Source organism: Priestia sp. TRN 1309, assembly GCF_050846875.1.
GTDB classification, from domain to species: domain Bacteria; phylum Bacillota; class Bacilli; order Bacillales; family Bacillaceae_H; genus Priestia; species Priestia zanthoxyli.
Genome location: NZ_JBOZGM010000002.1, coordinates 1 through 56626, shown reverse-complemented (window position 1 = coordinate 56626; position 56626 = coordinate 1). Strand labels below are relative to the sequence as shown.

The 56626-nt window shown below is 38.7% G+C and carries 61 protein-coding genes, 2 riboswitches and 3 other annotated features (1 of these 66 cut by a window edge); of the genes, 15 read left to right on the top strand and 46 right to left on the bottom strand.

Features of this window, described 5'->3' with window-relative positions; translation table 11 throughout:
* From ACRPLQ_RS07610 to ACRPLQ_RS07600, 3 genes are all read right to left on the bottom strand, one after another.
* Positions 1–1502, bottom strand: partial view of an ABC transporter ATP-binding protein gene (locus tag ACRPLQ_RS07610; RefSeq protein ID WP_154992077.1) — the 5' portion only. Its footprint begins 226 nt before the window's first position; the window shows 1502 of its 1728 coding nt (coding positions 1–1502); it begins with the start codon at positions 1500–1502; its stop codon lies beyond the left edge, outside the window.
* A 413-nt stretch (positions 1503–1915) separates the two neighbouring features.
* On the bottom strand, positions 1916–2977 hold the full coding sequence (locus ACRPLQ_RS07605; RefSeq protein WP_432235858.1) for a copper resistance D family protein: 1062 nt from the start codon (positions 2975–2977) through the stop codon (positions 1916–1918).
* A 4-nt stretch (positions 2978–2981) separates the two neighbouring features.
* The gene (locus tag ACRPLQ_RS07600; protein ID WP_432235857.1) at positions 2982–3542 is read right to left on the bottom strand and encodes a copper resistance CopC family protein; all 561 of its coding nucleotides are present in this window, start codon (positions 3540–3542) and stop codon (positions 2982–2984) included.
* A 287-nt stretch (positions 3543–3829) separates the two neighbouring features.
* Here ACRPLQ_RS07600 and ACRPLQ_RS07595 point away from each other — a divergent pair, with 287 nt between their 5' ends.
* The gene (locus ACRPLQ_RS07595; RefSeq protein ID WP_033579458.1) at positions 3830–4099 is read left to right on the top strand and encodes a CPCC family cysteine-rich protein; all 270 of its coding nucleotides are present in this window, start codon (positions 3830–3832) and stop codon (positions 4097–4099) included.
* 51 nt (positions 4100–4150) lie between these two features.
* Here the strand turns inward: ACRPLQ_RS07595 and ACRPLQ_RS07590 are convergent, their stop codons facing one another.
* From ACRPLQ_RS07590 to ACRPLQ_RS07580, 3 genes are all read right to left on the bottom strand, one after another.
* A complete protein-coding gene (locus ACRPLQ_RS07590; RefSeq protein WP_432235856.1) occupies positions 4151–4852 on the bottom strand; it encodes a poly-gamma-glutamate hydrolase family protein in 702 nt (233 codons plus the stop codon).
* A gap of 552 nt (positions 4853–5404) precedes the next feature.
* Positions 5405–5578, bottom strand: coding sequence for a hypothetical protein (locus tag ACRPLQ_RS07585; protein ID WP_013057683.1), 174 nt, complete (start codon positions 5576–5578; stop codon positions 5405–5407).
* Between the two features lie 93 nt (positions 5579–5671).
* The gene (locus ACRPLQ_RS07580) at positions 5672–5953 is read right to left on the bottom strand and encodes a hypothetical protein (protein WP_013057684.1); all 282 of its coding nucleotides are present in this window, start codon (positions 5951–5953) and stop codon (positions 5672–5674) included.
* Positions 5954–6145: 192 nt separating this feature from the next.
* Between ACRPLQ_RS07580 and ACRPLQ_RS07575 the strand changes: the two genes are divergently transcribed.
* Positions 6146–6598: a Dps family protein gene (locus tag ACRPLQ_RS07575; RefSeq protein WP_028412796.1), complete on the top strand. Its 453-nt coding sequence runs from the start codon at positions 6146–6148 to the stop codon at positions 6596–6598.
* Positions 6599–6621: 23 nt separating this feature from the next.
* On the opposite strand, the gene ACRPLQ_RS07570 is transcribed toward ACRPLQ_RS07575, so the two are convergent.
* The gene (locus ACRPLQ_RS07570; protein ID WP_033579460.1) at positions 6622–7173 is read right to left on the bottom strand and encodes a hypothetical protein; all 552 of its coding nucleotides are present in this window, start codon (positions 7171–7173) and stop codon (positions 6622–6624) included.
* A gap of 208 nt (positions 7174–7381) precedes the next feature.
* Between ACRPLQ_RS07570 and ACRPLQ_RS07565 the strand changes: the two genes are divergently transcribed.
* Positions 7382–8014 carry a spore coat protein gene (locus tag ACRPLQ_RS07565; RefSeq protein WP_028412794.1) on the top strand — a complete coding sequence of 211 codons (633 nt, stop codon included), beginning with the start codon at positions 7382–7384 and terminating at the stop codon, positions 8012–8014.
* Between the two features lie 668 nt (positions 8015–8682).
* Positions 8683–10005, top strand: a complete 1323-nt coding sequence (locus tag ACRPLQ_RS07560) for a hemolysin family protein (RefSeq protein WP_367078005.1) — start codon at positions 8683–8685, stop codon at positions 10003–10005.
* 39 nt (positions 10006–10044) lie between these two features.
* On the opposite strand, the gene ACRPLQ_RS07555 is transcribed toward ACRPLQ_RS07560, so the two are convergent.
* The 5 genes from ACRPLQ_RS07555 to ACRPLQ_RS07535 all read right to left on the bottom strand — a co-directional run bounded on the left by ACRPLQ_RS07555 (position 10045) and on the right by ACRPLQ_RS07535 (position 13961).
* Positions 10045–10998 carry a sporulation protein gene (locus ACRPLQ_RS07555; RefSeq protein ID WP_165635375.1) on the bottom strand — a complete coding sequence of 318 codons (954 nt, stop codon included), beginning with the start codon at positions 10996–10998 and terminating at the stop codon, positions 10045–10047.
* 57 nt (positions 10999–11055) lie between these two features.
* The gene (locus ACRPLQ_RS07550; protein ID WP_432235855.1) at positions 11056–11382 is read right to left on the bottom strand and encodes a hypothetical protein; all 327 of its coding nucleotides are present in this window, start codon (positions 11380–11382) and stop codon (positions 11056–11058) included.
* 316 nt (positions 11383–11698) lie between these two features.
* A complete protein-coding gene (locus ACRPLQ_RS07545) occupies positions 11699–12118 on the bottom strand; it encodes a CBS domain-containing protein (RefSeq protein ID WP_013057690.1) in 420 nt (139 codons plus the stop codon).
* Positions 12119–12463: 345 nt separating this feature from the next.
* Complete coding sequence (locus tag ACRPLQ_RS07540) at positions 12464–13435, bottom strand: extracellular catalytic domain type 1 short-chain-length polyhydroxyalkanoate depolymerase (RefSeq protein WP_033580627.1); 972 nt, start codon at positions 13433–13435, stop codon at positions 12464–12466.
* Between the two features lie 367 nt (positions 13436–13802).
* On the bottom strand, positions 13803–13961 hold the full coding sequence (locus tag ACRPLQ_RS07535) for a hypothetical protein (RefSeq protein ID WP_155404191.1): 159 nt from the start codon (positions 13959–13961) through the stop codon (positions 13803–13805).
* A gap of 127 nt (positions 13962–14088) precedes the next feature.
* Between ACRPLQ_RS07535 and ACRPLQ_RS07530 the strand changes: the two genes are divergently transcribed.
* A complete protein-coding gene (locus tag ACRPLQ_RS07530; RefSeq protein ID WP_080754504.1) occupies positions 14089–15633 on the top strand; it encodes an FAD-dependent oxidoreductase in 1545 nt (514 codons plus the stop codon).
* Between the two features lie 42 nt (positions 15634–15675).
* Here the strand turns inward: ACRPLQ_RS07530 and ACRPLQ_RS07525 are convergent, their stop codons facing one another.
* From ACRPLQ_RS07525 to allC, 11 genes are all read right to left on the bottom strand, one after another.
* Positions 15676–15921, bottom strand: coding sequence for a hypothetical protein (locus ACRPLQ_RS07525; RefSeq protein ID WP_013057694.1), 246 nt, complete (start codon positions 15919–15921; stop codon positions 15676–15678).
* A 141-nt stretch (positions 15922–16062) separates the two neighbouring features.
* A complete protein-coding gene (gene aroA, locus ACRPLQ_RS07520) occupies positions 16063–17334 on the bottom strand; it encodes a 3-phosphoshikimate 1-carboxyvinyltransferase (RefSeq protein WP_432235854.1) in 1272 nt (423 codons plus the stop codon).
* A gap of 15 nt (positions 17335–17349) precedes the next feature.
* On the bottom strand, positions 17350–18207 hold the full coding sequence (locus ACRPLQ_RS07515) for a prephenate dehydrogenase (protein WP_033580624.1): 858 nt from the start codon (positions 18205–18207) through the stop codon (positions 17350–17352).
* Positions 18208–18227: 20 nt separating this feature from the next.
* Positions 18228–19394, bottom strand: coding sequence for a chorismate synthase (gene aroC / locus ACRPLQ_RS07510; RefSeq protein WP_432235853.1), 1167 nt, complete (start codon positions 19392–19394; stop codon positions 18228–18230).
* Between the two features lie 48 nt (positions 19395–19442).
* Positions 19443–19643: a binding site (T-box leader), on the bottom strand.
* Between the two features lie 6 nt (positions 19644–19649).
* Positions 19650–20723 (bottom strand): bifunctional 3-deoxy-7-phosphoheptulonate synthase/chorismate mutase, encoded by a 1074-nt coding sequence (locus ACRPLQ_RS07505; protein WP_013057698.1) that lies wholly within the window; start codon positions 20721–20723, stop codon positions 19650–19652.
* A gap of 126 nt (positions 20724–20849) precedes the next feature.
* Positions 20850–21056: a binding site (T-box leader), on the bottom strand.
* A 70-nt stretch (positions 21057–21126) separates the two neighbouring features.
* Positions 21127–21332 (bottom strand) — a binding site (T-box leader).
* 200 nt (positions 21333–21532) lie between these two features.
* The gene (locus tag ACRPLQ_RS07500) at positions 21533–21991 is read right to left on the bottom strand and encodes a GNAT family N-acetyltransferase (RefSeq protein WP_432235852.1); all 459 of its coding nucleotides are present in this window, start codon (positions 21989–21991) and stop codon (positions 21533–21535) included.
* A 58-nt stretch (positions 21992–22049) separates the two neighbouring features.
* The gene (locus tag ACRPLQ_RS07495; RefSeq protein ID WP_014459451.1) at positions 22050–22580 is read right to left on the bottom strand and encodes a chromate transporter; all 531 of its coding nucleotides are present in this window, start codon (positions 22578–22580) and stop codon (positions 22050–22052) included.
* The gene (locus ACRPLQ_RS07490; RefSeq protein ID WP_028412785.1) at positions 22577–23161 is read right to left on the bottom strand and encodes a chromate transporter; all 585 of its coding nucleotides are present in this window, start codon (positions 23159–23161) and stop codon (positions 22577–22579) included. Before ACRPLQ_RS07490 ends, ACRPLQ_RS07495 begins: the two co-directional genes overlap by 4 nt.
* A 24-nt stretch (positions 23162–23185) precedes the next feature.
* Positions 23186–24796, bottom strand: a complete 1611-nt coding sequence (gene ggt, locus ACRPLQ_RS07485) for a gamma-glutamyltransferase (protein WP_048019000.1) — start codon at positions 24794–24796, stop codon at positions 23186–23188.
* Between the two features lie 41 nt (positions 24797–24837).
* Complete coding sequence (locus ACRPLQ_RS07480; protein WP_432235851.1) at positions 24838–26088, bottom strand: pyridoxal-phosphate-dependent aminotransferase family protein; 1251 nt, start codon at positions 26086–26088, stop codon at positions 24838–24840.
* 12 nt (positions 26089–26100) lie between these two features.
* Positions 26101–27342, bottom strand: coding sequence for an allantoate deiminase (gene allC, locus ACRPLQ_RS07475; RefSeq protein WP_432236023.1), 1242 nt, complete (start codon positions 27340–27342; stop codon positions 26101–26103).
* A gap of 306 nt (positions 27343–27648) precedes the next feature.
* Here allC and ACRPLQ_RS07470 point away from each other — a divergent pair, with 306 nt between their 5' ends.
* Complete coding sequence (locus ACRPLQ_RS07470; protein WP_432235850.1) at positions 27649–29232, top strand: PucR family transcriptional regulator; 1584 nt, start codon at positions 27649–27651, stop codon at positions 29230–29232.
* Positions 29233–29296: 64 nt separating this feature from the next.
* Here ACRPLQ_RS07470 and ACRPLQ_RS07465 read toward each other — a convergent pair whose 3' ends face one another.
* Entirely contained in the window at positions 29297–29611 is a 315-nt protein-coding gene (locus ACRPLQ_RS07465) for an MTH1187 family thiamine-binding protein (RefSeq protein ID WP_367078002.1), read from the bottom strand.
* A gap of 124 nt (positions 29612–29735) precedes the next feature.
* Positions 29736–30938 (bottom strand): peptidoglycan-binding protein, encoded by a 1203-nt coding sequence (locus ACRPLQ_RS07460; RefSeq protein WP_432235849.1) that lies wholly within the window; start codon positions 30936–30938, stop codon positions 29736–29738.
* A gap of 453 nt (positions 30939–31391) precedes the next feature.
* Between ACRPLQ_RS07460 and ACRPLQ_RS07455 the strand changes: the two genes are divergently transcribed.
* Positions 31392–33086, top strand: coding sequence for a catalase (locus ACRPLQ_RS07455; protein ID WP_367078001.1), 1695 nt, complete (start codon positions 31392–31394; stop codon positions 33084–33086).
* A gap of 47 nt (positions 33087–33133) precedes the next feature.
* Here ACRPLQ_RS07455 and ACRPLQ_RS07450 read toward each other — a convergent pair whose 3' ends face one another.
* Positions 33134–33535 carry a hypothetical protein gene (locus ACRPLQ_RS07450; protein WP_224980258.1) on the bottom strand — a complete coding sequence of 134 codons (402 nt, stop codon included), beginning with the start codon at positions 33533–33535 and terminating at the stop codon, positions 33134–33136.
* Between the two features lie 304 nt (positions 33536–33839).
* Positions 33840–35177 (bottom strand): sodium-dependent transporter, encoded by a 1338-nt coding sequence (locus ACRPLQ_RS07445; protein ID WP_014459442.1) that lies wholly within the window; start codon positions 35175–35177, stop codon positions 33840–33842.
* Between the two features lie 172 nt (positions 35178–35349).
* On the opposite strand from ACRPLQ_RS07445, the gene ACRPLQ_RS07440 reads away from it, so the two are divergent.
* A complete protein-coding gene (locus ACRPLQ_RS07440) occupies positions 35350–35802 on the top strand; it encodes a hypothetical protein (RefSeq protein ID WP_028412776.1) in 453 nt (150 codons plus the stop codon).
* 41 nt (positions 35803–35843) lie between these two features.
* Here ACRPLQ_RS07440 and ACRPLQ_RS07435 read toward each other — a convergent pair whose 3' ends face one another.
* Positions 35844–36269, bottom strand: a complete 426-nt coding sequence (locus ACRPLQ_RS07435; RefSeq protein WP_033580617.1) for a DUF6843 domain-containing protein — start codon at positions 36267–36269, stop codon at positions 35844–35846.
* Positions 36270–36458: 189 nt separating this feature from the next.
* On the opposite strand from ACRPLQ_RS07435, the gene ACRPLQ_RS07430 reads away from it, so the two are divergent.
* Positions 36459–36605: a hypothetical protein gene (locus ACRPLQ_RS07430; protein WP_165351762.1), complete on the top strand. Its 147-nt coding sequence runs from the start codon at positions 36459–36461 to the stop codon at positions 36603–36605.
* Between the two features lie 18 nt (positions 36606–36623).
* Here ACRPLQ_RS07430 and ACRPLQ_RS07425 read toward each other — a convergent pair whose 3' ends face one another.
* The 16 genes from ACRPLQ_RS07425 to ACRPLQ_RS07350 all read right to left on the bottom strand — a co-directional run bounded on the left by ACRPLQ_RS07425 (position 36624) and on the right by ACRPLQ_RS07350 (position 51406).
* Positions 36624–37040 carry a DUF350 domain-containing protein gene (locus ACRPLQ_RS07425; RefSeq protein WP_034327662.1) on the bottom strand — a complete coding sequence of 139 codons (417 nt, stop codon included), beginning with the start codon at positions 37038–37040 and terminating at the stop codon, positions 36624–36626.
* Positions 37041–37055: 15 nt separating this feature from the next.
* On the bottom strand, positions 37056–38315 hold the full coding sequence (locus ACRPLQ_RS07420) for a glutathionylspermidine synthase family protein (protein WP_432235848.1): 1260 nt from the start codon (positions 38313–38315) through the stop codon (positions 37056–37058).
* Positions 38315–38635: a hypothetical protein gene (locus tag ACRPLQ_RS07415; RefSeq protein ID WP_028412772.1), complete on the bottom strand. Its 321-nt coding sequence runs from the start codon at positions 38633–38635 to the stop codon at positions 38315–38317. The genes ACRPLQ_RS07420 and ACRPLQ_RS07415 overlap by 1 nt, the downstream gene beginning before the upstream one ends.
* The gene (locus tag ACRPLQ_RS07410; protein WP_165635384.1) at positions 38635–39093 is read right to left on the bottom strand and encodes a hypothetical protein; all 459 of its coding nucleotides are present in this window, start codon (positions 39091–39093) and stop codon (positions 38635–38637) included. The genes ACRPLQ_RS07415 and ACRPLQ_RS07410 overlap by 1 nt, the downstream gene beginning before the upstream one ends.
* A gap of 116 nt (positions 39094–39209) precedes the next feature.
* Entirely contained in the window at positions 39210–39671 is a 462-nt protein-coding gene (locus ACRPLQ_RS07405) for a hypothetical protein (protein ID WP_033580613.1), read from the bottom strand.
* Between the two features lie 461 nt (positions 39672–40132).
* Entirely contained in the window at positions 40133–41020 is an 888-nt protein-coding gene (locus ACRPLQ_RS07400; RefSeq protein WP_033580612.1) for a sulfite exporter TauE/SafE family protein, read from the bottom strand.
* 249 nt (positions 41021–41269) lie between these two features.
* The gene (locus ACRPLQ_RS07395) at positions 41270–42373 is read right to left on the bottom strand and encodes an NADH-dependent flavin oxidoreductase (protein WP_223546159.1); all 1104 of its coding nucleotides are present in this window, start codon (positions 42371–42373) and stop codon (positions 41270–41272) included.
* 81 nt (positions 42374–42454) lie between these two features.
* The gene (lepB, locus tag ACRPLQ_RS07390) at positions 42455–43009 is read right to left on the bottom strand and encodes a signal peptidase I (protein WP_028412768.1); all 555 of its coding nucleotides are present in this window, start codon (positions 43007–43009) and stop codon (positions 42455–42457) included.
* Between the two features lie 254 nt (positions 43010–43263).
* Positions 43264–43698 carry a CBS domain-containing protein gene (locus ACRPLQ_RS07385; protein ID WP_165635385.1) on the bottom strand — a complete coding sequence of 145 codons (435 nt, stop codon included), beginning with the start codon at positions 43696–43698 and terminating at the stop codon, positions 43264–43266.
* Positions 43699–43727: 29 nt separating this feature from the next.
* Positions 43728–44876 carry a KdpD-like non-kinase potassium sensor gene (gene kdpDN / locus ACRPLQ_RS07380; RefSeq protein WP_099000321.1) on the bottom strand — a complete coding sequence of 383 codons (1149 nt, stop codon included), beginning with the start codon at positions 44874–44876 and terminating at the stop codon, positions 43728–43730.
* Positions 44877–44929: 53 nt separating this feature from the next.
* Positions 44930–45496 (bottom strand): potassium-transporting ATPase subunit KdpC, encoded by a 567-nt coding sequence (kdpC, locus tag ACRPLQ_RS07375; RefSeq protein WP_028412765.1) that lies wholly within the window; start codon positions 45494–45496, stop codon positions 44930–44932.
* Positions 45497–45509: 13 nt separating this feature from the next.
* Entirely contained in the window at positions 45510–47585 is a 2076-nt protein-coding gene (gene kdpB / locus ACRPLQ_RS07370) for a potassium-transporting ATPase subunit KdpB (protein ID WP_165635386.1), read from the bottom strand.
* 21 nt (positions 47586–47606) lie between these two features.
* The gene (kdpA, locus tag ACRPLQ_RS07365; protein ID WP_165635404.1) at positions 47607–49268 is read right to left on the bottom strand and encodes a potassium-transporting ATPase subunit KdpA; all 1662 of its coding nucleotides are present in this window, start codon (positions 49266–49268) and stop codon (positions 47607–47609) included.
* 24 nt (positions 49269–49292) lie between these two features.
* The gene (gene kdpF, locus ACRPLQ_RS07360; protein WP_063611563.1) at positions 49293–49373 is read right to left on the bottom strand and encodes a K(+)-transporting ATPase subunit F; all 81 of its coding nucleotides are present in this window, start codon (positions 49371–49373) and stop codon (positions 49293–49295) included.
* Positions 49374–49670: 297 nt separating this feature from the next.
* Positions 49671–49811, bottom strand: a riboswitch (cyclic di-AMP (ydaO/yuaA leader).
* Between the two features lie 15 nt (positions 49812–49826).
* Positions 49827–49964: a hypothetical protein gene (locus ACRPLQ_RS07355; protein ID WP_156830726.1), complete on the bottom strand. Its 138-nt coding sequence runs from the start codon at positions 49962–49964 to the stop codon at positions 49827–49829.
* Positions 49965–50036: 72 nt separating this feature from the next.
* A riboswitch (cyclic di-AMP (ydaO/yuaA leader) is annotated at positions 50037–50179 on the bottom strand.
* A 159-nt stretch (positions 50180–50338) separates the two neighbouring features.
* A complete protein-coding gene (locus tag ACRPLQ_RS07350; protein WP_029714620.1) occupies positions 50339–51406 on the bottom strand; it encodes an undecaprenyldiphospho-muramoylpentapeptide beta-N-acetylglucosaminyltransferase in 1068 nt (355 codons plus the stop codon).
* A gap of 177 nt (positions 51407–51583) precedes the next feature.
* On the opposite strand from ACRPLQ_RS07350, the gene ACRPLQ_RS07345 reads away from it, so the two are divergent.
* Positions 51584–51919: a CHY zinc finger protein gene (locus ACRPLQ_RS07345; RefSeq protein WP_028412761.1), complete on the top strand. Its 336-nt coding sequence runs from the start codon at positions 51584–51586 to the stop codon at positions 51917–51919.
* A 19-nt stretch (positions 51920–51938) separates the two neighbouring features.
* Here ACRPLQ_RS07345 and ACRPLQ_RS07340 read toward each other — a convergent pair whose 3' ends face one another.
* Complete coding sequence (locus tag ACRPLQ_RS07340) at positions 51939–52253, bottom strand: ArsR/SmtB family transcription factor (protein WP_013083811.1); 315 nt, start codon at positions 52251–52253, stop codon at positions 51939–51941.
* A 204-nt stretch (positions 52254–52457) separates the two neighbouring features.
* Here ACRPLQ_RS07340 and ACRPLQ_RS07335 point away from each other — a divergent pair, with 204 nt between their 5' ends.
* From ACRPLQ_RS07335 to ACRPLQ_RS07320, 4 genes are all read left to right on the top strand, one after another.
* Positions 52458–52742 (top strand): putative quinol monooxygenase, encoded by a 285-nt coding sequence (locus ACRPLQ_RS07335; RefSeq protein WP_013057729.1) that lies wholly within the window; start codon positions 52458–52460, stop codon positions 52740–52742.
* A gap of 29 nt (positions 52743–52771) precedes the next feature.
* Positions 52772–53509, top strand: a complete 738-nt coding sequence (gene nfsA, locus ACRPLQ_RS07330; RefSeq protein ID WP_028412760.1) for an oxygen-insensitive NADPH nitroreductase — start codon at positions 52772–52774, stop codon at positions 53507–53509.
* Between the two features lie 93 nt (positions 53510–53602).
* The gene (locus tag ACRPLQ_RS07325) at positions 53603–54040 is read left to right on the top strand and encodes a hypothetical protein (protein WP_432235847.1); all 438 of its coding nucleotides are present in this window, start codon (positions 53603–53605) and stop codon (positions 54038–54040) included.
* 115 nt (positions 54041–54155) lie between these two features.
* Entirely contained in the window at positions 54156–54836 is a 681-nt protein-coding gene (locus tag ACRPLQ_RS07320) for a DUF4397 domain-containing protein (RefSeq protein ID WP_165635388.1), read from the top strand.
* Between the two features lie 35 nt (positions 54837–54871).
* Here ACRPLQ_RS07320 and ACRPLQ_RS07315 read toward each other — a convergent pair whose 3' ends face one another.
* Positions 54872–55405, bottom strand: a complete 534-nt coding sequence (locus ACRPLQ_RS07315; protein ID WP_028412757.1) for a GrpB family protein — start codon at positions 55403–55405, stop codon at positions 54872–54874.
* 571 nt (positions 55406–55976) lie between these two features.
* On the opposite strand from ACRPLQ_RS07315, the gene ACRPLQ_RS07310 reads away from it, so the two are divergent.
* Positions 55977–56626 (top strand): SH3 domain-containing protein (locus tag ACRPLQ_RS07310; protein WP_432235846.1); only part of this gene is annotated, 650 nt, incomplete at its 3' end.

The following is a 56626-nucleotide window of genomic DNA, read 5'->3' as shown; positions in this document are numbered from 1 at the left end:
CTAGCTGTCGCTTCGTCCAGTAATAAAAACTGAGGATTTCGTAACAGCGCTCGGGCAATTGCAATACGCTGTCGCTGTCCTCCTGAGAGATTAATACCTCTTTCTCCAATCATTGTTTCATATTGAGCTTCAAAGGACTGAATGAAATGATGAGCATTCGCTAACTTTGCTGCTTCTTCTATTTCTTCATCCGTCACATGCCGCTCTAATCCGTAAATGAGATTTTCTCGAATTGTTCCTGCTAAAATCGGAGAATCTTGCTGAACATAGCTAAATAGGTGACGCCACGAACGTAAGTTGACGTTTTGACTGTCTGTTCCATCCAAGAATATGTGACCCGATGAAGGCTCATAAAAGCGTTCGATAAGAGAAAAAACAGTAGATTTTCCAGCTCCGCTAGGTCCAACAAAAGCGGTAACTTCTCCTTTTTTAGCAGAAAATGAAACTTCCTGCAATACGGGTTTATCTTCATATTGAAAAGCAACTTTATCGAACCTTAAACTCCCTACCTGTTCAAGCACTTCTCCATTTTCATAGTTCTCTTCTTTCTCAGCTAATATATCAAAGATTCTTTCTGAAGCTCCTTTAGTTTGCTGAAAGCTCGTAACAAATCGGGTAAGTGAACCAACCGGAACCATAATTTGAAAAAGGTAAAGAACAAAAGCCACCAGCTCTCCTGCAGTGATAAATCCCTCACTCACCCGGTATGCACCAAACCCGACGATGGCAATCATAACAGCGGTCATCACCGTGCTAATAATCGGTGTAATGATAGCTTCAATTTTAGCTCTCTTTACACCGAAGAGGTAGAGTGACTGAAACGATTGTAAGCCGGAATCAACTTCTTTTTTCTCTGAACCGGATACTTTAATCAAGCGGATTTCACTCAGCATTTGAGCTAAAAAAGCTGTAAGCTTGGACATTTTATCCTGCTGCTCACGTGAAATTTTATGTATTTTTCTCGCTAGCGGCATAACCAGTACAAACATAACGGGAATAACCGCTAATAAAATGAGCGTCATGGGTACATCAAGCGTAAATAAAATAACAATGGCAACGATAATAGATAAAATATTTTTAACAAAGTCAATCATTTCTGTTGACAATAAGTTCATCACAATGGTTGTATCATTTGTAATGCGGCTTACCATTTCACCGGAACGATTTTGGTCGTAAAATGAAACCGGAAGCTTTATGAGCTTGTTCCACACTTTATGTCTGAGTTCTTTTACAACACCTTGGCCTACTTGAGCAAGGAGATAAAGAGATACTGCGCTTGTTACCATTTGAGTAGCAAATAAACCAAGGAGTCCTGCTATAAGCTGCGGTGAGACGCCTACTGCAATTTTCTCCATCACTTCTTTAATGACAAGAGGAATAGAAAGCGACGCTCCGGTATTAATTAAGGCCAGTATGAACGAAATGAGTAGCTTTCCTGTCGGAGGGTTCGTTAGCAACCATAATTTTTTAAATGAAAAATGAATTCCTTTTTGCGTATTCATCTTAGTTCCTTTCTACTTCTTTTAATAGGTGATATCAACACTTTACCTTCAAAGTTCTATCTTATTTTACACCATTTCCTTTCTCAACCTGAACTTCTAAGCTTTTACCTATTTTTTAAACTCGTCTATACAAAAATGACAAGCTGGTCATATACTGTGGTACACTGAATTCTTTTACTAGATGAGAGGTTGAATAAGGATGTCTGTTTATATTAAATCTATTTCTATTGGCACAATTTCTGGCGGGATCGTTATTTTTGGAAACGCAGGAAATATATCGCCTCCAAGCGGCTCTACATCCGGCTCCGGTTCTAGTTCCCAAATGCCGATGCCCCCTTCTCCGAGAAATGGCCCGAGAGATAACACTACTTTTAATGGCTAATAAAAAAACAGTGAGATATTTCTCACTGTTTTTAGACTTGAATACTTGTCATCATCGCAATATAAAAAGCAAACACAAACAAACCCGCACTTAATACGCTGAGCCATACTGTCTTTTTGTAAAAACAAACAAGTAAATACACAAAAAACAGCAGTGCAACAAATAAGAATAGGATTCCTACAATCGTTACGTGAAACGTTAGAGGCAGCGTCACTTGTTTCCCATAGATAAAAGGAAGAATCGATGAATCCATTGCCATATGACTTATATTAGTTGGCGGCGATTGCGTTACCATGATAGCTGTAAATAAAAAAATGATAAGCAAAATAATGCTTTCTGCTCGAATCCACATCACGGGCTTATATTCTGGATGTTTTATCGCTTTTTTCATAAGAAAGCCATTGATGACGGCAAATGCAAGCAGCGGAATAATCGTAATATGCTTTAACAAAAGAGATTGCCCGTAATCTGTAGCCCATGAATTTACATAGTTGGACAGCCCCATGATAATAACCATCGAAATGAACCCACTTAATGAAAGAAGCACAAAACAAGCGATCGCAAAAGGAGTAAACCAGCTTAAGAAAATTTTCCAATTGGAAGTTTCTTTTGAAAAAGCGGCAACAATTAGAACCACTCCTCCCCACAGTCCAACTGCTAAAATATGAAGGGAATGAGACAACATGCCGCTAAGCACAGAAGCGGATGCTGCGTGACTTGCGTAGGCGATTCCTCCCACCAAGGCTACAGTCAGTAAGGTATACATATGTGGGTGGCTCTCTATTGAAACAGCAATCATACATAAAATAGCAATCAGTACAACAAAGATCCAGGCGTGTCCCGTTCTTGTTTCCAATAATACAAGACGAACTGTTTCACCTAACCCTCTTATTTTTGAAAAAGATAAAATAATCTCAAGCGAATTTCCAACCGAAAAAATAGCGACAGCCGCTGCACTTGCAAGTAGCCATCGCTTTGATAATAAAATTGTTGGCTTTTTTGTAAGGGGCACATATTGCAGTACGGCAAATCCTAATAATAAGGAAAGAGCTACGTATGTGAACCACTCAAAAACAGGCAACAAAACACTCATCTTTTTAAGCCTTTTTCTTTCTGAAGATTAAGAGTAATGCTCCAACCACCACTACAATAGCAATAATCATGATAACAAAAAACGATGAAGAATCATTGTTATCTGTTTTTTCATCATTTGCTGCTGCACTTTTTTGGTGCTGTTCGGATTGCGTGGCGCCCTGCTTTTTTTCACTATCTTTTCCGGCTGCTTGAGTATTCTCTTCTTTTGCTTCATCTTTCACATCTACTTTAAAAGCAATCGAATCTTTTATTACATGCCCATCTTCCCCTACAATTTCCCAGTTTACTGCGTAAGATCCGTTTTCAAGAGGCTGATCAACAGAAGCTATTAAATCATGACCCTCTACTTTTTGCGACGCAAGTGAAATATTTTGTCCATCTTTTGTAACGGTCATTGTACTGATTTTCTCGATGGGTGTTTCAAAGGTTAATTTAATTTCTTTTAGAGGAGCTGTAACAGTTGCACCATTTTCCGGTACGGTTGTTTGCACATGTGTATGAGCAAAACTAACTGTCGGGACAGCTAAAAAGCATGCTAAAAGTAAACCTATTATTTTTTTCATATTTATGACTCCCTATCTCTTTTTTCTTTTTTCATTCATCATATCCAAAAATGTTTTTATGTAGACGTTTCTGAACAGGATCTATTTTCCTAGTAAGTGTACTCCTTTTTCACTCAATCTCACAAGAACTATCACCAATTCGTTATAAAATGTTCACAAATCATAGGAAATGTGCGCTGTAACTTTTTTGAATATTCTTTCAGTCCACCTTTGAATATAGTAAAATAGTTAAATAAGATGGCTGACTTTTTTCTAGCTTAAAATTCCACACAGAAAGGATAGAAACAATGAAAAAGTATACGTGCCCTTGCTGTGGTTATCAATCGTTAGACAGTGATGGTGACTATGATATTTGTGAGATATGTTTTTGGGAAGACGATCCGTATCAAAAGCTGAATGCCAATGAACTAGGAGCCAACTCTATTTCTTTAATAGAAGCTCAGCAAAATTTTATAGTTTATGGAGCGTGTAATAAAGAAAGCTTACAGCACGTGAGAAAGCCTTCTGTTCAAGATGTAAAAGATTTTAACTGGAAACCTATTATAAGTCACGAGTAGCAAAACTAGTTTATAAAAAAAGAATGCTTGTGAAAGCATTCTTTTTTTAAATCAGTAAGAAGTGGAAACAAATGTAGAAAGCACATTTGTAAACTTATAAAAAGTTTGAGTTTTAGACGAAGCTCTTCCTTTTGAAGTGAATGAATGAAACATAGCACTTCGCAGCGGTTGGCTAATCTCTAATTGAATACTTTTGCCGGTACGATTTTTATTTGCAATATTTTTAGAGTTAATGCCTGCAATCTCATCGTGCCCTTTTGTGATCAGTTCCGCCGGAAATCCATTTTGATTTAATAATTGCGTTAATTTTTTTGCACGTTCCCGATCAGTTCCCCCTACAAAAATATATTTTTTATTCCCAGAATACCCGTGAAGAGATAAAACATTATCATACTTGCTTACCATCTTACGCGCTGTAGGCTCATCAAAATGAGTGCTTGTGATGTGCAGATCTCGCGAGCCTTTCGATTTTAACGATTCGAATAGGTAAAGAGCATTTTGTTTGCTAAGCTCTTTGGCAATTTCGCTTGTCCCGCCTTCAATTCCTCCACCGTGTGGAGCAAAGATAAGGACAGGGCTTTTCGCTTCTTTAGTCGTCACTTTATAGCTAGCTGAAGACTCGTGCTGTGAGAGCTGCTTGAAATTTTGATATTTATCAGTTGATGCACTAGATGTGTCTTGAAAAGGTGAAATGAATAAAACGAATAGACAGATAAATAAGGTAGAGAAACTTACTAAACGATAGCTTTTCAATTTGTATTCCCGCTTTCTATTATGTAATAAGACCTAAAACATTAGAATCCTAAAAAATCCAAAAATAATATTTTAGTAGTCTTATTTACTTATCGTTTAAAAATACAATTTATTTAATAGTTCTTAATACCTATTTATACTATTTAAAAAAACTTCAGCGCATATCCACTGAAGTTTTTTACTTTTTTGTTTTTATTTATTTAAAGCAAGCGCCAAACTAATTTTATCCAGCCAAAGAAGGCGATCCATAAAGGTATGCTCAAAGATGTTCCCCACGCTAAACCAATTAAGAAGTTTCCTCTTTCAATCATACAAACCACTCCTTATGAACATTGTAGGTGAACAAGTACAATTCTATACCTTTACTATAACAGAAAGCGCTTTCATTTAACAGTCACTTACACGTTTTTAGTGCTATATTCATACAGAAAACCGAATTTCAAATAGATAAAGGGCGATATATAAGAAAATGAATAATTACAAGGTGTAAAAGTATAATAATCTACTAAAAAAAAAGAAACCTTCTTTGAAGGCTTCTTTTCTAGGTGTTTTTTATTGTTCGCCGCTGCGCTGCAAGCGATTCTCAATAAATAGGCGCTCAACAAATTTATTTAGCTGGGCTTGATACAAACGGCGCTCATCTAGCGTTTTTGCGTCTTGTATTTGCTGTTTAAAGCGTTTGATTTGCTGTCTTTGTTCAACCGTTACATGATGAGAAAGAAGCATAGGTCCCCCTCCATTTCACTAACGTTTGAATTAAGTAAACCAAGGTTTACCAAAACAAACAACAAACCTGTTAGCTTCTCTTACATAAATTTTTTACTCAGCTTCTTTAGCTCCAACTAATGCTAAACCTGGGCCGTACGGCGTTGTATGGACATCTAACATTAATTCATTTGTATAAGGCACAATAGAAGCTTCCATTGCTACTTGTACTCCGTCGACTTCATACATTTCATCATTTTCAAAAGGCTCTTCAAAAGCTAACCCAATGTTAGGGATTTCACAGCTAATTCCTTTGAAATACAAGCGAATTCCTGTTATCTCCTGCTCTTCAAGTATATTGTTAATTAATTGTTTTGCTTCTGGTGTAATATGCATGACTACCCCTTCTTCCTTTCAATACTCTTGCTCTATCCTATCATATCTTTAGAGTTTTTAAAGAGAATAACTGCAATTTAAAAGCGTTCTGATTATCATTTAATAATAATTATAAATAAGTATTGATTTTAATTTGATATTTGATATAATATAAACATAAGATAACAACAACTCATTAGGAGGCTATTAACTATGAATTTAGAAAACGTATTGAACCAACAAATTGCCGATTTTAACGTATTATATACAAAGCTACATCGCTTTCACTGGTATGTAAAAGGGCCTCAATTTTTTACGCTTCATGAAAAATTTGAAGAATTCTATAATGAGACGGCGGACTATATAGATGAATATGCAGAACGATTACTAGCCATTGGAGGAAGCCCAATTGCTACGATGAAGCAATTTTTACAAGCAGCTACTCTTTCTGAAGATGGGAATGAGCAAACGAGTGAAGAAATGGTAGAAACCTTAATTAATGACTATACGCTACTTGTTAAAAACCTGAAAAATGCAGTTGAAAAAGCTGAAGCAGCACATGATCACGTAACAGCTGACTTATTCATTGGAACAATTGGCAACATTGAAAAACATATTTGGATGCTAAAAGCTGCTTTACCTGTAAAAACATCCGTACATGCATAAAAAGAGCCCAATCGGCTCTTTTTTTACGTTTGTTGATTTCCTTTTTTTTGTTTTTGCAGCCACATAAAAAAAGACATATCATCGTAAATGTCATCTTCTAGCACAGCCTTATAGACATGATCACTCGTATAGTAGCGATTATATCCGCTTTGCTGCTTGAAAAATAAAATACATTCCCGCTTCTTTTCAGTGAGAAGTGATTTTAATAATACTTGTTTCTCAACTTTGCCCTTCACGATATTTTCTGGAAGCACGGAAATATCAAGCTTCCACTCTTCACCCTTCTGAATCATATACACACTCCACTGATACTTACCTTTTTCATTAGCAAATATCATCTTATAAGGTTGAAAACGCTTTGTAAGCTGATACCCCATGTGAAAAATAGATTCTTCATCCATTTCATCATTTCCTACGTAAAAATTAATGATGCGATTTGTCATGACATTTAACTCAAAACTCTCCCCTGAGAGCGGGCAACCGTACTCTCTTAACAAATTAAATAAACGGTTGGATACCACCAGTTGATTTGCTTCATGTTTTAATTCACTTGAGTATGACAGCAGCTCATTCATGTTTTTTGATTCCCCTATCTATAGATCGTGAATTGTTATTGATATTCGCTTTTTTTTTATAAAACCCTTTCACTTTTACCCTTTAATTAACTAACTAGAGGTAAATTAAGTTATGTAGAGCAACATTTTATGAATAAATCAAGTTTGAGTATAAAACTTGAAGAAGTTTAAAGACTATAGTCGATACCGATTTTAAGGAGGACTTAGTATGAATAATCACGAACTTCCTACAAACATGCAAACTGGAGCTGTCCCCCCTCAATTGAACCATGGAGGGCATGAGCTATTTGACGTTCATGAAACACTTGCCGGCTCGATCAATGTAATGGATCAGTTTATGATGTTTAGGCAATACGTAAAAGAACAAGAGCTGCTTGATATTATTGATCGGCAATATCAGTTTATTTTAAATGAATATAATTTAATCGTAGAAGCTTTTTCTACTGGCCAAAAGCCGGCCGGTTCTACACATGTATATAACATGAAGCAGTCTCATACCTTTGTTTATGGCTTAAAGCCTTCGCAGCCTAAAAAGCCGAATCAGTCCGTTGAGGAAATTAATGAAAAAGGAATTTCAGGTCATATGCTGGGTCTAGTCAAGTCTCAAGCATCTCTTTTAACTATGACAGCTTTAGAAATAACTAATCCTGTTGTTCGCCGAATATTCGGAGACAGTGTTCCTAATTGGATTGAAATGGCTTATGAAATTTCTCTTTATCAAAACAAACATCATTATTATCAAGTGCCGCAGCTTGCAAAAGAAGATATGCAGCAAATGATCACAAGTTTCGCAAAAGCTACTGCCTCTCCTCAGATGCCTAATAACCATAAGCTGCATTAATTACAAAGAGGCTGGGGCAAACGTATTTTAATTAAAGGAAGATCCGAACGATTCATCGTTCGGATCTTTTCATTAGTATGGTGAATATAGGTTATGTTTAGAGTTGATTCTAGCTGTTGATTGGAGGGAAAGGCGAAGACTCCTGCGGGAAGTGAAGTCATGCACGGAAATCAACAGCGGTGGAACAAGCGATCCATACTCGACCATTTATCCAATTTGTTCCCCTTTAGATTCGATTGATATAGTTGTGTCTCAATCTCTTTTGCGTATATATTTCAGAAAATGACAAAAAACTATGCATTTTGAATTATTTTCTGAATATTTGTAGTATTTTGATTAATTATGTATTATAATACAGTTAACTAATAGAAAGGAGTGAGAGATGCATCATATATACTCGGATTACAGTTAAAGGAGGTGTCATAACACGCTCGCAATACGTTTGCTAAAAGTCAGTTGAACTGTAGAACCGATATGTGATAGACCATGATGGTAAAGTTAAGATTAATTCCCCTAAATGAACATGTAACATAATAAACTGCTTCTTTTTCTTTTTAAAGATAGAAGCAGTTTTTTTATGTGCGTTTTTCTTTTCCCGATTTAATACATGTTTTCTCCACTTTGGCTAACACTTAAGATATACATTTACGTACAAGGTGGTGACTTTGATGATCGCCGTAAAATTACTATTAGTCGCAGTTTTGATTGCATTAACTGCTTTTTTTGTAGCGACAGAATTCGCTATTGTAAAAGTAAGGAGTTCAAAAATCAACCAGCTTCTAGAAGAAGGAAACAAAAAAGCTGTATCTGCCAAACACGTTATTACGCATCTAGATGAATATCTATCCGCTTGTCAGCTTGGTATCACCATCACGGCTCTCGGGCTTGGTTGGCTCGGTGAACCGACGCTAGATCGGTTGCTGCATCCTCTTTTTACTACCTTCCATACGAATGAGCCGCTTGCTGGTATTTTATCTTTTGTCATTGCATTTGTTGTTATTACCTTTTTACATGTTGTCTTAGGAGAATTAGCTCCTAAAACGTTTGCTATTCAAATGGCTGAACAAATTACGCTGAACTTTGCAAAACCGATTATCGTGTTTTACAAACTTATGTATCCGTTCATTAAAATATTAAACGGCTCAGCTCGTATGTTGACCAAGATGTTTGGTATAACGATGATTTCGGAAAATGAAGCTGCTCATAGTGAAGAAGAACTTCGCATTTTGTTATCTGAAAGCTTTGAAGGCGGTGAAATTAATCAGTCCGAATATCGATATATGAGCAAAATTTTTGATTTTGATGACCGTTTAGCTAAAGAAGTAATGGTCCCACGAACGGAAATTGTAAGTGCTTCTAAAGATGACGTGGTAGAGGTTTTTTTGCAAATTGCAAATGTCGAAAAATATACCCGCTATCCAATTGTTGAAGATGGAGATAAAGATAAGATAATTGGTCTCGTTAATATTAAAGAAATTTATAACGACATTGTATTTAACGAAAAAGACGGAACTAATACGTTAGAATCATATGTCAAGCCTATTTTTAAAGTAATTGAAACCGTACCTATTCATGACTTGCTCGTAAAGATGCAAAAAGAACGCATTCAAATGGCTATTCTTTTTGATGAGTATGGTGGAACGGCGGGGCTTGTCACAGTAGAAGACATTATTGAAGAAATTGTGGGAGAAATTCGAGATGAGTTTGATACGGACGAAATTCCTTATGTACAAAAAATCAAAGACGATCATTATATTCTTGACGGAAAAATGCTCATTAGCCAAGTAAATGATTTACTCGGCACGGATATTAGCGACGAAGAAGTAGATACCATTGCCGGGTGGGTGTTAACCGAAAAGTTTGATGTGACCAAAAATGATATCATTCAGCATGAGCAATTTTACTTTAAAGTGTTGATTATAGAAGATTTTCACATTAAGTATATAGAAGTAAAAAAAAGAAAGAAGAAAGAAGAAAGAAAAAAAGGATGATCATCATTAATCATCCTTTTTAGTTATTCAAAACTCCTTTTACCAATCGTCTCCTCCATCAAAAAAATCTCCATCCAACAGATCCTCCCCGGCTTCTTCAATATCTTCTCCAATTTCACCAAGAGCCGAGTCTTCAAACATATCATCCATCAAATTCTCAATGAGCAGCCCGCCTAACATACCTGCTGCAAAGCCTCCCATTGCTCCTCCTAACCCGCTCATACGTGGATGATGTGAATGCTGATCATAGTGAGAAGGCTTATAATATTCATAGTCTCGAGGATTTTCCATCATCTCTTCCATCGCTTCTTCCAGCAAACGAGCGATAGTGGATGGATGGCTTAGTTCATCATTTGTAAAAAAGAGTTCGTTTTTTATTTCCCTCTCCCGGCCGAAAGAAGGCAAATCTAGCTCCAATAGCATTCGGATACCTTCTCGTTCAATGGCTACCTCAAACTCAACTTCATTTACATATCCCTTTAAGAAGTCTGTAGGAAAAAATGCAAATTCTTGTTTGTATCCGTTAAATTTTCCTGAATGATGTTTTTCTCTAAACCCAAGTGTTTCAAAGCCCTCTACTAGCTGATATAAGCTTTTTGGAGCTTTAATGCGCACAGGGTCCCGGTCTGTTGAGTCAACTCCCCCTTCAATATCTAAGTGTGTCTTAAAGAAATAGCTAACGTTGCTCGCAGAGATTGGAAGATCCAAAGGTAAATGATATGTAAATGGAATTTCCTTTTTCTCACCTTCATTAATTGTAAATGCAGAAGCTGCGCGCAGGCTTTCCACACGATGTGTATGCATTTGACCGCTTTTCATTTGAACTTCAAGCCAAAATTCAACATCAATTAAATTAATATGTTGCTGAACGTTTCCGCCTTGGATGACAATAGCTCCTTCAATGACATGACCGAGCGTATAGGCTGTTTCATTTAATCGTAAATCTACTTTGGCAGCTCCAACTCCCATTTTAGCAAACATTTTTTTAAACATTTTTTTCCTCCTCCAAAATGCTCTTACTATATATACGAAGTATACCGTTTATAAGTTTCAACTTACAAAAAAAGAACTCAATTTCTTGAGTTCTTTCTGTTGCTTTAAAGCTCCTGTATTAAAAAACCCAGCCCCAGCAGCAGTTACGTCTTTTGCAGCAATGACGTTTTTTACAACCGCCGTGATGTCCGCCGTGATGACAGCCACTGTGGTTACCATCGTGATGCCCTCCATCGTGGTTACCCCCATGGTTGCCGCCATGATTGCCATCGTGGCCTCCGCCGTGATTGCCACCATGATTGCCGCCATGGCCTCCACCGTGGTTACCGCCGTGACCCCCGCCATGATGACATTTTTTATGACCTGAACGATGATCATCATCATGTTTAGGACAGTGATCGTTATGCTTATAATCGTTATGACAGCATTTTCCTTCGTGGCTACTTCTTGGATCATAACCAGAAGTTTTGTAATAATACTGATTAGAACACCAGCAACACTTCTTTTTGTTGTTGTAACTCACATAAACCATCCTTATCTATAAATAAGATTTACATAGGTACTTTTATACCTATATATAAATAGATTATGTAAACTAGTACAAGGAAGTGCATTGCTGTGGGCCATGACCTAAGCCTGTTTTTAGGAGTATGTACGGGGAAGATAAGACAAGAAAAAAAGCCATCTCTAGATGGCTTTTTTATATTTGATTTTTCACTTTACTTGCGCTTTCTGCATAAAACTCTAAAATTTCTCTTCTTCTCACAATTCCAATAAATACGCCTTGGTCATCCGTTACAGGAACAAAATTTTGGTCAATTGCCTTTGAAAGGATGTTTTGAACTTCATCATATATAGCAACTGGGTTATAATCTTGATAGCGATCAATCTCTGTTAATTTAATATTTTCCGTATCTTGAAAGCGATAGTCTCCTAGGCTTTTTAACTTCCAAAGAAGATCTCCTTCAGTAAGAACGCCCACATATTTACCATCATCGTCAACCAGTGGAACTGTAGAATAGCGATGATACTCCATTTTTTCAAGAGCCTGTCTTAATGTGGATTGAATATTTAATGTTACAACATCACTTTTTGGTACTAAGAAAAATGCAATATTCATTTTTTAATCTCCTTTTCCTTACCCGCTCATCTTACAATTTCTATTTATTTGTTCAGTTTTCGGCTTATTTTAATGTTTTAATCATACAAAATGCAGCTCGCAGTTATCTTACATTTACAACTATAAGCTGTCAATCCTAAGCTATGTAATTTCGGCTTCATATTTCTTTATTACAGTACCCGTTTTCTAAATAATCAAATCCTAATTTTTAGAAAAAACCGTCTAGTTAAAATGATTGCTCCTGCAGCTGCTGCTGCTGCTTTATACTAATAAGGGCCGGAAGAGCTACTTTCAGCTCTTCTTCTCTGCGATAAGAACGCAACTGAACCTCATTATATGCTCTGTTTATACTTTTTGACTCATGAAAAAGTCCCACATGATTCGGCTAGCATTGGGGCCTTTAGGATCCGTATAGCTGCCCGCTGAATTCCCTCCTGACCATGCATGCCCCATTCCATTGATAATATATTTATCAATAGCCAATTCTCCCTTACTGCTTTCGTAGCGATACGTTGTATAATCCCGTCCAAAGAGGATTTTTTCTTCTCTCGTTTTAACCGGGCTATTCTGAATCCATCCATCTATTTTTCCGTTATAAGCAAGATTATTCGTTGTAATCCACTGGTGAACCACTTGATCTGCATTGGCTACATTTACCGTCGAATCGGCGTTACCATGAAATACAATGAGCGGCAGTGGCTTTGCCCGTTTTCCCATTTGCTGATAAGCAATTCTTCCTTGTTTAACGGGGGAAGGACCTTTACTGGCCATGACGGAATACGCATTAAATACGTTAAGAGCCGCCTGATATTCGATACCTGCTGACACACCTATGCCAGCAAACAGTTCTGGATACGTTACCCCCATGACGATGCTCATGGCTCCTCCTGCTGACAGACCGGCAACAAACACTTTATTTTTCTGAATAAAGTGCATGTTTTGGACTTTTTTTACAATCCCTGCAATAATCGCTGGCTCGCCAAATCCTCTAATTTGATGAAGCGGTTCAAACCAGTTCCAGCATTTATTCATATTTGAGTTAGAAGACTGCTGTGGATATACGACAATAAATTCCTTTTCGTCGGCGAGCTCATTCATTTGCGTGCCTATCGCAAAATCATCTGCATTTTGTGTACATCCATGCAGCATAACCATTAGTGGGTAAGATTTCAAAATATGATAGGATTTAGGTAAATAAACCTTGAATTTTTTTCCTTTATGAGTATATGTTTTAAATGATTCAGATGACGCTTCTTGTTGTTCACTTGAAGACACGAGCGTTGACGTATTTATAACATTAGGTAGTGAACCCAACATGGTACCCCTCCTCTTTTTGTCAACGTTTTCATTTTTCTTCCCAATTACGTCCTGTATTACAATACTACATATTATTTCGTTTTTTTGCACGTTCTACATACTCTAAGAGTACAACTTGTTTTGGTTTTAAGCCGTTTTTTATATTCTTTGAAATTGGGATTTTTTTGCTATATATATACTTTATTACTATATATGAAAATTGTCACTATAATCATGAAAAAAGGACAAACATGCCGTTTGCCCTTTTATTTGGACCTTGATGTTTACATACCTTTTGCCGAATTAAGCATCTATACTTTTATTATATGATGCTCCCTATCATTTATATGAATTTATTGCTCTGCATGTTTAAATCTGTAGCCTTTTATCATTTCATGCTCTGCTTTTTATTCACCAATTCTATAGGAGCAAATGGCAAGGTGCAGGTGTGGAAGCCACGTTGAAAAAGAAGCATCTTGAATAGCAAATGTTTTGGGTTAACCTCTTCTTTGTTCGCAACATTCATACAAAGGCTGATTGTAATCACTCTTTTCCCCTCCTTTTCTTTAAATAGGTATAGCCCAGAGGTGCTATTAGAGTAGATTCCTTTATTTTGCATACATTTTTTAGAAAACTATGGTAAAAATAAGACTTATCATATGGAGGTGAATAAATTGGCAAATATCCCAAAGGATACTGAGCCCTACTGGCGCGATCATTTAAAGTTTCCAACATACCCATCTCTTTCAGAAAATCGAAAAGTTGATGTAGTAGTAGTAGGAGGCGGTATTAGCGGTATTACAACGGCTTATTTATTACAAAAAGAAGGACTGAACGTGGCGTTAATTGAAGCTGATAATATTTTAAATGGTACAACCGGTCACACAACAGCAAAGATTACAGCTCAGCATGACGTTATCTACGATGAACTGCTTTCACACATTGGCGAAGAAAAAACGCTGCTGTATTATAAAGCAAACGAACAAGCTCTGCAGTTTATGAAAAACTTAATTCAAACGGAAAACATTGACTGTGATTTTTCAGTACAAGATGCTTACTTATACGGAGAAACGCTGGAGTTTGACCATCGAGTTCGTAAAGAATTTCGAGCCTATCAGCGATTACATATTCCATGTGAATTTGCAACAGAGATTCCTTTTAGTTTTGATATTAGAGCAGCAGCTATTATGAAAGATCAAGCTCAGTTTCATCCGTTAAAATATCTGCTTCATTTAGTAAAAAAATTCACAGAAAGCGGCGGATTGATTTTTGAAAACACCGTAGCAACGGATGTAGAAGAAAGCACGTCGCCCACCGTTGTCACAAGAGACGGACATCGCATTTCTTGCAAATATGTAGTGGCGTGTTCACACTTTCCATTTTATGATGGAGCGGGCTTTTACTATACGCGCATGTATGCCAAACGTTCGTATGTGTTAGCAGCAAAAGTTGAACAAGCTTACCCTGGAGGCATGTATTTAAGTGCTGATCAGCCTACTCATTCGCTGCGTTCAACAAAAGTTGACGGAGAAGAACTCATCTTAATTGGCGGAGAAGGCCACAAAGCTGGACAAGGAATTAATACTATGTTTCACTATGAGTCCCTTCAGAGGTTCGCCGAAGAAAATTTTACTGTCCAACATTTTCGTTATAAATGGTCTGCACAAGATTTATTTACGCTTGATAAAATTCCATATATCGGGCCCCTTAAAGAAAGCAAGCCAAATATCTTTATTGCTACCGGATTTAAAAAATGGGGCATGACTCATAGCACCATTGCAGCACATATTATCCGGGATGCAATAACCGGGAAAGACAACCCATATGCAGAGTTGTATAATCCGTCTCGTTTTTATGCGGACCCTAGCCTTAAGCATTTCTTTCGTCAAAATCTTGATGTGGCTGAACACTTTATTACCGGTAAGTTTTCAATGCCTGAAAAAGGACTCGATCAGCTTCAAAATGATGAAGGGTCGGTCGTATATGTAAACAGCAAACGTACGGGGGCGTATAAAGATCCTCAAGGGAAGCTTCACTGCGTCGATACTACATGCACGCACTTAGGATGTGAAGTAAATTGGAACGCCGGTGACCGCACGTGGGACTGTCCTTGTCACGGTTCTCGTTTTTCTTACGACGGATCTGTGGTAGAAGGCCCTGCTAAAAAGCCGCTTACACCAGTGGATGTCAATTCAAGCGATAAAAAAAGCACGCCGTAGGGCATGCTTTTTTTATCATTATCAATGGATTCACATTTGAATTTACTCTTTACATCCTTCTTTTCTAAAGTATCGATTATACACTAAAACCATTGCATAAATGACTAAAAAAGAAAACGTAAAGATAATTAACCTTCCAGATTCAGGGACATGATCAAGATAGTCTGTTTCAAAAAACATAACAAACATCAAAAATGGCAATAGAAACAAAAACCAAATAAAATCTCGATCCATAAACATTTTTATAAAAAATAAAATGGCCCCGATGTAGACAATCATCAAAAACATAATCATTCACCAAATTCTATTTAATACTAGAGGTGTTGTAATGATTATATCGGATTTCTCCGGCGAAATATAGAGTCATTGGTTTTAATTTTATAAATTCCTTACAACTTTCAAACTGCTATTTTAACATAATAAGGGAATTTACTGCTGTAAAGACTCTAAGTGAGCAAAAAACTGCGGGTATGAAACGGATACCGCGTCACGATTTTCAATAATTGTTTCCCCTTCTGCAATACAAGAGGCAACAGCAAGCATCATACCGATACGGTGATCTCCGTGGCTGTTTACATTTGCTCCATGAAGTTTTGTACCTCCGTGAATAATCATTCCATCTTCCGTTGCTTCAATGTTAGCTCCCATTTTGGTTAACTCATTCACTACCGTATCAATACGGTTTGTTTCTTTGACTTTTAACTCTGCAGCATCTTTAATAACGGTAATCCCTTCTGCCTGTGTGGCAGCTAGTGCAATAATTGGGATTTCGTCAATTAGACGCGGAATTAAGTCTCCGCCTACTTCCGTACCTTTTAAGTGAGAAGCTTCTACAACTAAATCTGCATAGGGTTCCGCCGTTTCTTTTGTTTCTTTGACTGTCTCGATCGAAGCCCCCATATTTGAAAGCACCTCTAAAATACCCGTTCGAGTCGGATTCATCCCAACTTTTTGAATTTCAATGCGACTGTTTGCAATAATAGCCCCCGCTACTAAAAAGAATGCAGCTGACGAAATATCACCAGGCACTTCTACATGCGTTCCTCTTAACGTTTGACCGCCTTCAATTGAAACGGTTAATCCTTCTTCTTTCACTTTAACTCCAAACGTCTCTAGCATACGTTCTGTATGATCACGCGATTTCGCCGGTTCCGTTACAGAAGTTGTTCCTTTCGCCTGCAGTCCAGCAAGTAAAATAGCTGATTTTACTTGTGCGCTTGCAACAGGAGATGTATAGTGTATACCTTTTGCTTTCCCACCTCGAATAACAAGCGGTGTAAAATTAGCGTCTTTTCGGCCGTCTAAATGAATATTCATATCACGAAGCGGACCAGTCACACGCTTCATAGGGCGTTTGGCAATAGATTCGTCTCCAATTAACGTTGAATGAAAGGGTGTATTTGCTAAAATCCCCATCATGAGGCGAATCGTGGTGCCCGAATTTCCGACATCTAAAATATCAGATGGCTCTTTTAGCGCTTGTAGACCTTTTCCTTTTACCACAACGCTTTGTTCATCAATCATTTGAATATCTACACCTAGTTTTTGAAAGCAGGAAATGGTGCTAAGGCAATCATCTCCCGGCAAAAATCCGTTAATTGTTGTTGTTCCTTCTGCAATTGAACCAAACATGACGGAACGGTGAGAAATGGATTTATCTCCTGGAATTTGAATCGTTCCTCGTAAAGCTTTTACTGTCACAATCTGTCTCTCCTTTTATGCGTGAAGCGAATCACGAAATTCTTTAGCATCTGAAAAGTAATCAAATAACTCGTGTCCGTCACCTTTTTCTACTAATAGTTTTACTTGTTCCATTTCTTTCATCCAGTCATCGAGCAATGTTAAAAGCATAGAACGGTTTTGCTTTAATATGTCTCTCCACATATGAGGGTTGCTTGAAGCAATTCTCGTAATATCTCGAAAACCGCCTGCCGCCATTTCTGTAACAAGATGATTATTTGCTGAATAGCCTTTGACTTGTCTTACTAGACTGGTTGCAATCACATGTGGTAAATGACTGACAACTCCGGTGATTTGGTCATGAGTAGCTGCATCAAGCGGTACAAATTGTGCACCTGTAGGCTCTAGCAAATGCATAAGCGCATCTATTTTTTCTTTTTGCTCATTTTCAAACGGCGTTAAAATATAGCGCGCCGAACAAAATAAATCCGCTCGTGCATTGACTGCACCGCTCGTATGAGAACCAGCCATCGGATGCCCCCCAATAAATGAAATACGTTTTTTATTCAGCGCTTGGGCTGCTTTCATAATTTCACCTTTTGTACTTCCGACATCCGTTACGATAACCGTTTCTTTAAGCTTCCAAGTAGAAAGGTCGTGTATCCATGCTGTCGTATACTCTACTGGAGTAGCAAGCACGATATAATCTGCTTGGGCTGCTTCTGTTTTTATATCTTCAGCTACATAATCAATGATACCTAGCTGGTTGGCTACTTGTACTTCATTTGTGTTGATATCAGCTCCAACGACTGTTACGTGACGATGCTTCTTCATAGCTAGCGCTAATGATCCTCCAATAAGGCCAACGCCAATAAGTAATACACGTGTTTTCACCTTTCATTCTCCTCTATTCTTTAAAATTGCTTTGCGTATTCTTCGTGTTTTTTTACATTTTCTTGAATTAACTGAATTCGATCTGCCCCAAATTGATCGATAATAGCAGATGCTAGTTCCCAAGCAATCACGGATTCTGCTACAACCGCCGCCGCCGGTACTGCACAGCTGTCTGATCGTTCAATACTTGCAGCAAACGCCTCTTTTGTATCAATATCTATACTTTGCAGCGGCTTGTATAAGGTAGGAATAGGTTTCATGACGCCTCGCACCACAATCGGCATCCCTGTTGTCATGCCTCCTTCTAAACCTCCTGCATTATTCGTTTTACGCGTATAGCCGTTTTGTTCATCCCATAGAATTTCATCATGGACTTCACTTCCCGGTCTGCGAGCTGCTTCAAAGCCTACGCCGATTTCAACGCCTTTAAACGCGTTAATGCTCATAATAGCAGCAGCTAGCTTTGAATCTAACTTACGATCATAGTGCACGTAACTGCCTACTGCAGTAGGCATTCCTTCTACTACTACTTCCACTACGCCACCAATGCTGTCTCCATTTTCTTTTGCATCATCGATTGCTTTCATCATTTTCTGTCCCGCTTCTTCATCTAAGCAGCGAACAGGTGACGCTTCAGTTTTTTCCTGAAGTTCTGTTAGCGACTCATATGCCGTTTTTTCAGATTTCACACCGCCGATTTCAAGTACGTGACATGCAATATTTACACCTACAGCTTTTAATACTTGTTTGGCAACTGCGCCTGTGGCTACTCGTACCGTCGTTTCACGAGCAGATGAACGTTCTAATACGTTTCGCATATCTCTGTGGCCGTATTTAATCGCTCCATTTAAATCCGCGTGACCTGGACGAGGTTTTGTAATTTGTCTCTTTACTTCTTCATCATGATCAACTGGATCAGCACCCATAATATTTCTCCAGTGCGTAAAATCTTTGTTTTCAACGACTAAAGCAATTGGTGAACCAAGCGTCTCACCGTGGCGAACACCGCCTTTAATCTGAACTTGGTCTTTTTCAATCTGCATGCGGCGTCCGCGCCCATGTCCCTTTTGTCTTCTTGCTAAGTCTTCATTAATATGTTCGGCTGTTAACTCAAGTCCTGCTGGTACTCCTTCAATAATCGCTGTTAATTGAGGTCCGTGCGATTCTCCTGCTGTTAAATATCTCATATTATCGATTCCTTTCTGTTATAAAAAATAAAAAACTCGCCCCTACGTCATAGGGACGAGTTTTTCTCGCGATACCACCCTAGTTGCAAACATTACTTGCCACCTCGAATTGTTAACGATCCGCTGACCGCTCTGTAAAAGAGTACTCAAAGAGTGTAATTCGCTCACATTTTTGTACTGACTTCCACCAACCGTCAGCTCTCTGAGACAGGGAAATGTTTGCTACTAGTTTCTTATCACTGTATCACTATAAAATTAAGATAATTTTACTGCTGCACCTTTTAATTCTTCCATGAATTTGTGGAATTCAGGAATGTTCATTTGCTGTGCTGAATCTGATAGTGCTACTGCTGGGTCTGGATGAACTTCTGCCATTACAGCATCTGCGCCGATAGCAATCGCTGCTTTTGCACATGGTAATAGTAAGTCTTTGCGTCCTGTCGAATGCGTTACGTCTACTACAACTGGTAAATGCGTTTCTTTTTTCAAGATTGGAACAGCTGAGATATCTAATGTGTTGCGTGTTGCACGCTCGTATGTGCGGATACCGCGTTCACAAAGAATAATGTTTCCATTTCCGCGAGACATAATGTATTCAGCAGCGTTAATGAATTCTTCAATTGTTGCTGCCAATCCACGTTTTAAAAGAATTGGTTTGTCTACAGAACCTGCAGCTTTTAATAGCTCGAAGTTTTGCATGTTACGTGCACCAATTTGAATCACATCTACGTAGTCTAGAGCCGTTTCAATATCTTGAGGAGAAACAATTTCACTGATAATTGATAGACCTAGCTCATCTCCTACTTGACGTAAGATTTTTAATCCTTCCACTCCAAGACCTTGGAAATCATAAGGTGATGTACGTGGTTTGAACGCTCCGCCGCGCATTAATGTAATGCCTTGTTCTTTAAGCGCTAAGCCCACTTCTTTTACTTGTTCGTAGCTTTCTACTGCACATGGTCCCATTACGAATTCTAAGTTTCCAGGTCCTACTTTTGTGCCGTTGATGTCAACGATTGTATCTTCTGATTTCTTTTTACGAGATACAAGAAGTGCTTTACGGTGATCGTCTTCTTGAAGTTCTAAGCTTGCTTTGAAAATTTCTTTGAAAATATGCTGAATTGTTGAAGCTTCGAATGGACCATTATGGTTAGCTAAGATTTGATCTAATGATTTACGTTCACGAACTGGATCAAAGCGATTCACACCTTGTGTACCTTTTACTTTTCCAATTTCTTGTGCGATTTCACCGCGTTTATTTAATAATTCTAAAATTTCTAAATTTATTTCGTCGATTTGGCCTCGTAATTGTTCTAGTGATTTTGTCATTTTAAAAATCCTCCTTTGATTTTACAACCTTGAACGGATCTTTTCGTTTAGTTTGTATTTAAAAATCCGTTTTACACCTACACAGCCGCTTATGCGGATATACAAAAAGTCCCTACTGATTGTATCAGTAGGGACGAATTGATCGCGGTACCACCCTAATTGCAAGCATTGCTTGCCTCTTCATTAAGATAACGGCTATTGCCGCTTTTGACTATTGCCAAAAGAAAGCTCCAAGAATGTAATTCGCAATCTCTTTTGTACTGATTCGCACCAACCATCAGCTCTCTGAATACAGGGAAGATTTTGCTACTATGCTCTTTTCATCGCTTGTAATGGATATAAAATTATAATGGACCGAAATACAAAAAGTCCCTACTCACCCTTAAGATTGTTCTTAAGAGTCAGTAGGGACGAAAATTCGCGGTACCACCCTAGTTGCAAGCATTTTGCTTGCCTCTTCATTAAAATAACGGCCAGGCCGTCTTTTCCTGCTCGGAAAAGATGCTCAAGGAATGTACTTCGAAAAAATTTGTGTTCTGACTCGCAGCAACCGTCAGCTCTCTGTTACAGGGAAATTTTTTCTACTAGTGCTCCTATCAACGCTCAGTATTGACTATGTATGTGTACTTGGATAATCAGTTCCTATCGTTTGAAACTGTTTGTCGCTTCCAAGTTGTGTGTAATGTTGTGTGATGTTGATTTGTATTATGAATGGTTTTTTTATCTTCGTCAACACTTTTTATTAATTTTTTTTATTTTCTTAAAACCATTGCCCCTTCAAACCTCTCTCTATCAAGAGTTTTGTCACTTTAATTTTTTTTAAACACGTATTCCATTTCAGATTCACATTCAATGAATCCATGTTTTTGATACAAGCTTTTTCCAGCGGAAGAAGCATTTAACCATATTCGATTTACACCACTTTTTTGGCCGTACTGCATCAAGTGCTTTAAAGTAGCGGAAGAATAGCCGTGCTTTCGTTGATCAAAAGCTGTATACATGTTCATAACATATGCTTCTTTTCCTTGAAGGTTACCCGGTGAAGGCGGACGTATAAAAAAGACGATGCTTCCTGCTGATACAACTTTTCCATCGACTTTTAAAATAGCCGTATAATTATTTGGGCTATTTATATTCGCAGTAAAATATTCTTCTGTCGCTTTTCGAAACAGCTTCTCACTCCCATTTAGTTCTCCCAGTTCTTTCATGAGCAGCATTCGCAGGTTAACCAGGTCCTGCACGTCTTCTAATAGTGCTTTTTCAACCATTGTTCTCCCTCTTTTCGTCTCTTTTACAAAAAAAACTCTCAGCATTTGAGAGCTTCATTTAAGCAAGAAAAACAGCTCCGTATACGAGTGCTCCGACAATAACGAACGCTGGATGCACACGTAATTTTTCCAATAAAAGAAAGCTGGCTGCTACTAAAAATAGAGTTTGCCATATACCTGAATCACCGTATGAATTCATAAAAAATTCATACGCCATTAAGCCAAGTAAAATAGCGATTACGGGACGAATGTAGTTGGTCATTTTCTTAACATTTGGTGAATCTTTATACTTAAATAATATTCGAAGTAAAATGACTAAAAGCAAAACCGACGGAGCAATCGTTGCAAAAAGAGCAATCACAGAGCCTAAAATCCCTGCCTGCTGATATCCGATAAACCCCGCCATTTTTGTTGCAATTGGACCAGGAAGCGCATTTCCAATTGCCAGCATTTCACTAAACTCTTTGACCGTAAGCCAATGATAGCGATCTACGACTTCTTTTTGAATAAGCGGAATCGACGCAGGTCCTCCTCCATAGCCTAAAATATTTGAAACAAAAAACGCCATAAATAGCTGAATATAAATCATACCGATTCCCTCTTTTGCTTGTGCTCATCGCTTTCGCCTTTTTTTCCTTTTCGTTTTAGCGGAATCCAAGCTGCTGCCATAAGTACAATAATAATAACTGCTGGATGAATATGGGCAAATTCCATCAGTCCTAAACTAATAATGAGTAAGATAATAGCTGGCGTCCAGCCTAAACCAGACGTTGATTTTTTGAAAAAATCCCATGTCATAACCGCGAGCATCACTCCCACTACAGGAACGACTGCTTTGGTCATCCCCATAACCCAGGGCTGATCTTTAAATTGCGTTAAAGTGGTCAACAGTAATACCATTAAAAAAACGGTTGGAATAACGGCTGCAAATAAAGCTGTACCGAGACCTAAGATACCGCCGACTCGATAGCCGATGTATCCAGCCAGCTTTGTCGCAATAGGCCCAGGCAGCGTATTGGCAATTGCTAACAAATCGCCAAATTCATCGTCATCCATCCACTTGTACGTATCGACTACTTCTTTTTTTACAAGTGGAATAGCTGAAGGTCCTCCTCCGTAGCCGAGCATACCTGAGCGAAAAAAAGCTATAAAAATATCCAATTGTCGCATTTCTCGCGCTCCTTTCTCTGTGATCTAATAAGCAACGACGGCTCCGTCTGTTCGCGCTTCTGTGCCGCCGTATAATACACCGGTTTGTTCATCTCTTAAAATAATCTGTCCTCTTCCAAACGTATGTCTGCTCGTAGCCACATGAATATCATGCCCTTTGCGTTCTAATGCTTCTACAATATGTGAAGGCATTTCTTTTTCCACAAGAACCTTTTTATGTTCAATCCACTGCCATCTTGGTGCATCTAAAGCTGCCTGAGGATTTAGATGAAAATCAATCATATTCATGATGACTTGCACATGTCCTTGCGGCTGCATAAATTTACCCATTACACCGAATGAACCTACAGCACTTTTATTCTTTGTTAAAAATCCAGGAATAATGGTATGATAGGTTCGTTTTCCAGGCTCTAATCGGTTATGGTGCTGTGGGTCTAACGAAAAATTGTGCCCGCGGTTTTGCAGGCATATGCCCGTATTAGGTACGACAAGTCCTGAGCCAAAATCCATGTAATTACTTTGAATGAATGATACCATGTTTCCTTCTCCATCAGCTGTAGCCAAATAGATCGTGCCGCTATGAGACGGCTGTCCGGCTTCGGGAATAAGCGCTTTTTCACCAATCAGCCCTCTGCGCTTGTTTGCATAAGAATCATTCAACAAATCTTCAACTGCTACTGTCATTTTATCAGCATCTGTAATAAATTTTTGTCCATCTGCAAACGCTAGCTTCATAGCTTCAATTTGCTTGTGGTATGTATCGACAGAATCTTTGGCATCAAAAGAAAAACCTTTTAGCGTATTTAAAGCTAAAAGCGCAATAAGGCCTTGGCCGTTGGGCGGTATTTCCCACACATCGTATCCTCGGTAAGAAGTTGAAATCGGCTTTACCCACTCTGCTTTAAAAGCTGCTAAATCCTCTTTTGCTAAAAATCCGCCGTGTTTTTTCGAAAAAGCTGCTATTTTATCAGCTAAATCCCCTCTGTAAAAAGATTCTCCATTCGTTTCGGCAATTTCAAGCAGTGTAGCAGCATGGTCTGGTGATCGCCACATTTCCCCTACCTTAGGAGCAGATCCATTGTTAGTAAATGTCTCAAACCAGTGTTTATATTCTTCACCTTTTAACGCGTGTGTAAATCGTTCAAACGCTCGTTCCCAATTGTACCCTAAAATTGGGGAGATTGGGAACCCTTCTTGCGCATAAGAAATAGCCGGCTGCAGCACTTCTTTTAACGGTAGCCGGCCAAAGCGTTTTGACAGCTCCACCCACGCACTCGGGGCACCTGGGACCGTAACAGGAACAAAACCGCGAGCCGGCATCTCTTTTATCCCCATGGCGCGCAGAGCCTCAATAGAGATAGAAGCAGGAGCAGGACCGCTCGCGTTGAGTCCATATAGTTCTTCATTTATCCACACAAGAGCAAATGCGTCTCCGCCAATTCCATTTGAAGTAGGTTCTACCACCGTTAAACAAGCTGCGGAGGCAATAGCAGCATCTACTGCATTGCCTCCTTTTTTCAACATTTCAAGACCCGCCTGAGCGGCAAGAGGCTGACTAGTTGCTACCATTCCGTTTTTTCCAAACGTGCACGTACGCTGCGATGCATATGGGTGTGTGAAAAAGTATTCGCTCATAGAAAATCTCCTCATTTCTTTATATGGTGAATAACGAATCTTTACAGACTAGACAACGCTACTTCTTCCTCATAAACTTCTAAAGCTGCTTGCAGAGCAGAACCAGCATTTACGCTTGCCCCGTTTCGAATAAGCACTGCTTCAAGACCGGCTAATGTAAAGAGAACGTTGTCTTTACGGCAGCTGTATCCCATTGTACCGATACGCCATATTTTTCCGTGCATCGGCCCAAAAGAACTTGCGATTTCAATTCCAAATTGTTCAAGAAGAGTAGAACGAACTGCTTCCCCATCAATTCCTAATGGAATTAAGACGCACGTAACGGTTGGAACTTTTGAGTGCTCATCGCCAAATAAAGATAATCCCATTGCTTTAATTCCGGCTACAAGTGCTTTTTCGTGGAGACGATGTCTTGCAAATCTTTCTTCTAACCCTTCTTCTAAAATAACGCGCAGCCCTTCTCTCAAAGCATAGAGCATGGACGTTGCTTCCGTGTGATGATTTAGCCTGCGCTCACTCCAATAGTCTTGAAGCTGACTCAAATCAAAATAGTTGCTGATAATATTTGGACGCAGACGAACAGTTTGAGCATCTGCTTTTGTCGCAATTCCTTTTTCAACTTTTTTACGTTCCATGATAATTTTTTCAATACGATCATTGTACGTAATAGGTGCCATACCCGACGGAACAGATAAACACTTTTGTGTACCTGCAATCAATGCGTCAATGTTCCACTCGTCTACTTTTACATCCGTGCCGCCGATAGTAGCTACTGCGTCGACGATAAATAAAACACCTTGGTCGCGACATGCAGCACCAATTTCTTTAAGAGGCTGCATTCTCCCTGTAGACGTTTCGCCATGAACCATTGCAACGATTTTTGGGTTTACTTTTTTTATTTCCTGGATTACGGTCTCAGGGTCAAACACTTCTCCCCATTCGCATTCAATATTGTGTACCTCAGCTCCGTAGCGCTCGGCAATTTCCGTTAATAAATAGCCAAAGCGGCCGAAAATCGGGACGAATACTTTATCGCCCGGTTCAACTACACTTGCAAGAACTGCTTCAATCCCAGCTCTAGACGTTCCATCAACGGGAAAAGCCCATTTGTTTTTGGTTTGAAATAGCTCACGAAGCATTTCCATCGTTTCGTTCATAATGCGCGTAAATGCGGGGTCGAACTGACCTAAAATAGGTGTTCCTAATGCTCTTAATACGCGTGGATCTGCTTCTACGGGGCCTGGTGTCATAATCGTACGCGGCGGTGTATGAAGCTGTTTTGTTATAGTCATGTCAAATTCCTCCTAGTAGGCAAGTTTATATAATAGTTCTATTAATACCTTTACTCCTTTTTCTAACTGTTCTCCTTTGGTGAATTCCTTTGGGGAATGGCTGATTCCATCTTGGCTCGGGACGAATAACAAACATGTGGGAACTCTTCGCCCGAATACCTGCGAGTCGTGTCCTGCACCGCTTACTAATTCTCGGGAGGAGATATTCTTTTCCGAGGAAATAATTTTGGAAAGTTCAGATAATTGTTCGCTCATGGCAACAGGTTTTTCATCCATCCAGCAGTTGAGATTCACTTCTAAATCCCCTGCTGTTCGCTGGATAATCTCCTTCATTTCTTGTTCTGCTTCTTGTAAAACCTTATACTCATGATGTCTTATATCGACCGTGAATTCTACATATCCTGGTATTACATTCGGTGCATTTGGAGAAAGTGTAATTTTTCCAACCGTTACGTATAAAGCGTTATGATATTTTTCGCTCAATTCAATAAATGCCTTAGCGAGTTTGCAGCTCACATAAAATGCATCTTTTCGGATGTTCATCGGGGTTGTGCCCGCATGGTTACTTTCACCTTTAACAGATACTGTAAATCGTTTCTGCCCGACGATACTAGAAACAATTCCGATATCGCAATGAGACATTTCAAGCTGCTTTCCTTGCTCGATATGCAGTTCAATAAAAGAAGCGATGTCTGTGCGGTATGGCTCGCTGTGGAGGCCTTCTCCGAAATTGAGTTGTTTCATTGCGTCATCCAGCTTAACCCCTTCTTTATTTATAACATGTTTTGCATCACTTTTGCTGTGTAATCCATTCATATTACCTGATCCCCAATACGTAAGAGGAAATCTGCTACCTTCTTCTTCACAAAGTGATACGACCTCTAAGGTTTTTGTAGGGGAGCCATAATGCGCATATAGGTACTGCAGAGCAATGATACCTGCCACAACACCAAAAGCCCCGTCATATTTTCCTCCGTTTATCACGGTGTCGATATGGGATCCTGTTAAAATAACTTGTTGTTCTGGACCCGTTCCTTGCAACCGTCCAAATAAATTTCCTACATCATCGTAATACGTTTTGAGGTGAAGTCCCTTCATTTTTTCTTCCAATGCCTTTTGAGCTGCATTCCACTGTTCCGTATATAAAAGCCTCGTGACACCTTCTTTTTCATCTAACCCAAACTGTGACAACCAGCTAATGTTTTCTTCGATTTGCTGACAAAGCTTAGATTTTCCCGTCATATCTGCAACCATTGCTATCCCTCCTGCTATCTTCATTTTAAGAAAATGACTGATTGTTTTCATTAATACTTCCTACAATGATTTAGTGTTTTTTTGGCTATTATCACTAAATACACAAAGTCTTATATACGTTACTTTTTCTAACGTTATATGTTATTTATTTTATCTTACAGAATTAAATAAACTTCTTCATTAACAATTTATACATTTTTTTCTGAAAATTTTATTTATTTTAACTAAACTTTCTTATAAAATAGAAGGTAGATAAAAATACGCGCAGGGAAATGTGAGAATTTTTAACAAAAGGAGTAATGAATAATGGAACTACAAACTCTTTTACGCATCCCGATTTATGAGAAAGCATCTGTAGTAGCTGGACAAAAAGGGGTCACCCGCAAAGTACATAACGTCAATATGATGGACGCACCCGATATTTTATCTTTTTTAAAAGAAGGAGAATTTTTAATTACAACGGGTTATCACTTCAAAGAACATGAAGAAAGCTTAGCAAAACTTGTAGAAGGAATGGCTAAAAAGAAATGTGCAGGATTGGCCATAAAAACGAAACGTTTTTTCGAACACGTGCCTGTTTCTATTTGTCAGCTAGCTGATGAACTTCACTTTCCAATCATTGATTTCCAAACGGACGAAACGTTAGGCGCGGTTATTAATGAATCTCTCAGCTTTATTTTAGATAAAAAAACAGCCGAGCTTCAGCAAGCGATGGTCACACATCAGCTATTTTCCTCCTACATCTTACAAGGAAAAGGCATTGAGAAAATTATGCAATCCATTCAAACGTTATGCAATGCTCACGTTGCCCTTTTTGATACCCATGGCCATGAACTCTTTTACACAAACAAACGCGAACCTTTTTCGCTCCCAATGGAAGAAGCGGTAGCGGGCGCTAAGCAGCTGTTTTTACGAACGTCAAAATATACAACCTTTTCCTTTTTGAACACAAAAAAAACCGTTACGCTTTTTCCGATTGCTACTCATACAAGAAAGTACAGTTATTTATTTATTGAACACCAAGTTTCTTTATCCGATTCAGCGCTCCTAACGATTGAACAAGCGACAAACGTTTTATCCTTCGAAATGATGAGACAGCAGGCTTTGTATGAAGCTGAACGGCGACGAAAAAACGATTTTTTCAATCAGCTTGTTAACAATTATTATAAAACGCCTGAGGATGCTTCCTTTCAAGCAAAGATGATGGGCTTATCAGCAGGAAACAGCTATATTTGCGCCGTTGGGAAAATTCATTCTACATTCACGCCTTACAGCGATGATGATATGATCTATGAGCTCCTTCAATATGAGTTATCAGCAGGTCCTACAGAGGCCGTTTTGTTTTTCTATGACAATCTTTACATTCTCTTGTTTACACCTCATTCTCAACCTATGATTATAGAATGCTTGCATCGCTTGCAGGAAGCTGTTTACCGTCACTACGATAAGCGAATGTCATTTGGAATTGGAAACCAAAGCCAATCCCTACTTACAATCGCTGACTCATATAAAGAAGCTGTTGAAGCTCTTGAAACCATCCATTTTAAAGATCAGTCAAAGCTTATTCAATTTTATCAGCCAAAACAGTTCAAAGAGCTGCTGAGGTTGCTTCCAGCAAACGATTTACAGGATTACTATTCTCAAACATTAGAAGGTTTGCTGCAGTACGATAAGAAAGATCGCTCCATCTTACTTGACACGCTTGAAACATATCTAAATTCCAATTGCCAAATCTCAGAGACTGCTAAGCAGTTATTCGTTCACCGGAACACGGTAATCTATCGAATCGAAAAATGCGAAGAGTTACTAAAAAGACCTATTCACACGTCAGAGGAAACCCTTCGGCTGCGCGTAGCTTTTCAAATTTTTTCTCTTGTGCATGCCAATTAAGTATAACTACAATAAAAAACGCCTGAGTAGATACTCAAGCGTTTTTTATTGTAGTGCATATTATTTATTTCGCTTTTAATTTAGACTGTACTGATTGTAATTTCCCAGCCATCGTATGATTTTCTTTATCACGGCGATCATCAATTCGTAAATTTGTACACACGCGCTGAATACCATTTTCAAAAGGTACTTCATGCATCTCTTGAACAACTTTTAGCAGCGTGCTTAATTCCCCTTCAATCAATGTATTCATAGGGGTTAATTGATATGTAATTTCATCTTCATGCTTGGCCAGCACTTTTTGAATATCAGCTACGTACTGACTCACGCTTGGCGTTTCCGTACCTACCGGAATAATGGTTACATCTACAATAGCCATGTTATACACTCCTTTTGTTTATTCTCCAATTATCATACCAAACGACACAAAAATTTCCTACTTTTACGTTTACGGTGCATAGAAAAAAGGAATAGTTATGCAACTACTCCTTTTTGTTACACTCTTATAGGTAACGCTTTGCTCCTAAGTAACGTTTTGACCAGTAAGAGTTGCTTAATGATGTGATTGTTACGCCTGTTGAAGAACCTGCATGCATGAATTGACCGTTTCCGATATAAATTCCAGCATGGCTAGCTCCTGGTTGGTACGTTTCAAAGAAAACGATATCTCCAGGCTGAGGTGAACTTACACGCGTACCAGTTTGATAGATACTAGCAACTGTACGAGGAAGACTTACACCTACTGCATTGCGATATACATAGTTAAGGTAACCACTGCAATCAAATCCTCCAGGCGCAGCTCCGCCCCAAACATAAGGTGTTCCCATAAAACGTTTACCGTATGAAATAACTTTTGAAGCTGAGCTTGAGCTTGTGCTGCTTCCTGTTGATGTTGAAGGTTTTGAGCTGCTTGAGCTGCTTGAGCTGCTTGAGCTGCTTGAGCTGCTTGAGTTTAATTTATTTAGCGTATCCGGACCCGCTTCTCCGTCTACTAATAAACCATTTGCACGTTGAAATGATTTTACTGCACTTGTTGTAATTGAGCCAAAGTATCCTGTTACACCAGCTGAGAAGTAACCTTTATTTTTTAGTTTTTGCTGAAGGCTGCTTACTGCTGAACCTTTCATACCTTGACGTAAAATAGTTGAGCTGCTAGAGCTAGAACCGCCAGTTGAAGCGCTAGAACCCCCATTTTTTAATTTACTTAACGTAGCTGGACCCGCAATTCCATCCACAGACAGTCCATTTGCACGTTGAAATGCCATTACTGCATTCTTTGTAATTGAACCGAAGTATTGAGTTGTAGTTCCTTTAAAATAGCCTTTATTCTTTAGCTGTTGCTGTAAAGATTGTACGTTTGGTCCTGTTGAACCAACGCGCAGCAATGAGCTTGAGCTAACTGATGAACTTGATGAGCTTCCACTTCCTAGCAGTTTATTAAATGTAGCTTGACCTGCAATACCATCTGCTGATAAACCATTTGCGCGCTGAAACGATTTTACTGCGCTAGTCGTGATTGAACCGTAATAGTTTGTTGTTGTACCGTATGTAAAATAACCTTTGTTTTTTAATTTTTGCTGTAATTCTTTCACATCTGAATTACTTGTTCCTGGGTGCAGCGTAGCATCTCCTAAAGCAGCTTCACTAATTGTAGGTACTACTGTTAAAGATCCACATAACGCTAACGAATATATCAACTTTTTCATAAAAAAAGGTTCCTCCAATGCCATAATCTACTAATCTATAAGACGTTTACATTGTAACAACACATTATTACAAAATAACATCACTAATATTACATTTATGTTACAGGGAACGACAGTAGCGCAGCCGTATGGTGTATATTGTCGTAGTTTATTGTCGTTTAACACTTAATAAGTTCGACAAAAAAGCTAATATATTCCAATATTATTCCTTTTCCTACACTAATAATAGGTAAAAAATCACCCGTAACATTATCTTTATATTTCAAAAAAAACAATTTATTTTTTTTTTGAAATGTGAAACTTTTTTTAAAATTATTCGTTTAGTGGATTTGTTCCCCTCTTCAGCAAAACAGCTTTTCTTCTAAAAATTTATATTATTTCCATATTAATGAATAAAAAAGCGCGGGCTGAAAAAAATAGTCTTGTTATGTTGGAAACAAGGAGGATTATTTTATGAGCCATAAAGGTATTCATGGTACAAATGTTAGCGGATCAGGTGACTCGGAAGACAAACGCTATGCAAACGGAGAGAACGAGCAGACGCTTACGACGCGTCAAGGTCACCCCATTCGTGATAACCAAAATTCTCGAACGGTAGGCAACAGAGGACCTGCTACTCTTGAAAATTACCAGCTGATTGAAAAACTTTCGCATTTTGATCGTGAACGTATACCGGAACGTGTTGTTCATGCCCGAGGAACGGGAGCTCATGGATATTTTGAAACTTACGGAAAACTTGGGGACGAGCCCGTTGAAAAATACACCCGCGCAAAAGTTTTTTCAGGAGCAGGCAAACAGACGCCCGTTTTTGTCAGATTTTCTACCGTAACTCATGGAAAGGACTCTCCAGAAACGATGCGAGACCCAAGGGGATTTGCTGTAAAGTTCTATACAGAAGACGGGAACTGGGACTTAGTAGGAAATAACCTTAAAATATTTTTTATTCGCGATGCTATTAAATTCCCTGATTTGATTCATGCTTTTAAGCCCGATCCTGTGACAAACCGTCAAGATACCGAGCGTATTTTTGATTTTATTTCTCATACACCTGAGGCTATGCATATGATTACTTTTTTATTTTCACCTTGGGGAATACCTGCTAACTATCGGCAAATGCAAGGTTCCGGTGTTAATACATATAAGTGGGTAAACAAAGATGGCGATGCCTTTCTTGTTAAATACCATTGGGAACCAAAACAAGGAATTAAAAATTTGACCCAAAAACAAGCAGAAGAAATTCAGGCTAAAAATATCAGTCACGCTACTCAAGACTTGTATGAAGCGATCGAGAGCGGCAACTACCCTGAGTGGGAACTTTGTATGCAAGTCATGGAAGACGGAGAGCATTCCGAACTAGATTTCGATCCGCTTGATGACACGAAAATTTGGCCGGAAGACCAGTTTCCATTTCTTCCAGTAGGTAAAATGGTCCTAGATAAAAATCCAAGCAACGTATTTGCTGAAACGGAGCAAGTCGCATTTGGTACGGGTGTGCTTGTGGATGGGCTAGATTTTTCTGATGATAAAATGCTGCAAGGAAGAACGTTTTCTTATTCCGACACGCAGCGTCACCGTGTGGGAACAAACTACTTGCAACTGCCTATTAACGCGCCGAAAAAACATGTAGCAACAAATCAACGAGATGGTCAAATGGCCTATCATGTAGATGCAGCTCCTGGTCAGAACCCGCATGTGAATTATGAGCCATCTTCTCTTGGAGGTCTTCAAGAAGCGCATGATCATCCAAAACCTCATCAGCCTTATGTTGAAGGGAATGTAAAAAAAGAAAAAATTGACCGTACAAATGACTTTAAGCAAGCTGGTGAACGCTATCGTTTATTAGAAGACTGGGAACGTGATGAGCTTATTCAAAACTTAGTAGACGGTTTAAAATGCTGTCACCATACCGTTCAAACAAAGATGATTAAGCTTTTAACTCAATGTGATTTTGACTACGGCAATCGAGTAGCTAATGGTATCGGTCTTCTCATGCATGATGATGGTTCTTTAGAAATTGAAATGGGAGCAGAAATGACTCCTACATATGGGAAATTGCCAAAAGAAGGCGGTTCACCGTTAGGAAGCAACAAAGCTGCTGATGCGGTAGAAGAAGCTAATGAAAAAGGAAAAGACGCCCATCCTTATTAACAAAAAACATCCTGCAGCGACAGCAGGATGTTTTTTGGGTTAAACGCTTATGACCAAGTAACGGCAAACACGTGGTAGTCATTTTTTAACTGTGGCGCATCAATGGGTGTCCCGTGCTGATATCCTTGTGTAACTCTTTTAGGATGTAAGGGTTGAACCCATTCTTTCACTTGCTGGTTTGTACCATTTGCTAAAATATATACACAATCAGAAAATGCCCCGTCATTGTTTGGACTATCAACTTTTAGTACTTCCACTAACACATCTTGGACACACGTTTTTCTCTGAATACATGTAAGCGTATGGTAGATGATATCAGCGGACACATCGTTATTTAAACGAAAGCCCACCTTTTTTTGTTCAAAAAAAGACGAGAATGAGACGATTGGTAATGTCTTTTTTTGTTCATACGCTTGAGATAAAATCTTGACAAGAACTTCTCCACTCAAGATGATCCCTCTTTCTAAAAAACGCTTCATCACAACATATGTGAGCATTGGTTATGCTCATAGGATAATATATTATCATAGTTTAATTCTGTGGTGTTAGTCTTTTTTGGGGTTTTTACACTGGGAATTATACCCGCCTATTTCTTGCGTTTCCCCGACGTTCTCGCTACTAGCAAAAGAACGAATAATAAAATAAATACCCCTGCTCCTACAAACATATCGTACAAGAAATCCAGCATCATACTCCTCCTTTTCCTCCAAAAAAAACGCTGTTAAAACCAAGCGTTTTAACAGCGTTTTTTCGTTAGATAAAGCCTAGCATATTAATAAATACAATGATAATTAAAACAGGTGCGATGTATCGAATAGCAAGAAGCCATAAAGAGAACCAGCGCTTCACATTCGTCGAACCATGCTTAAACTCTTCAATTAACACATCTTTTTTCATCTTCCAAGGAACAAAGATGGCAATTAAAAGAGCACCGAGAGGCATAAGGATATTACTTACAAGAAAATCAAAAGCGTCAAAGATGCTTTTTCCAAAGATCGATACGTCACTTAATAAACCATACGATAGTGCTGAAGGTATTCCTACCACAAAGATTAGTAAGCCCGAAATCCAAGATAGCTTTATGCGCTTATGCTGCTCTCCTTTGGCTAATGAAGCAACAATAATTTCTAACATCGAAAACGCAGATGTTAAAGTAGCAAATAAAAACAGCGCCAAAAAGAAAGTTTGAAACACAATTCCGAACGGAAGCTGTTCAAAAATAGAAGGCAATACAATAAATAAAAGACCTGGTCCTTCCGTCGGCTTGACGCCCATTGAAAAGACTGCAGGGAAAATTGCCAAACCTGCTAGTAAAGAAATCAAAATATTTAACGCTGAAATTGAAATAGCCGATTTTGGCAAGTTTTGCTGTTTAGACAGATACGAACTGTACGTAACCATAACCGAAACGCCTACGCTAAGCGAAAAGAATGCTTGTCCCATTGCAAACAAAATGGTTTGGGAGGTAAGCTTTGAAAAATCTGGATACAAAAAGAAAGATACGCCTTCCATCGCTCCGTCTAATGTTAAAGAACGAATAATAATAATAATAAATAAAATAAAGAGAGCAGGCATTAAAATTTTGTTTGCTTTTTCAATACCATTTTGAATACCTCTTGCTACTACAACAATTGTTAAAAGAAGAAAAACAAATTGAGAGATAACAGCACTTGTCGGATTAGCAATGGTGGAGTTAAATAAACTCCCGTAGTCACTTACTCCATTGAGCTGACCCGTGACGCTTGCAAAAATATATTGTAAAATCCATCCTCCTACTACACTATAGAAAGATAATAAAATGAAGCATGTAATCACGCCTAAATACCCGATTCCTTTCCAAAGAGAACCGGGAGCAACTGCATCATAAGCACGAATTGCTTCTTTTTGTGTATGTCTACCTAGTACAAATTCAGCAAGCAAAAGCGGCAAACCAATAATTGCTGTAAACAAGATAAACAGTAAAAAAAAGGCCCCTCCTCCGCTTGTTCCGGCTACATAAGGAAGTTTCCAAATGGCTCCGATTCCAATTGCTGAACCGGCGGATGCCAAGATAAAGCCGAGTTTTGATGTCCATTGTTCGTTTTGACTCATGTTTTCTCACCATTTTTCTTTATTTATTCTGATTTGTCATACTATATCACACAACCCTGCTGTCGAAAAGGGTTTTTGTTGTTTTAACCCCCATCATGTGTTATGAATAGTATGTAGGTTTCATGATTTATTTTCGTAACTAAAAAAAGTTTGACAGTTAGAGGTACAAAAAATGACAAATCAACAAGTAATACAGCAGCAATTTTTAGATAAGTTCCTTGACTTTATCTTAGTAAAATGTCCAAACTGCGAACTATGTGCGCGAGTTGTAAAACTGGATAAAAAATTGAGCGGGTCAACGCACTCATGCACGTGTCCTCACTGTGGTTATCTAGACGTCATCAGCGCTGAGGGCCAAGGACCGTTAGAACTTTCTGAAGCAGTAGATCCTTTTTTTCAGCTTCCGCTTTACTTGGAAACAATCTGCCCTGAACGTCGACTTTGGGCTTATAACTTAGATCACCTTCAATATATTGAATCTTATATTGAAGTTAAAACATGCGGGGCTTGTTTCGACGAGCTGTCGGTTGAACACTCATTGCCAGATTGGGTAATTCATAAGCAGGAAGAAGCACTAAACGAAATTCAACGTTTAAAAGACACCGTCTTTTGCACATTCAAATGAAGATAGAAAAGAAACGTTGCCAAAGAGGCAGCGTTTCTTTTTTACGAAGAACTTTCTTCGGTAAGTTTTCTTCGATAGTCCCCGGCCTTGTCGAACTCTTTTGCGGTGCCGACGAAAAAGTAGGTTACCGTATGATTTTTGTTACCTTGAGTCGTGCCATGAATCATCTTCCCTTGCTTCAATTGCTTTCGCTCTCCATTTTTATTTACATAGAAATATTTATTTCTTGCCCAGCCGCCGCCGCTTAAAAGCGTTTTGGTTTTCCCGACTCCCTGCTCGTTTACTTTAAATACAGTGTAGTCTCCTTCTGTCTTGCTAGGATTTCCGTTATCTTTATCATATTCGACCATAACCCATCCTTTGTACCCTTCTGGTATAAGGAAAATGCTCGGTTGAGACGTTTCATCTGGACGTCCACATCCAGATGCGATTACGATCAATAAAAACAAAATGAGCCACCTTTTCACTTTTCCCAACTCCTTTCTTAATAAAAGACGTGTCTCTATACTGCTTTTAGTTTTTGTTGAAGGTAAGATTATATTCTTTTTGCACACCTCAATTTTTCCCAGTTTATCCAGTCAAATATGCTATATTTACGTATTGTTTGTCACACACTATTAGCAGGCGTTTACAATTTATATGGGAGGATAACAAAAATGAGCTATGTTTTTTTATTTATTTTGCTCTTTGTCATTCCGCTTTACACACAGCAAAAAATTGTTCGTGCCGACCGTGAAAATACACGTATATTATTACTAAGTGAACACGAGCAATCTGGACATAAAAAAAGCGATTCCCCGTAAAACAGGAATCGCCTCCTTTTAATATGTTAAGCTTCCAGCGACAATAAGGCCAACGGCTATCGATGCTGCAAAAAGAGTTACTCCAACCGCTACATTTCCTTCTTCTACTTTTTTGGCTAGGCTCGTTTTAGGCGTCATAATAAATTCAATAATCCAATATGTCACTACTTGAGTAATGATACCTACTACTCCCCAAAGAGTTGCATCTACCAAATTTAAGCTGTTGCTCCACACAGTGAAAATGACAATAGCAAGCCCAATTCCTTTTCCCCATAACTTCAAAGCGACTGCGACATTTCCTTTTTTTATGAGTTCACGATCATTAAATTTTGTTGTTAATTCAAATACGATTACTCCGATAAATAATAGCACTAATCCTACCGCTACGTGAGATAAAAAACTCCCTATACTAGCCCAATCAATCCATTGTGTCATTTTTAGTTCCCCTTTTCATTTTAATCCAATCGGCAAATAATACGATTCGTTATCTGTAATTTGATTTCCAGCTCGAATTCCTACTGCACTTGCTTTTCCATTTAATAAAAAGCACCCGTACATGATATGAGCCTCTACTGTTTTCGTTTGCGTCTTCATTTTTGCAGTTGGCAAAGGAATAAACTGTTGATATACAGCCGTGTATTCTTGATATGTCTTATGCTGATCTTCGTCTATTTTGATTCCGTCTTCATTATAAATTTCAACGGTATCTCCCTCACGACCAAACGATGGTTTCTTCACAAATGCTTGTTTTCTTTCAATAAATGGATCTTCTTCTAAATACGTTGGTAAAAAGTATGTTTCAATAATGTGATGCTCTTCTTTAGTGAAGAAAGGATGATGTTGTTCATACAAAGCCCAAATGAGTGCTTGCACGGCTTTAGACTGCAGTAAAAATGCAGAAGGCGGATTGATTATGGCTACTTGTTTTTGCTGTGCCAATGTTAAAAGCATGTGTCCGACTTTTTCATGCGTACTCGGATCTTCATCTTCAATTAAATGTTCAAGCGGATAAGTTTGGCGATAGAGTACGTCTATTTTTTGTCCATGTTGATCATACACGCCCGCTTCTATATGTTCACCTTCTTCAACTGTAGAGGCAGGGACAATTCGAAGCTGCGATAACGGAACGTATGTAGCATCTACATCGGCTAGCTTCATTAAATAAAGAGTCGTTAGCTTATCTTCTTCATGTGTATCATGAGAAGAAAAAACGACGTTTGGATAGTTCGTTCTATCGAGCTCGTTATAAGCTTCAAAAATGGCGTGTTTTAATGCTAAAGCAAGCTTTTTTTCTTCAAGCTTATTAGGGTTTTGAACCTGAAAATGCCGACAGACTAACTCATTTACATGAAATAATTCTTTGATGAATGTAGGCGTATCCGCATTTAGTTCTAAAAGCTTGATTTGATCAGCCGTAACAGCAAAATCAAGGCGTGAAATAACACTTTCTGTTTCCATCGTTTTCAGTCGCATGTACGGTAAACTGGCTTTTGGAAATCCTAAAGAAAGAAGCGTCTGATCATCTAATGAACGAAGTAAAGGTGCCGTTTTAAAAAATAGTTCCCCGATTTGATTTGCTGCTTCTTTAACAGAATGAATGATGTGAGAAGACTCCATATGTACGTCATAAAGAGCATACTCTGTTCCATATAAGTCGTACCAAAAATCTTGAATTTCTTTATAAAACATTTCTCGCTTTTCTTTATGCATTACCCGCCAAAACCGCCTTTAGAGCCGCTCCCAATTCCAGATTTATACGAGCTGCTTGATTTAAATGATTTATAGGACGATGATGAGGTCAGCTGTTTTTTAGACCCGTAGTAGCGCCCTCCGTGATAATATGAACCGCTGTGCGAAGAAGAAGAATCTGAACAGTAGTACGTTTTCGTATCTTCATCCCATTTCCACTTGTCGCACGATTTATCTTTCGGTTTAGCTGGTCTTGCCTGATCAGTTGAACCACAGGCAACGAGCGATGTCATTAAAGCAGTGGTCAAAACCCCCGCCATCATTTTTTTTGTTTTTGACATTAAGCCTTTCCCCTTTCATACGTTACGCCTGTTTTTGTTACATATAAACTGTACACGCTGCGGTCTTCATCAATTTCCGCAGAGTCTCTTTCCCATTCCAATCCATTATAGTACGTATAAACAGTTCCGATATAGCTTAATACGTCCAAATGCGTATAAAATGAAGAGGCGAATAAAATCGGATGTCCTTGAAGAGAATTCAGTTTGCGGACTTCTAACGTAATCTCTCTGTGATCACCTTCTGCTTGCTCTTTCGGTCCATGTTCATGTTCTTTCACATAAATAATATGTATATCATCTTCGACTGCAGATGAAGTTTGTTTATACGTTATTCCTTCTTTAACAAAAAATTCGCATTCTCTTCTTGCTAAAATTTGTTCAAGTTCAATAGACTGATAGTGATAAATAGATACAAACGTATCATCAGGCTTTAGCAGTCGGTATTCTAATTTTGCCATTGTGCAACTCCTTTTGTGACTTTTTTGTGAACGCTCTTTAGTAAATACGCACAGATTTTCAAAAAGTTTCAATTTTTTCTCATATAAAAAGGCTTAGCTTTAAATAAGCTAAACCTTTATTTTTTTATCACATCTGTCACAACTTCATAACCGCCTGTGTATGGGTCGAATACATATTCAAGCATGCCGTTTCCACGATGAACTTTGAATAGATACCTGTATTTTTTAGGGCTGTCTTTTGCTGGATATACGTATTTTCCTTTTTGGAACTGACTTAGCAAGAGCTGTTCTCTTTGCGCAAGCATTTTTTTTGCTTCATTATAACCATACAGCGGGAGATTTTTGGCATAGAGAACCGGTACGAATACAAGTACAACGACTGAAATCGTAATAAGCCCTTGTTTAAACCACCGCATAAACCTCTTTGGATTTCGCGAAAGTAACATTGTTATGACAATTACTATTAACAAAGGAACAATATATACTTGCACATACGGAATGTTTGCAAATACAGGTCGATTAATCAACAAGACAATTACTTCGATAGCTGCTACTAATACTAAAATAAAATAGACCACTTACTCTTCACACCTCGACGATTCAATGAATTTTATATGTGTTAGAAAGTATTCCCACTCATGAATGAACTCGTCTATTGTATCATAAGACGCAAAAAAAATATCTACGCTCGTCTATTTTACGGTATTCAGATACTAAAAGAGATTGAGACATAACAAAATCATCCCAATCTAAAGACGAGCATGAGATAAATACGCTAGTATGCTCCCTTGTTACACCGCTGTTGACTTCCGTGTAAGGCTTCGTTTTCCGAGGGCGACCACTTTTGCCGGGTCTCACCTGTTCCGCTTTTTACGCGTAAGTCCTCGCCTTGCCCTCCGGCCAACAGCTAGAGGCCACTACATACATGAAACTGCCTTCACTCTAACCATAAAAAAATCTGAACACATTTGATTCTCTATACAGAATCAAACACGTTCAGATCTTTCTTTAACTAAGCTATTTTTATTCCATCCTTCTATTACGAAACTTCTACGTTTCGATTTTGATTATATTTTTTCCCTTGTAAAAATGAGTAAACGATTGCTGCTGCCCATACAATAAGGATAAATGCGTATACAGCTATCTGCGTTGAGCTGCTTGATACCCATGTATTTAAGAGTGTTCGAGCATTTGTTAAAATGATAAACCCACCAACAAGCGAACCAAGCAAGTGAGCCGGGATAATACGAACAAACCATGCAGCAATCGGAGCCGCGATAATTCCGCCAATCATAAGAGCGCCTACCCAGAACCAGTTTACCTGCTCCCAGCCGAGAGAAATTAAAAAGCCAAGTGTAGCCGAGACGGCAATAGCAAATTCACTTGTATCAACGGTTCCAACGACTTTCCGTGCTGTTGTGCCTTTTTTAGCTAGCAATACAGGCGTTGCAATCGGCCCCCAGCCTCCTCCTCCTGTAGCATCAGCAAATCCAGCAATTAATCCTAACGGAATGGACTGCTTCGTCGATAAAGGTTTGGTGCTCTTTTCTTCGTTTGTTTTAAACGTAAATAAAAAGCGAAATAACACATAAACTCCTAGGAGCAATAAGAATGTTGAAACGTAAGGTCTTACTGCATCTCCAGGTAAATTACTTAGAAAGCAGGCTCCTACAAAAGCCCCGATGGAACCAGGAATAATCAGTTTTAAAACCATCGATTTATCTACGTTGCCAAATTTAATATGTGAAACACCAGACGCTGCTGTTGTTACAACTTCTGCCAAGTGAACAGATGCCGAAGCCACAGCTGGTGCAATTCCAAACGTTAAAAGTAGGGTAGTTGATGTCACCCCGTACGCCATTCCAAGTGATCCGTCAATTAACTGAGCTAAAAAGCCAATAAGTGCAAACGTAATTAACTTTTTCATGTTGTCCCTCCACTTTAATCTTCTGTTAGAGAGCACAAAAAGGCCTCCAACAGTTGTTTGCTAGAAGCCTTCGGTATGTCCGATCAGCTGTCCGTTTTATAAATAAGTTGTTTATATTGTAATCCTAACTATTCCTAGAAGTCAACTGTGTTTTTAGTTTTTCTTTTAGTCTATGTATGCTGCTTGGTTATAGTATCAGTAAAATAAAATTCTTCTTGTTAAGTCAACAACATAAAAACGACCGCTCACTTAATAAGGGCGGTCATTTTTATGCATGTCTTGCCAGTGAGCTAGCACTTCAGGTGGTAAACTCACATCTTTATCTAATGACGTCACATCCATAGAAGTAGGCTCATCGCTATTTATCACTTTTTCTACCCAATCTGGCTGTACAACTAACGCTTGTTCAATCGTAATTAAAGCCAGACCTTGCTCAAAAGCTTCTGCGACTTCCGTTGCCGTAAGTCCTCCTGTACCCACAAGAGGGACCCGGTAATTGACGTGCTTAATGATCGAAGAAAGCAGTGAATGATTTTCTTCCCTTTTTGAGGTAGGTTCATGCAAAGCACTGATATGTAAATAATCAATTTCTGTATGAACAAGACGATCAATCCACTCAAATGTATCTTCCACTTTATTTCCTAAATAGCCTTTTTCTTTGGGCGCTAATGTATATCCCACAATAAATGGTTTGCCCGCATGTGCTGCTCGACGCGTCACTTCACGAATAACTTCAAGTGCAAAAGTGAAGCGGTTTTCTGCGCTTCCTCCATAAGAATCACTTCGTTCATTGGCTTGCCTTGACGTAAACTGCTGCAGTAAACATTCATTTCCTCCGTCAATTTCCACTCCATCAAACCCTGCTTCCATAGCTCTTGTGGTAGCTTCGCCAAACGCTTGAACAATATAAGTTATATCGCGCTCGGTCATTTGAACAGGCTTTTTTCCTTTACGTTTGTGAGGCTTTTCACTAGGGCTAATTGCTTGCCACTTACTTTCCATTTCTACGCACTTTCTTCCCCCGTGCGATAGTTGCAGAATCGCTTTAGCTCCTCTTCTATGAATCATTTGGGTTAGTTGATGAAGCTTTCGTATGACCTGATCACGATGAATTCCGATTTGACCATGTGCTACTTGGCCATTTTCTGTGATAAACGCGGGGCCGATAATTACCGTACTGACGCCCCCTACTCGTTTTTCGTAAAAAGTCAGATCGATATCGGATATTTCCCCGTTTTCCCGTGAAGCGTATGTGAGGATAGGTCCCATTGCTAATCGGTTTTTCATCTCAAGAGCATCAACAAATTTAAAATGTTTAAATAACTTTTCATAGGCCGTCTTCAATTGATTCACACCTTTTTTCCTTAGCTTGCCCATCTATAAGCGGAGTAGACATCGGCATAAAAAAAGAAATACCTTGATCGGCATTTCTTTTTACGTTGTTTTTCTTATTTTTTTGACCGGATAAAATACAAATTCGCTTTTTCCGACAATTCGTTTTTCATCAATAAGACCTAGACCGTTGCGGCTATCCATACTGTACAGACGGTTATCACCCATTACAAATACTTCGTTTTTAGGTATTTGTACGGGTTCAAAATCTCCCGTAAGCTCCATATCCATGTTGTTGGCAATTTGACGATTCGTTTTTAAATAAGGTTCACTTACTTTTTTATCATCAATATAGAGCTGATCTTTTTTCATTTCGATTTTTTCACCTGGCAGACCGATTACTCTTTTTACATAATGCTTATTCTTAGCCTCATCTTTAATAATCACAATATCTCCGCGGCGAATATCATGGAGCGAATACGACAGTTTATTCACAAACAACCGCTCTCCGTTATGCAGCGTTGGGTTCATTGAAGCGCCTTCTACAATATACGGAGAAAATAAAAATGCGCGAATCATAAATACTAGAGCGATAGCGAAGATAATAGTTTTGAATATGCTGCGTAATTGATCGCTTTTTGTTTTTTCCGTAGTCAATATGCTTTGTCTCCTTTGTACAGCTCACTTTTCTTATGTAAAAAAGCAAGAAACCTCTTACTTTAACACTTATTCTAACTTAACCATAGAAAGAACTGAAATCAAATGTTTTATGTTATGTAAAAAAAGAACCTCTAACAAATGTTAGAGGCTTACATTACGCAAGTTTCGTCTTTACATCTCTTATTATAACATTAATTATATAAAAAAAGACTACCTTTTATGTAAAAATTATGTTTTTTACGCAAACTTAACTAAATCTTCACATTTAAAGGCGTTTCTCCATGTATAAAAAGTTGGGAGATACAATACCCTATAATCTCTCTTCGCCGCACGAGTCCAATAAAAATGTTTTGATCATCTACAACCGGCACAAAATTTTGTTCAGACGCGCGTGATAAAATACTTTCCATTTCATCGTTAATGGTGATAGCTTCGTAATCGCGATGTCTTGGAACCTCCTCAATTCGTAGGTGTTCTAACTCATGGAGTTCTATATGTTCTAAGCTTTTTAGCTTCCATAACAAGTCTCCTTCTGCCAAAGTCCCTACATATTCTCCTTTTTGATTAATAAGCGGCACAGAAGAGTAGCGATGATACTCCATTTTCTCCAATGCTTGACGGATTGTTGACCGTGTCGATAGGGTAACCACTTCTTTTTTAGGAAGTAAAAAGAACGCAATATTCACTCATATTCTCCTTTTGTTATATATGCATTTTATTTTTGTTGTTTTGCTGAATCTGAAACAATATGAATATCGATGTTATGAGTCTGTCGCATAATTGTATTCACAATAGAGCCTTTTCGAATCTCTTCCCATCTTGTCCTCGCTGATTGCCCTAGTAAGATTTGAGTAACGCGATACTGCTTGGCTACGTTCACAATCACTGCAGCTGGTTTTTGCTTTTTAGCTTCTTCAACAATTAGCGATGCGTGGAAACGGTCAGCGAATGCCTGCCACTGTTTGATTTGTGTTTTCTCCCTCTCAGTCTGATCGCCTTTAAAAACATGGAGCAGCAGCAAATCTGCTTTCAATCGGTTCGCCATTCTCCAGCCTCTTCGAATCAATTTTTCAGCTGTTTCACTGTATTGAATGCACACTAAAATGCGTTCGCAAATACCTGTTACACCAATTTCATGGGAATGAATGAGCTTACCGTCCACTTCATCCGCTATTTCTCTGAGCGTTAATTCACGAAGGGCATGGAGATTTGCGAGCTTAAAAAACGACTGCAGGCTTTGTTCAATTTTATGGACTTCGTATATTTTGCCTTCACGAAGACGCTTTTGCAGCTGTTCCGGTGTAACGTCGACAAGTTGAATTTCATCTGCTTGCTGAATAAATAAATCTGGCACCGTTTCACGAACTTTTACTTGGGTAACAGCATATACGAGGTCATGTACGCTTTCCATATGCTGAATGTTCATTGCTGACATAACTGAAATACCTTGGTTGAGCAGGTAAGAAACATCTTCAAAACGTTTTTTATGGCGGCTTGTCGGTACATTTGTATGAGCGAGTTCATCGATAAGGACAACTTTTGGCCGCCTTCTTACAATCGCCAGTAAATCAAGTTCTTGTAATTCTTTTCCTTTATAAAAAACGGTTTCCCTTTGGATTACTTCTAGATTTCCAATCATCGCCTTAGTCTCATTCCTGCCGTGTGTTTCTACATATCCAACTACGACATCTACGCCTTCTTTGACTAAGTCATGCGCATCTTGAAGCATTTTATAAGTCTTTCCTACTCCCGGTGCGGCACCGATGTAGAGTTTAAGCTTTCCGCGCTTCTGATCATGAAGTTCACGCAATAGTTCTTCCGGAGTTTTTCTTCGAAAGTATGGATGAGCTTCTTTTTCTTTCATTGTTCGTGCTCCTTTATCACACTCGCTTCAGTGCATGAAGCGAGTGCGTGTAATTAGCGTTCTCGTTGAACAGCTAAATTTAGCTCTACTACATTTACTCGTTTTTCACCAAAAGCCCCTTGCTGAGTATGTTCTTTGATTAACTCTTTTAGCGTCTGGGTTTTAATATGGGCTGCTTTTGCCACGCGCTCTACTTGTGCATATGCAGCTTGTGGCGTAATATCCGGATCGAGTCCAGAAGCCGAATTCGTGACGGCATCAATCGGAATCCCTTCTTTTGGTACCTCGTTTTCTTTTTTCCACGCCGCTACGGATTTCTCGATACGATTCGTAAGGTCTTTATTTGAAGGTGCTAAATTCAACGAGCCAGACCCTGCCCCGTTATAATCAATACTAGAAACTCTGCCGTGAAAAAATGCATTGCTTGTAAACTGCTGCCCAATCAGCTTAGAACCGATAACTTGATGATTGTTTGAATAGATTAGGCTGCCGTTTGCTTTACTTGGAACAGCTGTTTGAGCAATACCTGTCATCACAACAGGATAAATAAGACCACAAAGTATCATCATCATAATCGTTAAGCGAACAATAATGCTTCCCGTTCGTTCTGTTTGTATCATCGTTTCTTCTCCTCTACATCACAAATGAAAGTAATAAGTCAATCGCTTTAATCCCAATGAATGGAACTAATACCCCACCTAATCCGTAAATGAACAAATTTTTTCGCAGCAGTGCGTTAGAACTCATCGGCTTATAGGCAATTCCCTTCATGGCTAAGGGAATTAACAGCGGGATAATGACCGCATTAAAAATAAGCGCTGACAATACAGCAGATAGAGGTGAATTCAGCTTCATTACGTTAAGAGCCTCCATTTGCGGAATCGCCAAGGTAAACATCGCTGGAATAATCGCGAAATACTTAGCAATATCGTTTGCGATGCTGAATGTAGTTAAGGCACCCCTTGTCATTAATAACTGTTTTCCGATTGAAACGACTTCAATGATTTTAGTGGGATCCGAATCCAAGTCCACCATATTTGCTGCTTCTTTAGCAGCTGAGGTTCCGCTGTTCATTGCTAAACCAACGTCAGCTTGAGCAAGTGCAGGGGCATCATTTGTTCCGTCACCTGTCATCGCAACTAGCTTGCCTTGCTGCTGTTCGTATTTAATGACTTGAATCTTGTCTTCTGGCTTGCATTCCGCAATAAATTCATCTACTCCAGCTTCTTTTGCAATAGTTGCTGCGGTTAGCGGATTATCTCCTGTGCACATGACTGTTTTAATGCCCATTTTACGAAGTTCATCAAAGCGTTCTTTCATTCCTGGTTTTACCGTGTCTTTTAAATAAATCAAGCCATAAATTTTATCATCGGCGGCGACGGCAAGCGGCGTGCCACCAGCTCCTGCAATTTCGTTCGCTTTTTGCTGTAGATCAGAGGGAACCTTCCCGCCATTTGACTCTACCCATGCCGTGACGGCGTCCACTGCTCCTTTTCGTACAGATACATTCTGTAAGTCAATGCCGCTCATTCGCGTTTCAGCTTTGAATTCTACAAACGTTCCCTGCGTTTTTCTAAGGTCTTCTACTCCCATGCGAGTTTGGATAAAATCAACCACCGAGCGTCCTTCTGGTGTTTCGTCGTAAAGAGAAGAAACAAACGCCCATTTGTACAGTTCACGTTCGTCTACGCCTTCTACAGTCGTTAACTGATGAGCCATTCGGTTTCCAAACGTAATGGTGCCGGTTTTATCTAAAATAATTGTATTGATGTCACCAGCTGCTTCTACTGCTTTTCCTGACATAGCAATCACGTTAAACTGCGTGACTCGATCCATTCCAGCAATTCCAATGGCCGATAATAATCCTCCAATCGTCGTAGGAATAAGGCAGACGAGCAGTGAAATTAAAATAGCCGTGTCGAGTTGAAAATGTAAATAGTTTGTAAAGACAGGAAGCGTCACAACAACTAGTAAAAAAATAATCGTCAAACTTGTCAAAACCGTGTTTAGCGCAATTTCATTTGGCGTTTTTTGACGCTCTGCTCCTTCAACAAGCGAAATCATTTTATCTAAAAACGATTCACCTTGCTCACACGTAATTTTAATTGTAATTTCATCGCTGACAACTCTTGTACCTCCCGTTACAGAGTTAAAATCCCCGCCTGCTTCTTTCATAACAGGTGCCGATTCCCCCGTAATGGCCGATTCATCAACGGACGCCAGTCCTTTAATAATTTCTCCATCTCCAGGAATCATTTCGCCTTGTGAAACGACGACGATATCTCCTTTTTTTAGTTGCGATGCCGAAACTTGTATCATTTGCCCATTTTCAATTTTATTAGCCGTAATATCCCCTTTCGATTGCTTTAATGAGTTTGCCTGTGCTTTTCCTCGACCTTCTGCTAATGCTTCTGCAAAATTAGCAAAAACAATGGTGAAAAATAACACGAGAGATACGGCAATATTAAAGCCTGCGCTTACTGTACTTTCTCCGAAAAGGTCTGGAACAACGGCTAAAAAAAGTGTAATAACAAACCCGATTTCTACTACGAACATGATAGGATTTTTTATCATTGTTCTTGGACTTAGCTTGATAAAAGCCTGTTTTAATGATTGAATAAAAATGGATGAAGCTTGTTTATCTACAGAACCTTGAATGGGACTGTTGTGATCCAATTCAATATTATTTGCAAAATTCCGTTTATTCATTATGATCCTCCGCTTTCTTGATTACAGTGTTAAATACTCAGCAACTGGCCCAAGCACAAGCACTGGGAAAAACGTAAGTGCTCCTACAATAACGGTAGTTCCAATTAAAATGCCGCTAAATAAAGACGTATCTGTTTTAAATGTTCCAGGTGTTTCGGGAACAAGCTGTTTGGATGCTAGTGAGCTCGATACCGCCAGCATCGTAATTAGTCCGAAGTAGCGTCCAATATACATAACGATTCCCGTTGAAATGTTCCAAAACGGCGTTGCATCACCGAGTCCTTCAAAGCCGGATCCATTGTTTGCTGCTGACGACGTAAATTCATACAGTGCCTGACTTAACCCGTGAAAGCCTGGATTTGATATACCTTCCATTCCTAAATGAGTGGTAAGTGCTACAGCTGTTCCTCCTAAAATTAGCAGCGGCTGCAAAATAAGCGTCACGGCGATTAGCTTCATTTCTTTTCCTTCAATTTTTTTACCTACGTATTCTGGTGTTCTTCCAACCATTAAACCTGATAAAAATACGGCGATAATGACGTACATCATGACATTCATAAATCCTGCTCCGACACCGCCAAATACGGTATTTAACATCATATTTCCAAGCGTTAACAACCCGGTAAGAGGCGTAAGAGTATCGTGCATGGTGTTGACTGCACCTGTTTCACTTGCTGTCGTCACGATGGCGTAAAGCGTCGACATGCCGACACCAAAACGGACTTCTTTCCCTTCCATATAACCGTTCGCTTCATTTAAATGAAAAGCATCAAGTCTTGGATTGCCGCCCCACTCTGTTACGAACGCTGTGCTTAAAATAACGATAAACAGCATACTCATCGCTACAAATAAGATGCGGCCTTGCTTACGCTGTCCGATCATTTTTCCGTATGTGAAAGGAAGTGCTGTTGGCAATAAAAGCATAAGGACGATTTGTAATACATTGCTCAACGCGTTAGGATTTTCAAATGGATGAGCTGAATTGACACCAAAAAATCCCCCTCCGTTGTTTCCTAGCTCTTTAATTGAAAGAAAAGAAGCAACTGGTCCCCTTGCTATTTGCTGTGTTGCCCCTTCTATTGTATGGGCAGTAACCGTTCCGCTTAACGTTTGAGGGACACCTAAAAACATAAATAAAATGCCTGTTATAAAAGCGATAGGAAGTAAAATACGCGTAATTGACTTTACAAAATCAACAAAAAAGTTTCCCATTTCTTTCCCTGCCAGCCCACGAATAAAAGCGATTGCTACTGCAAGTGCCGTTGCTGGTGCAGCAAACATCATAAATACAATGGCGGCCATCTGCGAGAAATAGGACAAACCTGATTCGCCGCTGTAGTGCTGCAAGTTCGTATTTGTCATAAAACTAATGGCCGTGTTAAAAGCAAGTGCCGGATCCATTCCTTTGATGTGGCTTGGGTTAAACGGCAGTACCCCTTGAAACCGGAAGATAAGGTACACCACAAAAATCATAAACGTATTCGCCAAAACAAGAGCAAATGCATATTGCTTCCACGTCTGATTAAGCCCTTTAATTCCTGCTGCTTTAAACATCACCGTTTCTATCTTTCCTATCAAGCTAGTGTTTTTATCGTTTGAAAACACATTCGCTATATAAATACCTACGGGCTTTGCAATAAGCGCTACAAAAACAAGCAGCAGCGCAACTGATAGTAGAAAAATCCCCACTTTTTATTCCTCCGCTTATTAAAATTGTTCTGGATTTAACAGTACATATACTAAATAAATTAAAACGAGAACTGAAATACCTAACAAAATGAACGACACTTTCACTTCTCCTCTCTTTCATCTACTACATGAGACGACCAGCAAATAATTCCGTACATAGCAGCTGTTAATATGACAAGCGTTCCAAGCATGATCATATCCAAGTTGCTCCCTCCTAACTGTTTCCTAACAAAAATGATAGCTTCTAAGTTTAGTGACGGTTTCTTTTCATAAAGCATCACGTCCAAAAAAGCTAACCGTGAGACGTGATGCTGATTTTTCCCACTAAAAAACCGCAGAAGAGAGTTCTCTTCCGCGGTTTAATGCACGACAAATAAGCCGTGATTCACACGAATTTTTTACTCCCAAAACGCTTACGGAGTTAGCTGTCGGATTCGGGTTATGGAAGTAACCCTACTCAGTTAAGAGATTCACCCCTAGTACATACGTACAAAATATTGGGTCCCCCGCTCATAATTGATTAAGCGTATCTTTGTTATTTAATTTTTAGACTTAATGCTGACTTTTACTGCTGCGTTTAAAACTTTGATTAGCCAACGTAGACAAATAGCGGTTTGCTAGATCAAAAGATTGCTGATCGCACATGGCCCGATATTCAATCATTTGAATCATTTGCTTAGATAAATGCATCCTGACGCTCCTTTCACCTATATTTTGAAAGGAGCGTACTATCCGCTGTTATAGAAAACGACCACGATTACACCATCCTCTCTCTTAACGCTTACGAAGTTAGCTGACGGGTTCGGGTCAAGAAAGTAACCCTACTCAATTAAGAGATTCACCCCTGATAATTGGGTCCTCCGCTCTTTCCTTCTCTTTCAGAAAAGACTCAGCGTTTCACAGTGGAACGTTTCATGAGAGTAATCTTACTCCTGTTAAAATTTACTGTCAACAACATTTTTTGAAATTTTAAAAGCTTTATTTTTCTATTTTTATTCATTATTTCAAAATAATAATTTCAGAAAAAAAAAAGCGTTCTTATCGAGGAGATAAGAACGCTTTTTTTAGCTCATTTTCTCAATTTCATTTACAAGAATTGAAATGGCATCCGTTTTTGTTGCTTCACGCATTGTACGCTTCATCGTACTTGCCTGCTGCTGAAGCTCATTTACTTCACGCAAAAACAGTTCTTTTGTTAACTGCTCTTCTTCTACAACCATACAGTAGCCTTTTTTCTTAAAGGATTGTGCATTTAAAATTTGATCTCCGCGACTCTGTGCTTTTGATAAAGGAATAATCATCATCGGTTTATGAAGAGCTAAAAACTCAAAAATGGCATTGGATCCACCGCGTGTAATCACATAATCAGTTGCCGCTAGAACATCAGGAAGCTGTTCGTTTACGTATTCTAACTGACGGTATCCTGACTCTTTTTCAAGGCTTGTATCAATATTGCCTTTTCCGCAAAGGTGTACAATTTGGAATTTCTTTTGCAGTTCAGGCAAAGACTCTCGAACGATTTCATTAATACGGCGTGCTCCTAAACTTCCGCCCATAATTGTTAAAATGGGGCGCTTATCATAAAAGCGTAGCCAGCTTTCCCCGTTCGCTGCGCTGCCGCTAAATAGCTCTTTTCGAATAGGTGAACCAACAACCTGCACTTTTTCTTTTGGAAAGTAGTTTGCGGCTTCATCAAAAGAAGTAAAAATTTTAGTGGCAAATTTCTGCGCAATTTTATTTGCCAGTCCCGGTGTTAAATCACTTTCATGAATGAACACGGGAATGTTTAAAGATTTAGCAGCCATTACCACAGGAACTGTGACGAAACCGCCTTTTGAAAAAACAAGAGAAGGCTTTAGTTTTTTCAGCACGCGACGTGCATCGCCAACCCCTTTTGCTACTCGAAATACATCTTTTACATTTTCCATATCTACGTATCGACGCAGCTTCCCGCTTGAAATCGCATGATATGGAACGTTTAATTTTGTAATTAATTCTTTCTCAATACCATTGTGAGAACCGACATAATGGATATCCCATTTTTCACTGTCTAATTCTTTCATGATGGCAATGTTTGGCGTTACGTGCCCCGCTGTTCCGCCTCCGGTAAAAACGATAACTTGCTTACTCATTTTTTCTTCCTCTCTTTGCATCACTTAATCGATCTGTTTTGACATCAATTTTTATCTAATCTTTTTATCATGCAATCTGACATGTAAAACGATGGTTTTATTATAGCATTTTTCTTTTTACATATGTATGATAAGGCGTATAAAAGCATGCTATACTTTTCATAAGGAGTGATGATAATGAACAAATCTGTACCTGCAGTAAAAGGTGACACAGTGGATTCCGAAACGCGCTGTACGCACTATCATACGGATAAAGATATTATCGCAATAAAATTTTATTGCTGTCATACATATTATCCATGCTATCAATGTCATAACGCACATGCGGATCACGACATTAAAAGATGGCCAACATCTATGTTTAATGAAAAAGCTATTCTTTGCGGAGTATGTAAACATGAGCTCTCAATTAATGAATATTTAACCTGTAACTCGACTTGCCCTCACTGTCGTTCTTCTTTTAATCCCGGATGCAGCCTGCATGGACACATTTATTTTGAACAAAAAAGCTGAACAAAACATCGTTCAGCTTTTAAAATAATTGCTCATCTATATTGATAATGGAAGGAAGCAGACCTGGGAACAGTTCCTCAAGTTCTTCTAAACGCAAGGAATAATAGTGCTGCGTACCTTCTATACGTAGTTTGATAATTCCAGCTTCGCGAAGTACTTTAATATGATGTGATAGCGTTGATTTTGATACATTTAATTTTTGATAATACGAACAGGTCTGCTCCTTTCTTGTCGCTAAACACTGTACAATTCGCAGCCGGTTAGGATCACTCAACGCATGTAAAATAGGCGTTAATTTAATTTCAGATTTCGGTGGTTGATAAGGTTTTCTCATGCTTAAAATATAACACAGCTTCTTTTGTGTATCAATGTTCGATAACTTTCGAACTAAATTCCTTGCACTGTTATTTAATCGGTGTTATAGTTTCATTGTTCGATGATATTCGAACTTATCTTCATTTTAATCGTAAATTGAATGAAAGATTAAAAACAAAACAAATAATATAAAGCACCATCATTATTAAAGGAGGAATCATCCATGATTCATTTACAAGCTTCAATGAAAGTTAACCCAGCAAAAAGAGAAGAATTTTTAGAAAACGTACAAGAACTAATTAAGCATTCTTTACAAGAAGAAGGAAACAGCAACTATCAACTATTTGAAGATGCTTTTACACCTAACACATTTATGATGATTGAAGAGTGGAAAAGCGAAGAAGCAATTCAAGCACACAATAAATCAGCTCATTTCCAAAGTTTTGTAGCATTTGCTCAAACTGGCGTACTTGTAGCACCTTTAGATGTAAAAACATTACAAGGCTAAAAATAACTTCTTTGAAAGGATGACGCATCATGAATGAAGCAATTCGTACAATTCAAGATCATCGTTCTATCCGTCAATATACAGACGAAGCAGTAAGCGACGAACATTTAGATACAATTATTCAATCTGCTCAGTCAGCCGCTTCTTCTATTAACGGACAGCAAGTAACTATTATTAGCGTCCAAGATAAAGAAAAGAAGAAAAAGCTTTCAGAGCTTGCAGGCAACCAAGCGTGGATTGACCAAGCTCCTCTATTTTTAATCTTTTGTGCAGATTTTAATCGTGCTAAGATTGCAGCTGAGCTTAACGATGCGCCTCTTGGCGTAACCGATGGACTTGAGTCAATTTTAGTGGGGGCAACCGATGCTGGAATTTCTTTAGAAGCAGCAACAGTTGCAGCAGAGTCACTCGGTTTAGGTACAGTACCAATCGGCGGAATTCGCAGAAAGCCACTAGAAGTCATTGAACTCCTAGATTTACCGGAATACGTATTCCCAGTAAGCGGTCTTGTCATTGGACATCCGGCAGATCATTCTGCGAAAAAGCCTCGATTACCACAAGCTGCTGTGCACCATCGTGAAAGCTATAATCATGACTTAAAGTCATTGATTCAAGACTATGATGCTGAAATGGCAGAGTATATGAAAAAGAGAACAAACGGTGCAGATGACCGCAACTGGTCACAAACTGTATCCGCTATTTACAAAACCATTTATTATCCAGAAGTTCGAGCGATGCTTGAAAAACAAGGATTTAAATTCGAATGATCAAAAGCTGCGATGTTCATCGCAGCTTTTTTTATCTACTTTAACAGCGTCCTGAATAGACTAAAAGTAATACTCGATAAATGAGGTGTTTGGATGGAGTTTATTTTAATTTGTAATTTTCTTTTAGGTGCAACGGCAGCGTTTTTATTGGTGCCGGCTTTTACAAAAAAGAACACCCTTCACGTGACTTTGCTGTCTCTCCTTTTCCTCCTTTCAATTGTTCCAACCTTTCTTCTCGCTAATCCACATATCGGCGTTTTACCTTGGGCTATTCGAGACGGTCTTCTATTGTTTTCCGCTTTCCTTTTCTTTTATCTAACCTTCACTTTAAGCAGATGGAAAACACTTTTGTTTTTTCTTCTCCTTTTACTGTCAATTGCTCCTCTTGCCTACGTCGTATATGATAACTTCACGCATACGTATATAGATGCCAATATCGGACTTGGCCTAGGCTTTTTATTGACGTGGCTCTTAACAACCTTGTACAATATTTTGGCTATTCTTCGATTTTTCCGTCAGAAATCTCAGTAAACACGTTAAAAGTTAACAAACAAACGAATAGTTGATTTTATTTAGTATACGCTAACAACTGCACAGTCCTTCTCTTTACATAAAGCTGTGTATACTAAAAAAGGAGTGATACTTGATGAAACGACTATTCGTAATGGTAGCAGTGATTGCCTTCTTGGCACTTAGCCGCATGTTAGTATTTGCCGCTGAAACACCTCCTGCTGCAGATGAGCGACCAGCTCAAAATGCAGAAGTTCGTATCGTTCATGCTTCACCGGATGCTCCAGCTGTAGACATTTTTGTGGATGACAAAGCTTTAGTAGAAGGAGCAAAGTTTAAAGATGTCTCCAACTCCCTGCCTTTGTCAGCTGGTTCTCATAAAGTAGAAGTATACGAAGCGAAGACAAAAGGAACAAAAGATTCCATCATCGAAGCTACCCTTGTTGTAGACGGTGGAAAATCGTATACAGTAGCCGCTGTAAATAAAGCCGAAAATCTTGAACTGCAGGCTTTCACGAATAATAAGCAAGGGATGGATGGAAAAGCAAGCTTACGTGTTGCTCATTTATCTCCTGATGCTCCTGCGGTAAACGTAGGTCCTAAAGGGGCTGCTCCTTTATTTAAAGATCTGTCTTTTAAAAGCATTTCAGGTTATCAAGTAGTAAATCCGGGTTCGTATGATTTATCTGTTTCCACAGCAGACGGAAAAGAAATACTAAGTCTTCCTGGAACAAATCTTCAAAGCGGTAAAAACTATACGGTGCTCGCAGTAAATACTGCTGATAAGCTTGGGACCATTGTTTTACAAGATAATTAATTAAAAAAACGTCATTTCAATTGAAATGACGTTTTTTATAGACTGCGCTGAATGAATTCTTCTTTTTTGTACTCATAGGTAGAAATATCGTTCCACAATCGTTTTGAAAGCTCGTATTTCATACCTTCATATTTTTTTCTAGCACGTTCGCTCGAGCGTAACTGCTCCCTGAAATTAATTCGTTCATTCCAGTAAGGTGATTCACTGACCGTTACGTACACATGACTTCTTCTAGCATCATGTGGAATGAGCTTACGAGCATTCTTAGCGGTCATAATTGGAGGGTAATGTGCAGCTGGAACGCCTTCTTTTAATAAAACGAACATCTCTTTTTCCGCTACATATACGTGAGATTTATTTTTTAATATAGCGCGCACTTCATTTATGTCTTCTTCGCGTTTGACGCCGATTAAAATATCAACGATTGGTGAACCTGCCAATCCTGGAACGGACGTGCTTCCAATATGTTCGATGTCTACTGAAAAATCTTTTAGTGTATTAAGTAACGCTTCTTTTTCCATTTGATACAAAAGCGACCACTTTGTTTCATACTGAACAATCTTTCGCATATCAGTTTCCACCCTTTCACTTTTTTATACTGTACCATGTTTTAAAATAAAAAGAAAGAATTTTCTAACTATTTACTTTTTGTTTATGCTATGAGCTTTTCCATCGATATAGACAGGCTTTATATTATTTTATATATTTTTGTTATTTTTATTCTGAATGTTTCATAATTGTGGATGTTTCCTCCTCCAAAAGATAGATACTCTTTTATTTGCTATCTCTCCTCTATCATATTCACATTCAGCTGCTTTATACTATTTTACATTTTTTCTAGTATAAAACATGTCCTCAAAACATCGGTGAACAAAGGGCTAAAGACCTTTATATGCCCTTGACATCCCTACATTTCACCTTTGATATAATTATATTTTACATTAATGTAAAATTTTATCGTTAAGGATGGCAGATAGTTCAAATTCATTATACAATTGAAATTCGACATATAGTATGATGGATAATATCGGCATTATGAGATAATAGTAGATTTAACTCAAAATTTTGGGCTATTTGCCGATATATGCTTTGTATACTAATTAACTTATGTTGAAATTTGTAATTTGCAAGGAGGAAAAAATGAATAAAAAACATGTCATGTACACAGCCGTTTCTTCTGTTCTTTTAAGCTCTTCATTGCTTTTGCATTCGATTGACGCAGATGCAGCTGAATCGGCCAAAGTAACTGCTACATCGTTAAATGTACGTGCAACGCCTAGTACAAGCGGCGCTATCGTTGGAAAAGTAACGAAGGGAAACACCGTTAATATAGTAGATGAAAGCAAGGGATGGGCTAAAATTACGTATAACGGTAAAGAAGCTTGGATTTCATCTCAATACATAAACAAAACACAAACAAACAGTACGTCTACGGCAAATTCGACATCCAAGTCAGCCGTTGTTAACGCCAGTTCATTAAATGTTCGCTCTTCTGCGAGCACAAGCGCGTCTATCGTGACGAACTTATCCCGGGGTTCCAAAGTAACGGTGGTAAAAGAGAGCGGATCCTGGTCACAGATTAAAACAGCATCAGGTCAAACAGGCTGGGTAGCGAGTCAGTACCTACAAGCAGGCTCCGGTTCTTCTACACCGACTAGTAACTCGGGTTCTACAACATCCAAGTCAGCTGTTGTTAACGCTAGCTCATTAAACGTTCGCTCTTCTGCGAGCACAAGCGCGTCTATCGTGACGAACTTATCCCGGGGTTCCAAAGTAACGGTGGTAAAAGA

Excerpts from the sequence above, each read along its gene's own strand:
- ACRPLQ_RS07605 (WP_432235858.1), bottom strand. The coding sequence starts at position 2,977 with ATGAGTGTTTTGTTGCCTGTTTTTGAGTGGTTCACATACGTAGCTCTT.
- ACRPLQ_RS07600 (WP_432235857.1), bottom strand. The coding sequence starts at position 3,542 with ATGAAAAAAATAATAGGTTTACTTTTAGCATGCTTTTTAGCTGTCCCG.
- ACRPLQ_RS07595 (WP_033579458.1), top strand. The coding sequence starts at position 3,830 with ATGAAAAAGTATACGTGCCCTTGCTGTGGTTATCAATCGTTAGACAGT.
- ACRPLQ_RS07585 (WP_013057683.1), bottom strand. The coding sequence starts at position 5,578 with ATGCTTCTTTCTCATCATGTAACGGTTGAACAAAGACAGCAAATCAAA.
- ACRPLQ_RS07580 (WP_013057684.1), bottom strand. The coding sequence starts at position 5,953 with ATGCATATTACACCAGAAGCAAAACAATTAATTAACAATATACTTGAA.
- ACRPLQ_RS07575 (WP_028412796.1), top strand. The coding sequence starts at position 6,146 with ATGAATTTAGAAAACGTATTGAACCAACAAATTGCCGATTTTAACGTA.
- ACRPLQ_RS07570 (WP_033579460.1), bottom strand. The coding sequence starts at position 7,173 with ATGAATGAGCTGCTGTCATACTCAAGTGAATTAAAACATGAAGCAAAT.
- ACRPLQ_RS07565 (WP_028412794.1), top strand. The coding sequence starts at position 7,382 with ATGAATAATCACGAACTTCCTACAAACATGCAAACTGGAGCTGTCCCC.
- ACRPLQ_RS07560 (WP_367078005.1), top strand. The coding sequence starts at position 8,683 with ATGATCGCCGTAAAATTACTATTAGTCGCAGTTTTGATTGCATTAACT.
- ACRPLQ_RS07555 (WP_165635375.1), bottom strand. The coding sequence starts at position 10,998 with ATGTTTAAAAAAATGTTTGCTAAAATGGGAGTTGGAGCTGCCAAAGTA.
- ACRPLQ_RS07550 (WP_432235855.1), bottom strand. The coding sequence starts at position 11,382 with ATGATGATGATCATCGTTCAGGTCATAAAAAATGTCATCATGGCGGGG.
- ACRPLQ_RS07545 (WP_013057690.1), bottom strand. The coding sequence starts at position 12,118 with ATGAATATTGCATTTTTCTTAGTACCAAAAAGTGATGTTGTAACATTA.
- ACRPLQ_RS07540 (WP_033580627.1), bottom strand. The coding sequence starts at position 13,435 with ATGTTGGGTTCACTACCTAATGTTATAAATACGTCAACGCTCGTGTCT.
- ACRPLQ_RS07525 (WP_013057694.1), bottom strand. The coding sequence starts at position 15,921 with ATGTTTTTGATGATTGTCTACATCGGGGCCATTTTATTTTTTATAAAA.
- aroC (WP_432235853.1), bottom strand. The coding sequence starts at position 19,394 with ATGAGATATTTAACAGCAGGAGAATCGCACGGACCTCAATTAACAGCG.
- ACRPLQ_RS07505 (WP_013057698.1), bottom strand. The coding sequence starts at position 20,723 with ATGACAAAATCACTAGAACAATTACGAGGCCAAATCGACGAAATAAAT.
- ACRPLQ_RS07500 (WP_432235852.1), bottom strand. The coding sequence starts at position 21,991 with ATGGTTGAAAAAGCACTATTAGAAGACGTGCAGGACCTGGTTAACCTG.
- ACRPLQ_RS07495 (WP_014459451.1), bottom strand. The coding sequence starts at position 22,580 with ATGATTTATATTCAGCTATTTATGGCGTTTTTTGTTTCAAATATTTTA.
- ACRPLQ_RS07490 (WP_028412785.1), bottom strand. The coding sequence starts at position 23,161 with ATGCGACAATTGGATATTTTTATAGCTTTTTTTCGCTCAGGTATGCTC.
- ggt (WP_048019000.1), bottom strand. The coding sequence starts at position 24,796 with ATGAGCGAATACTTTTTCACACACCCATATGCATCGCAGCGTACGTGC.
- ACRPLQ_RS07480 (WP_432235851.1), bottom strand. The coding sequence starts at position 26,088 with ATGACTATAACAAAACAGCTTCATACACCGCCGCGTACGATTATGACA.
- allC (WP_432236023.1), bottom strand. The coding sequence starts at position 27,342 with ATGGTTGCAGATATGACGGGAAAATCTAAGCTTTGTCAGCAAATCGAA.
- ACRPLQ_RS07470 (WP_432235850.1), top strand. The coding sequence starts at position 27,649 with ATGGAACTACAAACTCTTTTACGCATCCCGATTTATGAGAAAGCATCT.
- ACRPLQ_RS07465 (WP_367078002.1), bottom strand. The coding sequence starts at position 29,611 with ATGGCTATTGTAGATGTAACCATTATTCCGGTAGGTACGGAAACGCCA.
- ACRPLQ_RS07460 (WP_432235849.1), bottom strand. The coding sequence starts at position 30,938 with ATGAAAAAGTTGATATATTCGTTAGCGTTATGTGGATCTTTAACAGTA.
- ACRPLQ_RS07455 (WP_367078001.1), top strand. The coding sequence starts at position 31,392 with ATGAGCCATAAAGGTATTCATGGTACAAATGTTAGCGGATCAGGTGAC.
- ACRPLQ_RS07445 (WP_014459442.1), bottom strand. The coding sequence starts at position 35,177 with ATGAGTCAAAACGAACAATGGACATCAAAACTCGGCTTTATCTTGGCA.
- ACRPLQ_RS07440 (WP_028412776.1), top strand. The coding sequence starts at position 35,350 with ATGACAAATCAACAAGTAATACAGCAGCAATTTTTAGATAAGTTCCTT.
- ACRPLQ_RS07430 (WP_165351762.1), top strand. The coding sequence starts at position 36,459 with ATGAGCTATGTTTTTTTATTTATTTTGCTCTTTGTCATTCCGCTTTAC.
- ACRPLQ_RS07425 (WP_034327662.1), bottom strand. The coding sequence starts at position 37,040 with ATGACACAATGGATTGATTGGGCTAGTATAGGGAGTTTTTTATCTCAC.
- ACRPLQ_RS07420 (WP_432235848.1), bottom strand. The coding sequence starts at position 38,315 with ATGCATAAAGAAAAGCGAGAAATGTTTTATAAAGAAATTCAAGATTTT.
- ACRPLQ_RS07415 (WP_028412772.1), bottom strand. The coding sequence starts at position 38,635 with ATGTCAAAAACAAAAAAAATGATGGCGGGGGTTTTGACCACTGCTTTA.
- ACRPLQ_RS07410 (WP_165635384.1), bottom strand. The coding sequence starts at position 39,093 with ATGGCAAAATTAGAATACCGACTGCTAAAGCCTGATGATACGTTTGTA.
- ACRPLQ_RS07400 (WP_033580612.1), bottom strand. The coding sequence starts at position 41,020 with ATGAAAAAGTTAATTACGTTTGCACTTATTGGCTTTTTAGCTCAGTTA.
- kdpDN (WP_099000321.1), bottom strand. The coding sequence starts at position 44,876 with ATGAAAGAAAAAGAAGCTCATCCATACTTTCGAAGAAAAACTCCGGAA.
- kdpC (WP_028412765.1), bottom strand. The coding sequence starts at position 45,496 with ATGATACAAACAGAACGAACGGGAAGCATTATTGTTCGCTTAACGATT.
- kdpB (WP_165635386.1), bottom strand. The coding sequence starts at position 47,585 with ATGAATAAACGGAATTTTGCAAATAATATTGAATTGGATCACAACAGT.
- ACRPLQ_RS07355 (WP_156830726.1), bottom strand. The coding sequence starts at position 49,964 with ATGCATTTATCTAAGCAAATGATTCAAATGATTGAATATCGGGCCATG.
- ACRPLQ_RS07350 (WP_029714620.1), bottom strand. The coding sequence starts at position 51,406 with ATGAGTAAGCAAGTTATCGTTTTTACCGGAGGCGGAACAGCGGGGCAC.
- ACRPLQ_RS07345 (WP_028412761.1), top strand. The coding sequence starts at position 51,584 with ATGAACAAATCTGTACCTGCAGTAAAAGGTGACACAGTGGATTCCGAA.
- ACRPLQ_RS07340 (WP_013083811.1), bottom strand. The coding sequence starts at position 52,253 with ATGAGAAAACCTTATCAACCACCGAAATCTGAAATTAAATTAACGCCT.
- ACRPLQ_RS07335 (WP_013057729.1), top strand. The coding sequence starts at position 52,458 with ATGATTCATTTACAAGCTTCAATGAAAGTTAACCCAGCAAAAAGAGAA.
- nfsA (WP_028412760.1), top strand. The coding sequence starts at position 52,772 with ATGAATGAAGCAATTCGTACAATTCAAGATCATCGTTCTATCCGTCAA.
- ACRPLQ_RS07325 (WP_432235847.1), top strand. The coding sequence starts at position 53,603 with ATGGAGTTTATTTTAATTTGTAATTTTCTTTTAGGTGCAACGGCAGCG.
- ACRPLQ_RS07320 (WP_165635388.1), top strand. The coding sequence starts at position 54,156 with ATGAAACGACTATTCGTAATGGTAGCAGTGATTGCCTTCTTGGCACTT.
- ACRPLQ_RS07315 (WP_028412757.1), bottom strand. The coding sequence starts at position 55,405 with ATGCGAAAGATTGTTCAGTATGAAACAAAGTGGTCGCTTTTGTATCAA.